The sequence below is a fragment of the Acinetobacter amyesii genome (assembly GCF_002018365.1).
GTDB lineage: Bacteria > Pseudomonadota > Gammaproteobacteria > Pseudomonadales > Moraxellaceae > Acinetobacter > Acinetobacter amyesii.
Genome location: NZ_MVKX01000003.1, coordinates 288,357 through 346,027, shown reverse-complemented (window position 1 = coordinate 346,027; position 57,671 = coordinate 288,357). Strand labels below are relative to the sequence as shown.

Below are 57,671 nucleotides of genomic sequence, written 5' to 3'. Positions count from 1 at the left end.
AGCGGGTATTATCCACGCTGCGATCGGTCAAGTAGGTTTCACTGCTGAAGCTGTTCGTTCAAACGTTGAAGCTCTTGTAGCTGACCTTAAGAAAGCAAAACCTGCTACTTCTAAAGGTGTTTACATCCAAAAGATCACTTTAAGCTCAACTATGGGTCCTGGTCTTGTTGTTGATGTGGCAAACGTTTCTAAATAAGTTTCGACTTATTACAGAATTTTAAAGCCCTGAGTAATATTTAAAGCGCTGCTTTAAATATTACGCAAGAAACGCTCCGTCGTATATTGCGTGATTCAGGCAAACTTTGAATTGATAAATTTAGATTTATCAGCGTCAAAGACCTCAGGCGAGGGGAGTTTTATGCTTTCTTCTTAATAGCCCAGCCTGAGTAGACGCGGTGGTGTGATTTGTTCCTCCTCCGCGTGTTGGTTCAGTGATGAGCTAACGAATTGGGAGTGCATCTGTATAGGTGCATAAATCACCGTTAGGAGGTTTTACAATGGCTCTTCTTATCGAAGGCAAAAAACAGATCGTAGCTGAAGTAACTGAAGTTGCTTCTACTGCGTATGCTGCTGTTGTTGCTGACTATCAAGGTTTAACTGTTGAGCAATTAACTGCTCTACGTGTTGAAGCTCGTAAACTAGGTGTTGCTACTCGCGTAGTTCGTAACACTTTGGCTAAACGTGCTCTTCAAGATACTCAATTCAATATCTTGAGCGACAACCTTGTTGGCCCAACAATCTTAGCTTTCTCAACTTCTGAAGACGACATGGGCGCAGCTGCTCGTTTGTTCGAAGAATTTGCTAAAACTAATAAAGCATTTGAACTTAAAGCTGCTGCATTTGACGGTAAAGTTTATCAAGGTGCTGAAGTTAGCGTTATCGCTAACCTTCCAAACCAAGAGAAAGCGCTTACTATGCTTGCAAGCGTTCTTCAAGCTCCTATTTCGAAATTGGGTCGCCTTATTACTGCGCTCAAAGAGAAAAACGAGTCAGAAGCTGCTTAAGCTTAAATCAATTTACACACCATTCAATACCCATTTGGAGTTACTCTCATGGCTTTAACAAACGAAGAAATCTTAAACGCAGTTGCTGAAAAAACTGTTCTTGAACTTGTTGAACTTATTTCTGCTTTCGAAGAAAAATTCAACGTATCTGCTGCTGCTGTAGCAGTTGCTGCTGCTCCTGGCGCTGCTGGTGCTGCTGCTGAAGAACAATCAGAATTCAACGTTGAGTTGACTTCTTTCGGTGCTAACAAAGTTGCTGTAATTAAAGCAGTTCGTGAAGCTACTGGCCTTGGTCTTAAAGAAGCTAAAGATCTTGTTGAAAGCGCTCCTTCAGTTCTTAAAGAAGGCGTTTCTAAAGAAGAAGGCGAAGAACTTAAGAAAAAACTTGAAGAAGCTGGTGCTACAGTTACACTTAAGTAATCTTAAGGGGAGTCGATTTTTTTATAATCGGCTCCAAAAAATGGCTGGTGGCCCTTGGGTCATCAGCCTTTTTGCGTTACAATAATCGGCTCGATTTTTGTTTGCATGATATAAAAATCATACAAATTAAAAATAATTTATAAAACCAAACGCTTACCAATATTTTTCAGTAAAAAAATATTGTTAAGCGTTTTAATACCACTAAAAATTGCAGCATTTGTGAAAGTGGTGGCCATATCGGCCTGCGTAATTCCTTCTAAGTTCGTTCTGCAGGCGGACTTAGTTTACTTTCCGAGGACTCCAGATGGCATACTCATATACCGAAAAGAAACGGATCCGTAAGAATTTTGGTAAATTGCCCAAGGTAATGGATGTTCCGTACTTGCTCGCGATTCAAGTCGACTCGTACCGAACTTTCCTTCAAGACGGCAAAACTCCAAAAAACCGCGAAGATATCGGTCTCCAAGCCGCATTTCGTTCAGTTTTTCCTATTGAAAGTTATTCTGGCAATGCTGCTTTAGAATTTGTTGAGTATAGTCTTGGTAAGCCTGAATTTGATGTGCGCGAATGTATTCTTCGTGGCTCAACTTATGCGGCGCCAATGCGTGTAAAAATTCGTCTGATCATTAAAGATCGCGAAACTAAAACAATCAAAGATGTGCGTGAGCAAGAAGTCTACATGGGTGAAATGCCACTTATGACAGACAACGGTACCTTTGTGATCAATGGTACTGAGCGTGTAATCGTATCTCAATTACACCGTTCACCAGGTGTATTCTTTGACCACGATAAAGGCAAAACTCACTCTAGCGGTAAAGTTCTTTATTCTGCTCGTATCATTCCTTACCGTGGTTCATGGTTAGACTTTGAATTCGATGCAAAAGATCTTGTATATGTTCGTATTGACCGTCGTCGTAAATTACTTGCGACTGTTGTGCTTCGTGCCTTGGGTTATAACAACGAACAAATCCTAGACATGTTCTACGAAAAAGTACCTGTATATCTTGATATGGGTAGCTATCAAATTGACTTGGTTCCAGAACGTCTACGTGGCGAAATGGCACAGTTTGATATCGTGGGTACAGACGGTAAAACAATTGTTGAACAAGGTAAACGTATTAACGCGCGCCATGTTCGTCAAATGGAAGCAGCAGGTCTTGAAAAACTTTCTGTTCCTGATGAATACCTATATGAACGTATCGTTGCTGAAGATGTAACGTTACGTGATGGCGAAGTTGTTGCGGCAAATACCGTACTTAGCCATGAAATTATGGTGAAATTGGCTGAAGGCGGCGTTAAACAATTCAACGTACTTTATACCAATGACATCGACCGTGGTCCATTCATTGCGGACTCTTTACGTGCAGATACTACAACTGGTCGTGAAGAAGCACTTGTAGAAATCTACAAAGTGATGCGTCCGGGTGAGCCACCAACAAAAGAAGCTGCTGAAAACTTATTCAACAACTTATTCTTCTCTTCTGAACGTTATGACTTATCACCAGTAGGTCGTATGAAGTTCAACCGTCGTTTGGGTCGTCCTTACGAAGTGGGTACGGATCAGAAGTCTCGTGAAGTTGAAGGTATTCTTTCGAACGAAGACATCACTGATGTATTGAAAACATTAGTTGAAATCCGTAACGGTAAAGGTGAAGTCGACGATATCGATCACTTGGGTAACCGTCGTGTTCGCTCTGTTGGTGAAATGACAGAAAACCAATTCCGTGTTGGTCTAGTTCGTGTTGAACGTGCTGTTAAAGAACGTTTATCTCAAGCTGAAACTGATAACTTGTCTCCGCAAGATTTAATCAATGCGAAACCAGTTGCTGCTGCAATCAAAGAATTCTTTGGTTCAAGCCAGTTGTCTCAGTTCATGGACCAAAACAACCCGTTGTCTGAAATTACACACAAACGTCGTGTATCAGCATTGGGCCCAGGTGGTTTGACTCGTGAGCGTGCGGGCTTCGAAGTACGTGACGTACATCAAACTCACTACGGTCGTGTATGTCCAATTGAGACTCCTGAAGGTCCAAACATTGGTTTGATCAACTCACTTTCTGTTTATGCGAAATGTAATAACTTCGGTTTCTTGGAAACTCCATACCGTAAAGTTGTTGATGGTCGTGTAACGGATGACGTTGAATACCTTTCTGCGATTGAAGAAGTAGGTACTGTGATTGCACAGGCCGATTCTGGTATCGATAAAGACGGTAACTTAACTGAAGAATTCGTATCTGTACGTCACCAAGGTGAATTCGTACGTATTCCACCAGAAAAAGTAACGCATATGGATGTATCTGCTCAGCAGGTTGTATCTGTAGCAGCATCACTTATTCCGTTCCTTGAACACGATGATGCCAACCGTGCATTGATGGGTTCAAACATGCAGCGTCAGGCTGTTCCTACTTTACGTGCTGACAAACCGCTTGTTGGTACAGGTATGGAAGCAAACGTAGCGCATGACTCGGGTGTGTGTGTACTTGCGAAACGTGGTGGTCGTATTGAGTTTGTTGATGCTTCTCGTGTCGTTATTCGTGTAAACGAAGAAGAGATGGTGGCAGGCGAAGCAGGTGTAGATATCTACAACCTGATCAAATACACTCGTTCGAACCAAAATACATGTATCAACCAAAACGTTGTTGTACGTTTAGGTGACAAAGTTGCACGTGGTGACGTTCTTGCTGATGGTCCATCAACAGATGGCGGTGAATTGGCATTGGGTCAAAACATGCGTGTAGCGTTCATGACTTGGAACGGTTACAACTACGAAGACTCGATCTTACTTTCAGAGCGTGTACTTCAAGAAGATCGTTTAACGTCTATCCACATCCAAGAGCTTTCATGTGTTGCACGTGATACCAAATTGGGTGCTGAAGAAATCACAGCGGATATCCCGAACGTGGGTGAAGCTGCACTTTCTAAATTGGATGAATCAGGTATCGTTTATATCGGTGCTGAAGTAACTGCTGGTGACATTCTTGTAGGTAAAGTAACGCCTAAAGGTGAAACGCAGTTAACTCCGGAAGAAAAATTGCTTCGTGCAATCTTCGGTGAAAAAGCGGCAGACGTAAAAGACTCTTCATTACGCGTATCTTCATCTGTGAAAGGTACTGTAATTGACGTTCAAGTATTTACACGTGACGGTCTTGAAAAAGACGAACGTGCTCAAGCAATTGAGAAAGCACAACTTGATGCTTACCGTAAAGACTTGAAAGAAGAATACAAAATCTTTGAAGAAGCTGCTCGTGAACGTATTGTTCGTCTATTGAAAGGTCAAGAATCTAACGGTGGCGGTACAACTAAACGCGGTGACAAATTAACTGAAGAGTTATTGTCTGGTCTTGAGTTGGTTGATCTTATTGAAATCCAACCAGTCGACGAAGCGATTGCTGAACGTTTAACTCAAATTCAAGTGTTCTTGAAAGAGAAGAGCCTTGAAATTGATGAGAAATTTGCAGAGAAAAAACGCAAATTGTCTACGGGTGATGAACTAACAACTGGTGTATTGAAAGTTGTTAAAGTTTACTTGGCTGTAAAACGTCGCATCCAACCGGGTGATAAAATGGCGGGTCGTCACGGTAACAAAGGTGTTGTATCAAACATCTTGCCTGTAGAAGACATGCCACACGATGCAAACGGTGTTCCAGTTGATGTTGTACTTAACCCACTGGGTGTACCATCACGTATGAACGTGGGTCAGATTCTTGAAACTCACTTAGGTATGGCAGCTAAAGGTCTTGGCGATCAAATCGACAAGATGATGAAAGAGCAACGTACTGTACTTGAGCTTCGTGATTTCTTAGACAAGATTTACAACAAAGTTGGTGGCGAACAAGAAGATCTTGATAGCTTGACTGATGAAGAAATCTTGGTGCTTTCAGGTAACTTGCGTAAAGGTGTTCCTTTAGCAACACCAGTATTTGATGGTGCTGAAGAATCACAAATTAAAGAATTGTTAGAACTTGGTGGCATTTCACGTACTGGTCAAACAGTATTGTATGATGGTCGTACAGGTGAATGTTTTGACCGTCCAGTAACTGTAGGTTACATGTACATGTTGAAACTGAACCACTTGGTTGACGACAAGATGCATGCGCGTTCTACTGGTTCTTACTCTCTAGTAACTCAACAGCCGCTTGGTGGTAAAGCACAATTCGGTGGTCAGCGTTTCGGTGAGATGGAAGTATGGGCACTCGAAGCTTACGGTGCAGCATACACACTTCAAGAAATGCTTACTGTGAAGTCGGATGACGTTGAAGGTCGTACCCGTATCTATAAGAACATTGTAGATGGTAACCATTACATGGACCCAGGTATGCCTGAATCGTTCAACGTATTGACCAAAGAGATCCGTTCTTTAGGTATCAACATTGAACTGAAAAATGGTGACTAATTAGTTCCATTGAATCTCCCTTGCGAAGCAGTGCTTCTCACCTCTTTAATCAAGAGGGGCAAGGGGGATTTCTCAGTTAAAAAACAATATTTGTGACCCAGTTGTGAAGTGAAAATCTCCACAACACACGGAGAAAAAAATTGAAAGACTTGCTCGATATCATGCGCAAAAAGACGGATTCAGACGGTCATGCTCCTGTAGAGTTTGATCGCATCCGTATTGGTCTTGCGTCACCAGAAATGATTAAGTCGTGGTCTCATGGTGAAGTTAAAAAGCCTGAAACCATTAACTACCGTACGTTCAAACCTGAACGTGATGGTTTATTCTGTGCCAAAATCTTTGGTCCGGTAAAAGATTACGAATGCTTGTGTGGTAAATACAAGCGTATGAAATACAAAGGCGTCATTTGTGAAAAATGTGGCGTTGAAGTAACAACTGCAAAAGTACGTCGTGAGCGTATGGGTCATATTGACCTTGCTTCTCCAGTTGCACATATTTGGTTCTTGAAATCACTTCCTAGCCGTATTGGTCTGCTTTTAGACATGACTTTACGTGATATCGAACGTGTATTGTATTTCGAATCATACGTTGTAACTGACCCAGGTATGACTCCACTTGAGAAATACCAACTTCTAAACGATGAAGAATACTTCACTGCTTTAGAAGAACACGGTGATGAATTCACTGCGAAAATGGGTGCAGAAGCAGTTCAAGATTTGTTGAAAGACATCGATCTTGAAGCTGAAATTTCACGTCTTCGTGAAGAAATTCCAAATACAACTTCAGAAACGAAGCTTAAAAAAGCCTCTAAACGTCTGAAATTGATGGAAGCGTTCAAAGAGTCGAACAACAAACCAGAATGGATGGTGATGAATGTACTTCCAGTACTTCCACCTGATCTTCGTCCGTTGGTTCCTCTAGAAGGTGGTCGTTTTGCGACTTCTGACTTGAACGATCTTTACCGTCGTGTAATCAACCGTAACAACCGTTTAAAACGTCTTCTAGACCTTGCTGCACCAGACATTATCGTACGTAACGAAAAACGTATGTTACAAGAGTCTGTAGATGCATTGCTTGATAACGGTCGTCGTGGTCGCGCAATTACCGGTTCGAACAAACGTCCTCTTAAATCTTTGGCAGACATGATCAAAGGTAAACAAGGTCGTTTCCGTCAAAACTTATTGGGTAAACGTGTCGATTACTCTGGTCGTTCGGTAATTACTGTAGGTCCGACTTTACGTCTGCACCAATGTGGTCTTCCGAAAAAAATGGCGCTTGAATTATTCAAACCATTCATTTTCGCGAAACTACAAGCATCTGGCCAAGCGACAACCATTAAAGCTGCGAAGAAAATGGTTGAGCGTGAAACTCCAGAAGTTTGGGACGTACTTGCTCACGTAATTCGTCAACATCCAGTGATGTTGAACCGTGCACCTACACTTCACCGTTTGGGTCTTCAAGCATTTGAACCGACCCTGATTGAAGGTAAAGCAATCCGTCTTCACCCGTTAGTTTGTGCGGCATTTAACGCCGACTTCGACGGTGACCAAATGGCGGTACACGTACCATTAACACTTGAAGCTCAGTTAGAAGCTCGTGCGTTAATGATGTCAACAAACAACATTCTTTCTCCTGCGAACGGTGAGCCAATCATCGTACCGTCTCAGGACGTTGTCTTAGGCTTGTACTACATCACTCGTGATGCGATCAATGCCAAAGGTGAAGGCATGGTGTTTGCGGATACTGACGAAGTAAACCGTGCACTTGCAACAGGTCAAGTTGATTTACACGCTCGCGTAAAAGCACGTGTACACCAAACAGTCATTGACGAAAATGGTAACCGTGAACAACAAACCATTGTTGTAGACACAACTCCAGGTCGTTGTTTACTTTGGGAAGTTGTACCTGAAGGTATGGATTTCCAACAAATCAACGTTGAGATGACGAAAAAGAACATCTCTAAATTGATCAACTCTTGCTACCGTAAATTAGGTCTTAAAGATACTGTTATCTTCGCTGACCAATTGATGTACTTGGGCTTCCGTCAAGCGACTCACTCAGGTGTGTCTGTTGGTATGGAAGACATGTTGATTCCGCCACAAAAACAAGCAATTATCGAAAAAGCTGAAGTTGAAGTTCGCGAAATTGAACAACAATTCGAGCAAGGTTTCGTAACTGCCGGCGAACGTTATAACAAAGTTGTCGATATTTGGGCACGTACAAACGACCAAGTAGCGAAAGCGATGATGGACAACTTGTCTTTCACAACTGTAAAAAACAAACAGGGTGAAGACGAGAAACAAAAATCATTCAACTCGATCTACATGATGTCTGACTCAGGTGCCCGTGGTTCGGCAGCTCAGATTCGTCAGTTAGCGGGTATGCGTGGTTTGATGGCGAAACCAGATGGTTCGATCATTGAAACGCCAATTAAAGCGAACTTCCGTGAAGGTTTGACCGTACTTCAGTACTTCATTTCAACACACGGTGCACGTAAAGGTTTGGCCGATACTGCATTGAAAACTGCGAACTCAGGTTACTTGACTCGTCGTTTGGTTGACGTTGCACAAGACTTGGTAATTACTGAGCCAGATTGTGGTACTTTCGACGGTCTTGTAATGACTCCGTTCATTCAAGGTGGCGATGTCATCGAGAACTTAGGTACTCGAGTATTGGGTCGTGTACTTGCTGAAGATGCGAAGAAACCAGGTTCGGATGATGTGATTCTTCCACGTAATACATTAATCGACGAAAAACTTGCAAACTACTTAGAAGAGCAAGGTGTCGATGAAGTGAAAGTACGTTCAGTTGTAAACTGTGAATCTACTTTCGGTGTATGTGCGAAATGTTACGGTCGTGACCTTGCTCGCGGTCACTTGGTGAATCCAGGTGAATCTGTGGGTGTAATGGCTGCTCAATCAATTGGTGAGCCAGGTACACAGTTAACAATGCGTACGTTCCACGTGGGTGGTGCTGCGAGCCGAACTTCTGCTGCTAACAGCGTACAAGTTCGTAACAAAGGTACAGTACGTTTCCACAATGTGAAAACAGTACAACACGCTAAAGGTCACTTGGTATCAACTTCACGTTCAGGTGAAATCGGTATTGCGGATGATATCGGTCGTGAGCGCGAACGTTATAAGATTCCTTACGGTGCGTCTATCTTGTTGAAAGATGGCGAAGCTGTAGAAGCTGGCGGTATCGTAGCGACTTGGGATCCACATACACATCCATTGGTTACCGAAGTTGCAGGTAAAGTACGTTTCAGCCAAATCGCTGATGGCGTAACTGTGACATCGAAAACTGATGATGCAACAGGTATGACTACAATCGAAATCTTACCAGTGACTTCACGTCCTGCGTCAGGTAAAGATATGCGTCCAGCGGTTGTATTAGATACAACTGATGGTGGCGAACAGTTCTACTTCTTGCCACAAAATACGATTCTGACTGTTCGTGATGGCGAAACAATTGGTGTCGGTGACGTTATCGGTCGTGTACCACAAGAATCTTCACGTACTCGTGATATTACCGGTGGTCTTCCACGCGTAGCTGACTTGTTCGAAGCACGTAAACCGAAAGAACACGCGATCCTTGCTGAAATTTCAGGTATCGTAAGCTTCGGTAAAGAGACCAAAGGTAAGAACCGTCTTGTGATTACTCCGGATGATGGCTCTGAGATTTACGAAGAGCTAATTCCGAAATGGCGTACCATTAACGTGTTCGAAGGCGAACATGTAAACCGTGGTGAAACCATTTCTGATGGTCCGCAAAATCCACACGACATCTTACGTTTGAAAGGCGAAGTTGCGCTTACAAACTACATCGTGAACGAAGTTCAAGACGTATACCGTCTACAAGGTGTAAAAATCAACGACAAGCATATTGAAGTTATCGTACGTCAAATGCTTCGTAAAGTTGAAATCACTGACGGTGGTGATACAAGCTTCATCAAAGGCGAACAAGTGGAATACATCCGCGTTGTTCAAGAAAACCAAGCTGTGGCAGCTCAGAACAAGTTCCCAGCGAAGTATGAACGTCAATTGATGGGTATCACGAAGGCATCGCTTTCTACTGATTCGTTCATCTCTGCTGCATCGTTCCAGGAAACAACACGTGTGTTAACTGAAGCTGCTGTAACAGGTAAAGAAGATGAATTACGTGGTCTGAAAGAAAACGTAGTTGTAGGTCGTCTGATCCCAGCGGGTACAGGTTTGGCATACCACTTAGAACGTCGTCGTCAAGAGTCTGAAGCTGCAGAGCTTGAGCTTCACAATGACTTCTCTGATGTAGATCAAGCGTTAAGCCAAGCATTTAGCGATGAATTTAATGGTCTTTAATTAGCCCTTAAATCATTCCAAAAAAGCCACCTTCGGGTGGCTTTTTTTATGCGGACGAATTGAAAATTAAAGCTTTCCTAATATTGAATTATTTCCTATAGTAAAAATAGAACATAACAAATCTCTTGATTTTTAAACTTAAACATAACGGGGTCTTTTGATGAAATTCACACAGCAAGTATTCGCAGTTTCTGCATTATTCAGCTCATTGACAGCGATTGCTGCACCCATGCCCAATTCGATTGTGGTAGAAGATAAAGCTGTGGTTCCAGTACTAAAAACAGAAGTGATTCGCCGTGTTGCAGGTCAAGAACCTGTACGCCAAGTGACTGCAACAGTGTTAGAAATGACCAATAAAGGTCAGGATATCGTGGCACGTGAAATTGAACTTTCAGACCACCAAAGTGATTTTTCTGAAAAGAAACTATCTATTCCAGTACTACAACGTGGTGGTGTCATCGTCCCAACTTCTAAAATTGAAACCAAGACTACGGTGAAACAGGACGGTCAGATTATTCGTCAAAACACCAATATTGATGCAGAAGGTGTAGAGTTTAAGAAAGGGCAAGACCCGATTAAACGCACGCTAAAACTAGATCAAGCAACTGATCCAGAAAGCAAAGCCAAACTCTCTCATGCTGTGCTGACTGAAAATGGTGAAACCACAAAAGATTTGATGATTTTGGATGAAAATCCTGAGTGATTCGTGAGCGATTAGACCTGGTTTTTTACAAAATGCAGCATTTATGCTCCAAGCCGTAACAAGCTATGTTTAATTGTTTCATACAATGGTTTTAGAATCATAGGTATTGAAGAAGACAAGGAACATCACAATGAAAAAAGTAATGAGCGTATGCGCAGTCGCAATGATGTCGACCCTAATGCTTGCTGGTTGTGAAAGCATGTCACCAAAAGAACAACGTATTGGTGCAGCCGCTTTAGGTGGTGCCATTGGTGGTGGTGTGGGTAATAACGTCGGTGGTGGTGTAGGTGCCGCTGTTGGTGGTGGTGCTGGTGCAGCTGTCGGTAGTAAAACTCAAAACGGTTCAAACCGAAATGCCACATATAGTGGTGTAGGTGGTGCGATTGGTTCTGCAGTCGGTAAAAGTATCTTTGGTGGTAACACCGGTGCTGCGATTGGTGGTGCAATCGGTGGTGGCGCAGGTGCTGCAATTGAGCAAAATCGCTAATCCAATCCGATAAAATTGAATGAAAAGGCGCTTAAAGATAAGCGCCTTTTTTATTTGCGTGGACGGGGTTGCTTGCGACGAATGTATAGGGTTTTTTGAACTTCAGCGATACGTAAGCCTGCTTCATCAAAAATATTTAAGCTATAGTTCCGTAGTACAGGTGCATGGTTATCTGCTAAGTTTTTAATATGGTTGATTTCATTTGGGTCGAGCTGGATGTCAGCATATACCGTTCCACGGCCAGGGGATAAAAATTGGATATTTGCGGCTTTGTCCCACACGATATAACGTGAGCCCAGGTGATGCATCAAAATCAACATATAAAATGGGTCAACCATTGAATAAAGACTACCGCCAAAATGTACACCGACGATATTTTGATTTTTACGAGTTAATGGCATTTTGACGCGAATGTGATAATTGGCGAGATCAATTTTATCAATCGAAATGCCAGCACCTTTATAAGGGGCATAATGATTGAGTAAGAATTTAGAGACAATAGGCATTGTCATTATTTTCTGGATTATGCTCATACTGGGTCAATTTTTTTTTATGCTGAACTTAGCATACTAAATGAGTTTCAAAACTGTGGCATTGATCACATTGCCCATGTTCACAAATAAAACGTCAATTCGATGGAATCGATAAAAGGACAAGAAGAATGCAACCACTAAATACGCAATGGGTGAATACCACAGATCAACAACGGCTCTATGTGAAGACATGGGGTGATGAAACCAAGCCGGCATTGGTTTTGGTTCATGGTTATCCTGATAATCAGGAAGTATGGGAACCGGTTATTGAACATCTTATTAATGAATTTTATATCGTCACCTATGATGTGCGAGGTGCAGGGCAGTCCTCTGTGCCCCGGAAAGTACGAGATTACCGTTTAGAACAACTTTCACTTGATTTGGATAGTGTGACGCAAGCGGTATTAGGCGAGCGTAGTTTTCACCTAGCTGCGCATGACTGGGGTTCAATTCAATCTTGGGAGTCGGTCACAGAAGCAAAGTTTAGATCGCGTATTTTGTCTTATTCAACCATATCTGGGCCATGCTTAGACCATGCTGCATTTTGGATGCGTGAGCAATTCGAACAACAAAAATCTAAGTTCTTTAAACAAATGACCAAGTCATGGTATATCGCCGTCTTCCAATTGCCTTTGTTGGCACCCACTGTTTGGAACTTTTTTAATCCAGAACGTTGGGGCAAAGTTTTAACCCGTTTAGAACGTACGCCAAACTTACCATCCAATCCAAATATTCAGCATGACGGTAAATATGGCATCGGCTTATATCGTGCGAATTTTATTCCACGTTTAACTCGCCCACGTCAGCGACTTGCAATTTGTCCGGTACAGGCCATTGTTTTGAAATACGACAATTTTGTCAGCCCTGAATTAATTGATGAATTACCAAAATGGGTTGAGGATTTATCAGTGGTGACATTAGATGCAAACCATTGGGCAATCTTGAGTCAGCCGCAGCAGATCGCGACACTTTTAAGCAAGTATATTCAGCAATTGAAATAGGCCATGACTGACGTAAACAGTTAGATGCTGATTTGTGAAAATGATGAATACCGCGCAATTTACAGTTTCAGTTTTTTTAATCTGCTAAAATGCGTTTTTTATTTTCTTACTATCTAATTCATGAATGCAGTCGTCATTGCGATTCTAGTGATGTTTATTTTGTCACTGGCACGCGTTTCCGTTGTCTTTACATTAGTAATTTCAGCAATCGTTGGTGGTTTGGTGGCAGGGTTAAGCCTTCCAGATACTGTTTCCGCTTTTAATGATGGTTTGGGTAAAGGTGCTGAAGTTGCATTGACCTATGCGATTCTGGGGGCTTTTGCTTTAGCACTTTCTAAGTCTGGTCTTCCAGACTTATTGGCGCATAAATTAATTGGCATCTTGGGTAAAGAAGTCAGTCATGCTCAAGCCAGCAAAGTTAAATATCTGTTATTTAGTATTTTATTGATTGCTGCAATCTGTTCGCAAAACGTAATTCCTGTTCATATTGCCTTTATTCCAGTATTGATTCCGCCACTGCTTAAAGTGATGAATCATTTAAATCTTGACCGACGTGCAGCAGCCTGTGTGCTGACCCTAGGCTTGGTGGGTACTTATATCTTTATCCCTTCAGGTTTTGGTGCGATTTTCCTTGAACAAATTTTGATGGGAAATATCAACAAAATTGGCGCTGAATATGGCCTACAAGTTGAACGTTGGATGATGCCTGCAGGCATGGCGATTTCTGTACTGGGTATGGTGATTGGTGCCTTGATTGCGGTATTTATTAGTTATCGTAAGCCACGTTATTATCAAGATCGAAGCGTTAAAGCTGTTACTACGATTGATTTAGATAAACCGATTCGTGCTAATCAGCAGAATTTAGAAGAAGATGCAGAAGATCTGAAAGTTGAAGCTTCAAAAGCACCAAGTATCTCTAAAATGACCATGATCATGGCGATTTTAGCGGTGGTTTTAACCTTCTTGGTACAACGCTTCTCAGGTTCAATGATGCTCGGTGGGTTGGTCGGTTTTGCGATTTTATCTGCTGCAGGAATTTTCAAATGGCGTGAAGCGGATGACATCTTTGTTCAAGGGATGCGCATCATGGCGTTGGTCGGCTTTATCATGATTTCTGCCGAAGGTTTTGCATCTGTGCTGACAGCGACAGGCGATATCAATAACTTAGTGAACAGTATTGTCGAGATTATTGGCGGTAATAAAGCTCTTGCTGCATTCCTGATGTTGTTTACAGGTCTATTCGTGACGATTGGTATTGGCTCATCATTTTCGAGTGTACCTGTACTTGCAGTGATTTATATTCCCTTGTGCGTACAGTTTGGTTTCTCACCATTGGCGACTGTCGCGATGATTGGTACAGCAGCTGCTTTGGGTGATGCTGGTTCTCCTGCATCTGACTCGACCTTAGGACCTACAGCTGGTTTGGGGATTGATGGTCAACACGACCATATTTGGGATACCGTTGTACCAACATTCATCCACTTCAATATTCCGCTGCTAATCTTTGGTTGGATTGCGGTTATGGTACTTTGATTTTTCAAAGATGAATAAAAAAGGCGATTATATAATCGCCTTTTTTGTTATTTAATTCTGATTGATTTGGTTGGATTAAAATAATTAATTTTATTAATTCTGATTAAAAAGGTTGGTATATTATGAATAATAAATTAATTATAATGGTGAAAATATAAAACCAACCGTTGCACTAAGATTAAAATAAATATATATAATTAATAATAACTTATATAATAATGTAAAAATTTATAAAATAATAATGTTGCATAATTTTAATACTAATGTTTAATATTAATTATTCATTCTAGAAGGTTGCTTTAAAATGTTAAAACAAGCTGCTCTTATTGCATTATTGGGTATGTCTGCTTCAGCGATGGCTGGTCAATGGCAGGTTAAAGTTGGTGCTTCTGTACTTGCTCCAACTAGTGATACAGACACTGCCTTGGGCACTGTAAAAGCAGATAATGAATATGCATTCACACCGTCTGTAGAATATTTCTTTAATGATAATATTTCAGCGGAATTATTATTGGCTACTCCAATCGGTCATGACGTGCTTTTGGATGGTGATAAAGCTGCGAAAATTAAGCATCTTCCACCAACAATTACTGCAAAATATAACTTTAAAAACTCAACACGCTTCACACCGTATATTGGTGTAGGTGGTACAGCATTTGTTGCGTGGGATGAATCTGGCGCGGCTAAAAATGTAAAAGAAGATTTTGGTTTTGCAGGTCAAGTCGGCTTTAATTACCAGCCAGCTGATGCGAAAAACTGGGGTGTATATTTCGATGCTCGCTATGCTCAATTAAGCCCTGAAGTGACTTTAATTGATGAATTAGGTGGCGGTAAATTCGATTTAGATATCGATCCAATGGTGTATACAATTGGTTATAGCTACAAATTCTAAGCTGTAGCTGATCTTAAAACCCTGCCTAATGGCAGGGTTTTTTTATACAGCATATTCCATTCATCAGTTGATCGAATTGAACAAATAGGCAATAGAAAATTTAGGTGGAACTGTTAGAGTCGAAATAAATCAGCAAGTTGGATGAAGAGAAAAGACGATGAAAAAAATTATTCAGGGTATGCTGGTCTTGGGCAGTGCTTATTTTATTTCGACAAGTTATGCCGCAAGTTTTGATTGTAAAAAGGCGAAAACCATTACCGAACATGCGGTTTGTGATAACCGTAGTATTAATGATGCCGATGTCAAAATGGCAACAACCTATACGATTATTCGTCATTTGGTTCCCATGGGGACGCGTGGCGCAATTCAAGATCAACAAATAAAATGGCTACAACTACGTGATCAGTGCCGTGACAATGTCAGTTGTTTGAGTGATGTATATAAAATGCGACAGCAAAAACTAGATCTTTACATGGACCGTGTGTATAAGCAGGGGCCATTTTAAACATTAAAAATGAGCGCGATGCTGTGAAATTTTTTCACTCAGCCTATTGAAAAATAGTGAAGTCCCTCCATTCATATAGCATTCAATCGTAATACATAATATGAACGGAGAGACGGATGAGCGAACAAAATTCTCAAAAACATAGCTTCCAAGCAGAAGTAGCTCAGTTACTACATTTGGTAACGCATTCTTTATATTCCAATCCAGAAATTTTCTTACGTGAGTTGGTGTCCAATGCTTCGGATGCATGTGACAAACTCCGTTTTGAAGGGATTAATCATCCTGAATATTATGAAAACGATCCTGAGCTACATGTCCGTATCAGCCTAGACAAAACCAATAACACCCTGACCATTTCCGATAATGGTATTGGTATGAACCAACAAGAAGCCATTGATCACCTAGGTACCATTGCCAAGTCAGGAACCAAAGACTTTATGTCAAAACTGACTGGAGATCAAAAATCAGATGCACAGTTGATTGGCCAGTTTGGTGTAGGCTTTTATTCAGGCTTTATTGTTGCTGAAAAAATTACCGTTGAATCACGTCGTGCAGGCACTGACGCATCTGAAGGTGTGCGTTGGGTGAGTGAAGGTACAGGCGAGTTTGATGTAGAGCAAATTGACAAGGCTTCACGTGGAACAGATATTATTTTGCACTTACGTGAAGATGCGTTGGACTATTTAGAATCTGCAAAAGTGAAGCAGATTATTAATAAATATTCAGACCACATCAGCTTGCCTATCGAGATGCAAAAAGAAATTTGGCAGCAAGAGGAAGCAGCTGAAGGTGAAGAAGCTAAACCGGGTCAATATGTAAAAACCGATGAATGGGAAGCGATTAATTCTGCCAGCGCTTTATGGACACGGAACAAAAATGAAATCAGTGATGAACAATATACTGAGTTTTATAAAAACCTGAGCCATGATTTTGAGGCGCCGCTTGCATGGGCACATAACCGTGTCGAGGGGAGTACGGAATATACGCAGTTACTTTATATTCCATCTCGTGCGCCAAGTAATATTTTTACACGTGAAGCCAAAGCGGGGATTAAACTTTACGTGAAACGTGTATTCATCATGGATGATGCTGATAATTTGATTCCAAATTATTTACGTTTTGTTCAAGGTGTGGTGGATAGCGCAGACTTGCCGCTGAATGTGAGCCGTGAATTATTGCAAGAAAGCCGCGACGTGAAAACGATTCGTGAAGGTAACGCCCGTCGTATTTTGACCGTACTTGATGCTTTGGCAAAATCGGAAGATGCTGCAGATCAAGAGAAATTTAAAACCTTCTATGCAGAATTCGGTTCAGTCTTGAAAGAAGGACTGGGCGAAGATATGGCAAACCGAGAGCGTATTTTAAAATTATTACGTTTTGCCTCTGCCAGCAATGATGACGTCGTGACGTCATTGGCGGACTATAAAGCCAATATGAAAGAAGGCCAAAAAGCCATTTATTATGTTACGGCAGATAGTTTGAATGCAGCGAAAAACTCTCCACAACTTGAATTGTTCAAGAAAAAAGGCATCGACGTGTTGCTCATGACCGAACGTGTAGACGAGTGGGCGATGGAATTTGTATTTGAATTCGATGGCACACCATTACAAAACGTCGCTAAAGGTGCGGTTGATTTAGGTGACCTGCAAGATGCTGAAGAGAAAAAAGCACTTGAAGCCGCAGCGGAACAATTTAAACCAGTGGTTGAAAAATTGTCAGCATCGCTCAAAGACAAAACCTCAGAGGTTCGTGTAACCACACGCTTAGTTGATTCTCCTGCATGTTTGGTGGTAGCTGAAGGTGAGTTATCACCTCAGTTGGTTCGCATGCTAAAACAAGCTGGACAAGCGGTTCCAGATTCAAAACCGGTATTGGAAATCAATCCATCCCATCCTTTGGTGCAAAAATTAGAAAGTTCGGCGCAGTTTGATGATTTGGCGAATGTTATTTTTGATCAGGCGTTGATTGCTGAAGGTGGTTTACCCGAAGATCCTGCCCAATACATCAAACGGATTAACAGCTTATTGCTGAAGTAACCGTGATATGAAATGAACCTCCTTCGGGAGGTTTTTTTTATTTGGTTTTTCGATAGAGGGCATAAATAAAAACGTCCATGTTTTAATCTTTAAAATAAATTAAAAATAAATAATTAATCTATAATAGCGATCATTAAATATTGGGAATTGTAAAATGAAAACTTTAGTGATCGCTGTAATGGGTTCGCTGCTCTCTATGGGCCTCATACAATCTGCTCAGGCAGATAGCGCTACGCAAAAAATGGTGCGTAATGACCGTGTGCAGGTTTCAAAACAGATCGCACAATATGATATCAACCCTTTTGTTGATAGCCGCCGTGTGATACGCAATGATCGTGTTCAATACAACTTTCCTAAAGTGAAAAAAGCCGCTGAAAAGCAGCCACGTATTGCACGTAATGATCGTGTGAGTGTGATTAAGAAAAATTGAACCTGAGTTATTTAAAAAGCCCATCCCGTTGAGATGGGCTTTTTTTCGCTGTGTTATAGAGAGTTTTAGAATAAGGCTTCAAGGCGCACTAAAGCGCCTAAAAAGTGGCTTTTATCGTCACGGTGGTTGTTGAGGTAATTGAGATCACCTTGGATGTAAAACCATTCACGTAGGAAGGGCTGTCGCCATGACACATAGGGTCCCCAACTGTTTAAACGCAGTTGGTCGTTATTGTAAAAACCACCTGTATACAGGCCGTAGTTGAATCGGTTGCCTTTAAAAAATTGATGTTGGCGGTAACTGAAGTTATCCCATTTCAGATCATCATCCTGTGCATCGGCATAGGTCAGGTTGAATTGGTTTGAGATAAAGGGTTGGCCTGGACGGGCATGGGTTAATTCTAAATTGGTTCTTAGATAATTTTCACTGTCGATGCCATAACGATAAATTTGTTCTGCTAAAAAGCTAAAGTCATTGTCGAGTTGCCATTTTTTTGTCGCTTTGAGGCGGAGATACAGGTCATCTCCAGAACGTAAGCCGAGATCGACATCGGTTTCAAATGGAAGCCGATCTGAAATTTCAGACCAACGTAACGCGAGCGAACTGTTATCATCCCGCGCTTGCTTATTGTCATAATGTTTATCATTTCGTCCATCAGGATTTTCATTGGTAATCGCGGCGTTATTTTCAAGCTCATTATCTAAAGAGTCATCACCAAACACGACGCTTAACTTTTTCTCCAAGGTCGGGAGTTTAATTTTTCCTCGTATACGTGGCTTAATTTCGTAACCGTCATGTTTGTCCCAACTGTTATCTAAAATGACCCGTAGGGTTGCATTGGCAGGCTTTTCGGGCTCACTTTTCCCAAACCAATGGTCCATTTTGACTGCGGTACGATCTGCCCATTGACGAACTTTTTTTTGTTGCTTATCGGTCCAGCTATTATTTTCCGTTTGTTCTGTTGTCGGAACAATGGGGTGATCTGATTGTTCAGGTAAGAAGGTCGGTGTTGCATCGATCCAACGTGGAATTTGATCTAAAAAATCATAGGTCTTTGGCGTGATATACGGTGAATTTTGGTCAGTTACAGGCACATCCTGCGAATGTTCACCCTCAGTTTCATTGACGACAGCATCAGTGTCATTGGCCCAAGCAACTTGATACATCAAGCTCATTGATGCGGAAAAAAGCAAAGTCCGAATAAAGTACTGTTGTTTTTTATGCATATGTTTTGGCTCTATTTAATTATCATCTGAGAATCCTGCATCTGTAGTTTTGTTATTTTTGTCTGATAAATGCAAGCCAAACTACAAAATAAATGCAATTAATCTTCGGTCATTTGCTTAAGTGCTTGATAAAGCGAAATCACATCAATGGGTTGAGGTAATTGTTGGATCACATTTTGGATGCTTTGCCAATTTAAACCTTGCTGTCGATGGAGGATCAAATAGGGAAGAAGGGCTTGTTCGGTACGCAAGAGTGCCATGCGCTTTTGACCGTGGATTAACCGTATTTTTTGACGTTCTTGTAATAATAACAACGGGGTATGTAGCGTCGGTTCAGGTTCATCAAAATGAATGAATTTTTGCGTATGAATTAATTGTGCCGGGATAAATGGGTAATAGTCGTTTTGCGACCAAATCATTTCAGCCTGCTGAGACTGTTGATAGAGCTGATCAGGTGCAGCACAGAGTTGCTCTAGATTGTCCCAGGTCATGACTTTAATCGCGGCAAGTTCATGTTGATGTTGTTGGCAAAACAGCTGAGAGAGTCGAATGGCTTCCATCTGCGTTTGCGCACCAAACAACAAGAGATATTTGATGAAGCGACCTTCGGTATTGATTTGCTCTGCTAAATACAGCGGTTGGTTTTTCCAATCTGTACCATCTGTCGTATGTAATAGAACATCAAGCTGCGTTGTGAGTTCAGGCTGATCCATAAACTGCAATTCATACAAAGCCAATTGCGCATCGATGTTTTGCAACGTTTGAACACGAGCGGTGTATTGAGCGATTTGAATCTGTTCAGGAAGTTCAACGACTGCCGCTGTCGAGTTGAGATGTTCCTCTGATGGCGCATGTGTTGGCTGCTCAATTAGAACAAGAGGAGCGGTATCAGGTGCAGAAGGCTTCGGCTTATCCGTATTTGAGTTATCAAGCAACGGATCCGCTTCATCAATTTGCTTATCGCTATGATCTAGATCGACAGATACGTCATTACTTATCGTTTCAATTGGCAGTAGGGCATCCACACTTGCTGCAACAGTGCTTGGCGCAGTGCTGACTTCTTCTTTTAGGCGTACCGCATGTAGACGTAGATCGGTATCACTAATTAAACATTTATATAGCTGTTGTTGCTCAATTAACCAATCATAGCATTCGCTAAAATTGCCCCATTCACTGAGTAAAGCCGTGCGCTGTTTGGCTGGAATCATCCAAACTTGCCAACCTAACTCATGGTCATGCAGCAAGGCCCAACCCATCTCTGGATATTGATATAAAGCACTTTCGAGTGCAGCGTCACGGGTAAAATAGCCACGAAATAACCATGAATATGGCGTTTGTTTGGCAAATTCTGTGGCAGCCATCTGTGGTTCAGTTAATGCGCGATAACTTAATATTTGCTTCTGAAATATCGGTTCGTCGCATAAGGCAAAAATTTCATGAATCCGACGTTTAGAAAGCGCAGTTTCATAAAAACTCAAAGCACGGTGTTCAAGTTGATGGGTCAGTACATGGATTTCTTGTATTAATTGTACTTTCTCTTGTAGATTCATTTGTCCGCTTCCTAAAGGACTTTTTGTGCTTTTTCTAAATATTTAGCCAATACAATATTGGTTGCAAGTTCTACTAATTTATATTCAGCCGAGTTTGGGTTTCGATATGTATTGGCCAATTCAATCAGGCGTTCAATATCGATGACCTGCGGTGAAATTTTTCCTTGTATCAGTGCCTGAAGTTCTTGCATAGGACAATGTAAATTTAAAAATAAAGAAGTCGATTAGTTCATTTGATTATAGAGATTTCATTAAAAAAAACATGGAAATAAATGTCAGCTTCTACAAATTAAGTGTTGAATATGACAATTAATGCGCATTTTGTTTAAAAATAATACCAAATCATTAGCTTAAAGATATGCTTTGCAAATGATACCGCGGCAACGTTGCATCATTTTTTTTGAAGTCATCATCAGCGATTAAGCGCTGCTAGATGTTGATTTTTAATGTTGAGTAAAGAATAAAGCCCAAAGAAAAGATACAGAAAATAAAAAACCGATGGTGGGAGCCATCGGTTTTTTATGGAAAAATCAGCTAAAAATTAAGCTTTTTTTTCTGTGTTTGTTACAACTTCAGTTGTATCTGCAGCAGGTGCTTTGTTATCTGCATTGGCAGTTTCAGCAGTCACAGCTTTTTTTACTGGAAAATCTGGTACATAAACGATTTGTGCAGAAACAGTTGCAGAAAGCGCCATCACAGCAACAGCCATAGCATATTTGATTGCGTTCATTTGTGTATTCCTATCAATCATTAGTGACTCAAAAATTGAGTCAGGGAGAAAATTAATCACTTGAATTTATGTGAAAATAATATCAAAAAATAATCAATTAAAAATGATCGATTCGGCAACGCAAGATAAACGGTATGAATTAATATTTATATAAAACAGTATATTAGAGTTATTGCTCTAGAGCTTTTAGGGGCTGAGTGACAGCGTTGTATCACTCAGGTATAGATGAAAAATCTATGAATGTTTGGCACATTTCTTTTCATAGACTTTGCCTGCGATACCACCAATAATGGCACCGCTGATCGTACCAAAAACGGGCAAAATACTGCCTGCAACAGCACCGATCGCAGCACCTTTGACGGTCGGAGAAAAGCGAGAGAGAAAGCTATTCTTCCCTGTTTGCGACTCGTTGGCGGTTGCTTGAGGGGTTGTATTGGTAGATAGATCGGTTTCAGCAGAAGTTGCTTGAGGTTCAATAGTCATGACATTACTCCCGAGCATGATCATTAGAAGAATGAAGCTTTTAGCCTAATTGGAAGCGACCGCTGCTTAAACAGAAAGCATGTAATAAATGATGGTCAGTTTGTAATCCCTCGAAGTGGAATTCACTCCTGTGTAAGACATGTAATATTTTGCTGTTTTGATGTTTAAAAAATAACCAAAATAAGCGACTTAATCATATGATGAAGTTTCAAAATCATAACAATGAGGATAAATACAATGTCTGTTGCTAAAGTCGTTGAAGTAAATGCAAGTAGCACAAAAAGTTTTGAAGATGCAATTCAAACGGGAATTAATAAAGTCACTGAAACCGTGAAAAACGTTCAGGGTGCATGGATTAATGAACAAAAAGTCGTGGTGAAAGACAATAAAATTGCGGAATATCGAGTGAACTTAAAAATCAGCTTCTTGGTTGAATAAGTTTAATTTTATTGAAGTTAAAAACTGATCATAAAAAATCCCCGAAGTTCGGGGATTTTTGTTTGAACACGCTGAATTATTTTTCAGGCGTTTCACAGCTTTCATCATTACATACAGGTGTAGGAGCAAGCTCAGGAAGTTCCGCAGCTTTGTCCATGACTTGTTTAAACACGTCTTTCGGTTGAGCGCCAGCTAATGCAATACGTTGCTCAAAGACAAAGAACGGTACACCGGTCACTTTGAGTTGGTCACGTGCCACTTCTTCATCGTATTTGACGAAGTCGGCAAATTCATCTGAGTCTAATAAGTCATCGACTTCAACAGGGTTTAGACCAATACGAGATGCAACGTCTTCTATGGTTTCACGTTCACCAATGGCCAAGCCTTGTGTCATATAGCTATAGAAGAACGCTTCTTTGGCTTCACTGCCTAAACCTTTGCTTTGTGCAAGATGAATCAAGCGGTGCGCGTTGAAAGTATTGCCTGAATTGGCTTTTTGCCAGTTAAATTCAATACCTTCTGCTTTCGCCATTTCGGCGATATTGCGCTGCATTTCTTCAACTTCTTCAATACTGCGGCCATATTTTTGAGCCAGACGCTCAGTATTGGAAATTTCTAGGCGAGCGGGCGCATCTGCATCAAGTTGATAGCTATGCCAAAACACTTCAAGTTCTACACCCGATTCTTCGGCAGCAGCTTCAAGGCGTTTTTTCGCAATATAACAAAATGGGCAAACCACGTCTGACCAGATATCTACACGCATGGGAAATCTCTTTTCTATGTTCTGGGAAAATGATGGGGGCAAATCCTAAAATTTAAAGCCAAGCAATGCAATCCATTTTTGTTTTGATAGCGCAATATCGAATTTTTTTGATGTTGCTTCAAGGCTTGACCGACGATTTGTCGGACGATTAATCCGTGATTAAACGTTTACCCAAACAAATCACTTCAACCTCTTCATAGCCCAATTGTTCATAAAAATTTTGTACGTCAATGTTGTCTTGGCGAATCAGTAATTGAAGTTTTGGGCAGCCTAAAGCGATCAATCGTTTTTCTAATTGCTGAATAAGGGCAGTAGCGACGCCATTACGCTGAAAATGTGGATGTACGGCGAGATAATTGACCCAGCCTCGGTGTCCATCATAGCCACCCATCACAGTTGCGATCAATTGATCATCTTTGACAGCCAATAAAAATAATTGGTCGCGTTGCGCTAGTTTTCGAAATATATCAATTTCAGGGTTATTCCATGGACGGGTCAGATCACACAGTTCCCAAAGTGCAATCACATCATCTAAATCAGATTCGAGATAGGGGCGGATAATAAACATAATTTTTGTTTTAGCATGTATTTTGACCAATTTAGATTAGTCGAGTTTTGCAGACTTGATAAGTCATATTGAAAAATAAAAGCCATAAAAAAACGCTCCGAAGAGCGTTTTTTTAGTTCACTGTCAATTAAGCAGTTTTCACTTCAGGTTGAGCAGCTAACATGTGGCCGTTCTCTTCGAAGTTGATGTGCCAAGACAATGCTTCACGTAGAAGGTGAGGTGTTTGACCACCTTTTGCACATGCACGGTCGAAGTAATCGTTCAATGCTGCACGGTAGCTTGGGTGAGCACAGTTGTCGATTACAGCACGAGCACGTTCACGTGGGGCAAGACCACGTAAGTCAGCAAGACCTTGTTCAGTAACCAAGATGTCAACGTCGTGTTCAGCATGGTCAACGTGAGAAGCAAATGGAACAACAGAAGAAATGTCGCCGCCTTTTGCAATTGATTTGGTCACGAAGATCGCCAAGTGTGCATTACGTGCGAAATCACCTGAACCACCAATACCGTTCATCATTTTTGTACCGCAAACGTGAGTTGAGTTCACGTTACCGTAGATATCAAACTCAAGTGCTGTGTTGATACCGATAATACCTAAACGACGTACAAGTTCTGGGTGGTTCGAAATTTCTTGTGGACGTAATACAAGTTTGTCTTTGTATTGTTCAAGGTTATTAAATACTTTTTCGCCATATTTAGCAGAAAGCGTAATTGAAGAACCTGAAGCAAATTTCATTTTGCCAGCGTCGATCAATTCAAATGTACAGTCTTGAAGTACTTCAGAGTACATGATCAAGTCTTCAAAGTTAGAATCTTTAAGACCAGTCAATACTGCGTTTGCAATTGAACCGATACCTGCTTGTAATGGACCTAGGTTTTTCGGTAAACGACCTTCTTCTACTTCTTTTTCAAAGAATGCGATCAGGTGGTTTGCGATACCTTGAGTTTCATCATCAGGTGCAGTCACTGTAGATGGAGAGTCATGCAATTCGTTGTTAAATACGATACCTACGATTTTTGAAGGATCGATGTTGATTGCATGTGTACCAATACGTTCGTCAACATGAGTCAATGGAATTGCTTGACGTGTTGGACGATATGTTGGGATATAAATATCGTGTAAGCCTTCGAATGCAGGGCTTAAGTTGGTGTTGATTTCAACAATCACTTTTTCAGCAAAAATCGCGAAGCTTGCAGAGTTACCTACAGAGGTTGTAGGGATGATGCCACCATCTTCAGTGATCGCAACAGCTTCAATAATTGCCACATCAGGCTTTTTAAGCTGAAGGTTACGCATTTGTTCAACTGTTTCAGACAAATGCTGATCGATGAACATCACTTCGCCTTTGTTGATGGCTTTACGTAATGTATTGTCTACTTGGAACGGTAAACGACGAGCAAGAACGCCTGCTTCAGTCAATTTTTTGTCCAAATCGTTACCCAAGCTCGCGCCAGTAATTAGGGTAATTTTAAGAGGATTAGCATGAGCCTGTTGAACCAACGCTAAAGGTACAGCTTTCGCTTCACCTGCGCGTGTGAAACCACTCATACCTACCGTCATACCATCCTGAATGAATTCAGCAGCTTTTTCTGCGCTGATAACTTTGTCGTGTAGGGCAGCTAAACGGATGCGATCTAAAGACATCATATACTCTCGTGAAATTCTCAAAACTGATACGGATTGTACCGATCAAAAAAGCCATTTTGCATACCTGTTAGGCTAAGGTCTAATTTTTTGAAAAAATGTGGGTATAAGATTTTATTATGATTTTTAAACCACTGAATAATAAAGTTAAAAATATCAATGGTTAAAGCTTAAACAAAACTGTTCGTTGCTTTTTTGAACGCTTGTTAAAAGCGTTCAGTTAAACTTTGCTTAATTTTTTCCAATGGACTGTTGTTTAATATTTCATCATTTTCGAGTTTTTGCAGTGGTAAAGAAATGATCGCTTCGAGTCCACCTTCTACTCGATTGTGAATTGAAAGTTGACCTTCGTGAATATCCACAATACGTTTTACAATGGCTAAACCGAGTCCACTACCTTGAATGGTACGTGCATCATTACCACGTACAAAAGGTTGCATCAGGTCTTCAATTTGGTCTTCAGGAATCCCTTCGCCATTATCGGCAACGCGAATTTGAATATGGTCGCCTTCATATTCGGTAGACAGTTCAATCGGCTCGGCACCATAGCGTTTTGAATTATTGATTAAATTACCAATCAGCCGTTTTAAAGACAGGCTGCGTGCTTGAATAATCGGTAAGTCTTGAGGTTCAAAGCGAATATCTAAAGGTTTAAATTGAATCACTAATTCCTGCAATAGCGCATTTAAATCAGTGTCTTGTGGTACTTCATCTGAACCGTCACGCATATACGAAATGAACTGATTCAGAATCGCATCCATGTCTTCAACATCGTAAATCAGACCTTCTTTTAAAAAGTCATCATCAGGCATCATTTCTGCGCTGAGTCGAATACGGGTCAGTGGAGTACGCAAATCGTGGGAAATACCGGCCAACATGATGCGACGATCACGTTCAGTTTGTTCCAGCGTGTAGACCATGTGGTTAAAGGCTTGGTTTACTTCACGAATTTCTTGCGGCCCATGGTTGGTTTCTAAATAAGGGGCCGTGCCGTGTTTACTGTAGTTGTTGGCCGCATCTTGTAAACGTTTTAGTGGACGGTTGAGCTGACGCACCAAGGTTAAAATAATGATGCCGGCAATCAGAGGAATACCTAATAACCAACCCAGAATCAGCTCTGCACTATAGTTGGCATAGGTTTTTAAAGGTTCACGAACCCAGTTGCCATTCATTTCTGGGGTTTGAATCCAGATGCGCGGGTCAGGTTTAAATTGGAAATACACGGTCGCATTATCAATGCGCATTTCTTTGGCCAGTTTCTTCTCAATTTGATTAGTAAAGAATTCTGCAATCACTTTGTCTTTAACATTGGGAAATTCTTTCGGATCGGTCACATATTCGATTCCGACGCGATTGCGCATCCAGTCGTCGACATCTACTTCGGCATTGTTATGAAAAATTCGTAAATCTGGATTGTTAATGATTTCAAGCTCTACCGCGAGGTAACGAGCATGTTGTTGAATTTCAGGTAAATAGAGTGTGCGCCAAAAGAACCATAAGGACATAAACAGGCTGAAAAATACCACAAATAAGACCAATACGGTGGTACGCATGGCTGCAGAGCGGGGTTTGATTTTATCGAGGAAGCGTTCCCAAGGTGTCCGTTTTTTTTCGGAGTAGGTAACGTAGTCGGTAAATTCCTGTGGGTCGATGGGTTCGAGTTTCACGCTATATCCCTAGAGTAAATTTTAGAGTGTGAGATCAATTAACCCTGTTGGATACGCGTTCAGGTCATACGCAACTGTTCGAGGCAGGAAGCATGGAATAGATTATGTTTCTGCGATAATTCTGATATGAAGCAGAAATGAGACGAGTTTTGCGTATGACAATGGTTTTGCTTACTTTTGCCGAAACAAAAGTAAGGCGAACCGCAGGTTATTGGATAAATTCAATGTTCAATGAAAAGACTCCGCCTAACTGAACGGCGGAATTTTTTATTACTATTTATATGGCTTATTCAGCACCATCTGGAACAAAGACATAACCTACGCCCCAAACAGTTTGGATATAGCGTGCACGTGCTGGGTTTTCTTCAACCAAACGACGTAGGCGAGAAACCTGAACGTCGATTGAACGTTCCATCGCGCCCCATTCACGACCACGAGCAAGATTCATTAACTTGTCGCGTGTGAGTGGTTCACGTGGGTGTTGAACTAATGCTTTGAGTACAGCAAATTCACCCGTCGTCAATGTGACGACTTGACCTTCACGGGTTAATGTACGTGTAGATAGGTCGAGTGACCAAGGACCAAAAGACACCACTTCCATTTGTTGGCTTGGTGCGCCCGGCACTTCACGCACTTGGCGACGTAGTACCGCACGAATACGAGCTAATAGCTCATTCGGGTTAAATGGTTTTGGTAAATAGTCATCTGCACCAGCTTCAAGTCCAGCAATACGGTCTGAATCGCTACCACGAGCGGTCAGCATAATGATTGGGGTGTCGATGCTAGATTGGCGCAGACGGCGGCAAATACTCAAGCCATCTTCAACAGGCAACATAAAGTCGAGCACAATCAGGGAAAAGAGTTCCCGCTGCAACAGACGATCCATCTGAGTCGCATCATGTGCGGTTTTGACCACAAAACCTTTATCTTCTAGGAAGCGTTGTAAGAGGGTGCGTAGACGCACATCATCATCGACAACCAGAATGCGTTCGACTCGGTCGGTTTCGGCTTGTACGGCATCTGTTTTTTCAGCAGGTACAACTAAACTCATGACGTGCTCCTTATTCTTTATTGTCATCGTAAACAAAAAGTCGATTTCACTTGAGTATACGATTCATTTATATAAATTTACTATGCTCTAAAGCAACAAATATTGCAGTTAAAATCAAGACATAGATACCAAATGTATACATGTTGTTCGAATCAGTTTGCTTGTCTAAGTCTCTCTAATTTGCTGTTTCATAGTCAGTTTCGTAAAAAAATGTGTATTTGAGATGAATTGGCATTAAAAACCACGAATAAATTTATAAAAACAATTGTGGATTTTATGGTCTTGGTCTTTATAATCATGGCTTTTAGAACTTATCCTTGCAGGGATCTAATACGATGACTGACTTAGTTCAGCAGTTGGCAAAAGAAATTGCCGTACGTCCAAATCAAATTGAAGCTGCCATCAAGCTCATTGATGAAGGTGCCAGTGTTCCATTTATCGCACGTTACCGTAAAGAAGTGACGCAAGGTCTGGACGATACTCAATTACGTCAGCTCGATACACGTCTGACTTACCTGCGTGATTTATTTGAGCGCCGTGAAAAGGTAATCGAATCTCTAAAAGAACAAAACAAGTTATCTGATGACTTACTTGCTCGCGTGAATGCAGCAGAAACGAAAAATGCTTTAGAAGAGATTTACGCGCCGTACCGTCCAAAACGTACCAGTAAATCATTTAAAGCCAAAGAAGCCGGTTTAGGCCCAATCGCTGAAAAAATCTTTAATGAAGCGGTTGATCCAACCGAAGCTTTAGCTGGTTTTAGTCATGAAGATTATGCTGATGTTGAAAGCCAATTGGATGCGATTCAACACATTTTAATTGATGACTGGGCACAAAATATTGCATTAACCACTGAGCTAAAAGCGACATTTGCGAAAACTGCAGTGTTGAAAAGTTTAGTTGCAAGCGATGAGAAAAAAGAAGTCGGTAAAAAATTCCGTGATTACTTTGATTTCTCTGAAAGCTTAAACAAAGTCCCTTCACACCGTTTACTGGCGATGCTCCGTGGCCGTCAAGAAAATGTCTTGGGCTTAAAAGTTGATGGTGAAGATGAAGCGCCATTGGCTCGTATTGATACTGAATACAATTTAGAAACAGCACAACCACAAGCGCGTGCAGATTTCTTAAAACAAACTGCAAAATTATTCTGGCTCGGTAAAGTTCGCCCTGCGATTGAACATTCATTATTGACTGAGAAACGTTTGGCTGCTGAAGCTGAAGCGATGGATGTCTTTGCTGAAAACCTACGTCATTTATTACTTTCTGCTCCTGCAGGCGCACGTTGCACATTGGGTGTAGACCCTGGCATCCGTACGGGTGTGAAATTGGCTGTTGTGAATGCATCCGGTGATGTCCTTGCACATAGCACGATTTACCCATTTGCTCCGAAAGAAGACAAAGCTGGATCAGTGGCTGAGCTTGCCCGTCTATGCCGTGAGTTTAAAGTTGAACTGATTGCCATTGGTAACGGTACTGCAAGCCGTGAAACTGAAGCTGTTGTGGCTGAAATGATGGCAGCAAATACAGACTTGAACTTGATTCGTGTGTCAGTATCTGAAGCAGGTGCATCGGTTTACTCAGCATCTGAATTGGCGTCAAACGAATTGCCAGATTTAGATGTATCAATCCGCGGTGCAGTATCGATTGCACGTCGTTTACAAGATCCATTGGCTGAACTTGTGAAGATTGATCCGAAATCGATTGGTGTGGGTCAATATCAACATGATGTGAACCAAACCGGTTTGGCAAAAACACTAGAAGCGGTTGTGGAAGACTGTGTGAACTCAGTAGGTGTTGATGTCAACACTGCATCATCTGCTATTTTGGGTTATATCGCGGGTCTAAACAAATCGATTGCACAGCAAATCGTTGAATTCCGCAAAGAAAATGGTCGTTTTGATAACCGTCAAAGTTTGAAGAAAGTACCTCGTTTAGGCGAACGTACCTTTGAACAAGCAGCAGGTTTCTTACGTATTCAAGATGGTTCTGAACCATTGGATGCATCTGCAGTTCACCCAGAGTCATATGACTTGGTGGCAAAAATTGTGGAAGCAAAAGCAACGACTGTAAAAGATATTATTGGTAATACTGAAATTATCCATCAGGTCGATGCAGCAGCATTTGTAAATGACCAATTTGGTTTACCAACGATTCAGGACGTTTTATCTGAACTTGAAAAACCAGGTCGTGACCCGCGTCCAGAGTTCCGTACGGCGAAATTCCGTGAAGACATCACTGAAGTGGCGCAGTTGACTGAAGGTTTACAGCTTGAAGGTGTGGTTACGAATGTGACGAACTTCGGTGCATTCGTGGATGTAGGCGTACACCAAGACGGTTTAGTGCATATTTCTGAACTTGCAAATGAATTTGTTGCAGATCCGCACAAAGTCGTGAAACCAGGTCAAATTGTTCAGGTTCGTGTACTAAATGTCGATGTTGAACGTAACCGTGTCAACTTGTCTATGCGTGCTGAAGGTGCTGCTGCAGCGAAACCACAACGTCAACCACGTCGTGACAATGCGCAGCAAGAACAACGTGGTGAGCGTAAGCCACATGCGAAACGTCCACAGCATGCTCGTCCGCAAGGCGACCGCCCGCAAGGTCATAAAAAGCCTCAAACAGCGAAACCACAAGAAAATAAAATTGGTGGTTTAGGTGCGTTGTTATTACAAGCAGGGATTAAAGGTTCGAAGTAATCTTTAACTGTTAAAAAAACCTCCCATTTGGGAGGTTTTTTTATTTCTTTTAAGGCCTATCAAAGATAAATGAGCTGAATCTTAAACTTCGCAATAAAGTGTAAAAATCACACAAATCACGTATCAAAACACACTATAGAATCATTCGATTGTCAGACAATATATGTCACGCCATAAAGTGGTCACAAACTTTAGGCTTTACATACTTACATCTAATTATTTGATATTTATTATAAACGGTAAAATGATGACATCTAAAATTGAACGACATCGATTTCATATTCACGACTTTTTATCTGGAACTGTGGTATTTCTTGTTGCTTTACCGCTATGTCTAGGTATTGCATTGGCTTCTGGCGCACCGATTCTCTCTGGCATTATTGCCGGCATTGTCGGTGGTATTTTAGTTGGGACACTGAGTGGCTCACATATCAGTGTTGCAGGGCCAGCAGCAGGTTTAACAGCAGTCATTTTGGTACAGCTTGAACTACTCGGCGGCAACTATGCCGCCTTTTTATTGTGTATTGTTTTTGCCGGTATCTTACAGATTGGATTTGGCATATTTCGGCTCGGTTTCTTTGCCAACTTTATTCCGAACAATGTCATATTTGGTTTATTGGCAGCCATCGGGCTGATCTTGATTGGGAGTCAAATACCTTATCTGTTTGGCTTGAACCAATTTTCATGGTCAGTGCTGTGGCAGGCACAGCCGCTCGATTTGCAATGGGATATCGGTGCCGTTCTGATCGGTATCGGTAGCCTTGTGCTGATGTTGCTTTGGGAGAGGAGCCCATGCAAAAAGTGGGTTCTGCCTTCAGCCTTGGTTGCTGTCGTTCTTGCTGCACTGTGCAATGCCGTGTTGGTACTTAGTGGGTCGCCTTTGGCAGTTCATTCATCGAACCTCATCCAACTTCCAAATCTTTGGGATCAGCCACAAAATGTGATGATTTTTCCAGATTGGACCGCTTTAAATAATCCTCTGATTTACACGGGTGCTATCACTTTGGCGGTCGTGGCGTCATTAGAAACTTTATTAAATTTAGAAGCAGCAGATAAATTAGATCCGCATAAGCGTTCTTCACCACCTAACCGAGAGTTATGGGCGCAAGGCATCGGTAATGTCGTTTCCGGCGCTATAGGTGGGATGCCGCTAACTTCAGTAATTGTCCGTAGTTCGGTCAATGCCAGTGCTGGAGCTAAAAGTAAATGTTCTGCCATCTTTCATGGCGTTTTGCTCTTGTTTGCCGTGCTGTGTTTAGTGCCTTTGATGAACATGATTCCGCTTTCAGCATTAGCTGCAATTTTAATCCTCACAGGTTTTAAACTGACTCATCCCAAATTGTTTAAACAGCTGTATTTAAAAGGTTGGAAACAATTTATTCCTTTTATCATTACCTTACTGGCGATTTTATTCACAGACTTATTGCTTGGAATTTTGATTGGTTTAGCCAGTAGTGCGGCCTTTATTTTATACGCCAATTTTAATAAAGGGCTGAAGGTGTATAAAGAGCATCATTTACATGGGGTGATTACACGGATTGAATTGCCTTCACAAGTTAGTTTTCTCAACCGGTCGGCATTAATCTCGGCATTGGAACATATTCGCCGCGGCGAACAAGTGGTGATTGATGCCACACATGTGAGTGATATGGATGCTGATATTTTTCAACTCATTCAAGAGTACCAACAGGAAAAGGCAGCGCAGCGTAAAGTGCAAGTGCAGTTGATTGGTTTCAAGGCACACTATGCCGATGCGCAGGAGGCGGCATTAGATATTGACATCAGTACCGCAGCTTTACAGCAACGTTTGACGCCAGAGGCCGTGCTCACTTTGCTTAAAGCCGGCAATGAGCGGTTTGTACAAAATGAGCGCTTGCAACGAGATATCTATCGTCAACTGCGGGTGACCGCTGAAGAAGGGCAGCATCCGATTGCGGCAGTGTTAGGTTGTATGGACTCTCGTGCACCGACTGAAATGATTTTTGATGTCGGAATCGGTGATTTATTTAGTTTACGCATAGCGGGGAATGTCGCAGGGCAAAAAGTATTGGGTTCATTAGAATTTGCCTGCGAAGCCAAAGGTGCCAAAGTGATCGTGGTGCTTGGTCATACGGACTGTGGTGCTGTTAGCAGTGCTTGTCAGTTGCATTTAGCCGGTCAATCAATTCAGAGCTTGACGCGTATGCCGCATATTCAATATGTGCTGGGGCCACTCAATGAGTCTGTATCGCGTGTTGCCGAATTGATGCAACCACAAACGCTGAGTCCAGCATTTTTAGAGCAAGTGACGCAAATGAATGTGCATTACAACATCCGCTATATTTTGCAAAATAGTGAAGTGTTACAGCAGTTGGTGCATGAAGGCAAAGTGGCGATCGTTGGTGCGGTGTATGATGTAAAAACTGGACGGGTTAATTTCTTCGGATAAATAAAATCGGATGACATAAAAAAAGGATCATCATGAATACATGATGATCCTTTTTATTGAACTAAAATACACTAGCGAATCATCGGTACGATCCAACTGGTAATGATCAGCAAAATACCGAAATGTCCCAATTTACGGGTGACATATACCAATTTTGACGGCTTTTGTTCCAATTGTTTCGCATAGTCTTCGATGCTAATGCCTTGTTTTGCATTACTGGTAAATAAAAACACCGCCAAATCGATACAAATTAAAATCGTACCAACATCTGCCACCACTTCCATTAAATCGTATTGGCCGCTGATCAAGGCGGTTGACACTTGATAAACAAGGAAAAGTGCAAAAGCGATGCAGGCATACTGCAAAACAGTTAAAAATATCCGCATAAATCTATACTAAATAAGCTCAAAATTCTGAAAAAGGATTATAGCGTCCCTCGCAAGAGATTACTGTAACGCTTAGAGTGCTTGCATGACTGCTGGGAAATGTTGCTTTTCAACCAACTCCAAAAATTCATCGCCCATACGCTGACTTTCAGCCACACATTGATTCCACATTTTAATGCGTTGTTGGTTGTCTAAGCCTTTGAGGGTAAAGTCTTTACGGTCAGGCAGTCGGCCAAGCGGCAAGCTTGCAAGGTATTCTTGTGAAGGCGACAGTAACAGGGTACGGGCCTGATTTTCAGGATTGGCTTGGCGTTTAAATAATTTATCAAACCAACCTGGGGTGATGCTATCCGTGAAATGTGGATACAGCACGATGCCCTGACTTTGGAAGGGCAGGTCAATATGATAGTCAATCAGGCCGCCATCGCGGTAACTGCCTTGTGGTGCATCAGGGATATCACGTATCGCGGCCATGACACCGGGAATAGATGCAGAAGCCATAAGCCACGGCATGACACTGTCTTGAGTCAATGCATGGTAATGCGTGGTAAAGCCATCATCCGCCACGGTAAATTGATGACCTGACACAGGCTGACTAATTACACGCTGCATGAAATAACGACTGTGTTTACGTGCGAGCGCTGTCGTGCCCACGATCCCTGCGACAGAGGCTAACAGCGGCAGGGCTTTATCACTTTGGAAAATATGCTGAGCTTTGACTGAAAGCACAGTGAGGTGATAATCCGGGTGATTAACCAGTGCCGCTTCTTGACCTTGAATCAAATCGATCAGCATGCCACGACACACATCGCTGACTTCTTGACGGCTCATCTTTTTATGAAAGCTCAGATTGGTATATAGCTCAGAGAGGCGTTTCGTCCCTTCGATAGCCCCCCAAGCAGCAATACTGGCAAAGCGCCAACTGCCAATCGATGAACCAATTAAAGTACGCTTTTGTTGCGCGCGGGGCAAAAAGTCAGCAAAAATCGCCTGATCTAAACCTTGAATACCAATGCCTTTCGGGCCACCAGCAGCACCGGGCAGGATATCCACTTGAGCAGCGTTTAAACCCTCTTGTTCAATCAGTTGGCGGGCTAAATGGCCAGCACGGATATCGAGCGCAGGCGGTCTTTTTTGCAAAATTTGAGTCATGGCAGTCGCTTAAAATACAGTCGTAGAATTATTCTAGTGCGTTTTTGCACAGACCCAATGGCTGAAACTTACGACAAATGACTTCTCAGTCATATCAGGGCGTCGCTCAGGAATGCTGTAATAATTGTTCGTTATGTCGATGCAATTGAAACAAACTGAGGCAGACGATGGCCCATGTCGCCATTGGAAAGACCGCCCAAGCAAATAGGTTAATGATAAAAATCACGGCCCCAGCTAATAACCAATAATTTAACCCTGCCATCAGCTTTTGCTGTGGCAAACAAAGTAGGAATAGACAGGGAAGTGCATTGAAGAAAATAATCCACCAAAATGCAGCGCTATGCTGCATCCGATACATGGTGGTGTTGGCTGTCGGTTGCCAGTTTAGAAAAGGCATGTGCATATTCAATTGAACCAACACATCGAGCAGGGGCGAAAAACTATACAGCAAGGCCGTTGCACATGCTCGGAGTGGATTTCGACTATACAGTACCCCTAAATAACTGTATGACATGGCGTTCAGCCTTATTCAAATTTTTGAATTTTTTGTTTTTATAGCTTTAAGCCCTTTATTGTTAAAAGGCTTAAAGGAGTTATGGATATATCAAGATTATTTAAACACAAAGATTATTTAAACACACGCCAAATGGCAAGTAAGCTTGAAAGTACAATTAATACGATGGAAACATACCATGGCGCAATTATCGCGATGGAGAGGAAGATGGCCATAATACTGCCAAAAACCCAACTACGTTTTTGCTGATGTTCCATTTGCAGGCGCATGCTTTGCAGTTCATTCAGTTGTTTGGCATGCCAAGCCGATTGATTTTTTAAACCATTCAGACTGTCGATCATCAGCGTTGGTAAATCTTGCGCACCTAAAAGTAAGTCTGGAATTTTTTGTCCGAGTTCTTTTAAGTTTTTCTGCGGATTCATTTGCGCTTTAATCCAATCGGTGAGGATTGGTTTTGCCAAACTCCAAATATCCAATTCAGGATAGAGATCAGTTCCTAAACCTTCGACATGGACCAAGGTTTTGAGCAGCAACATCAGTTGTGGCGGAATCTCTAAATGGAAACGACGCGCAATATCCATCACTTGAATCAGGATGCCGGCGAAGTCCAATTCATGCATTGGTTTAGAGACCATCGGGCCAACGGTACGACGCATTTCACGTGCTAAGGCATCTTGATCTGTACCTGGTGGAATCCAACCCGCTTGATGCACGATTTGAATCAGCTGCATAAAATCGCTGTTCATAACCGCAAGCAGCATGCGTGCGACGGTCATTTGGTCGTGCTTTGAAAGCTCACCCATAATCGCGCAGTCCAGTGCAATAAAGCGTGGATTGCTAGGATTGATGGTTTCGACGAAGACATTCCCCGGATGCATGTCTGCATGGAAGAAGTTGTCGCGGAACACTTGGGTAAAGAAAATGGTGAGCCCTTTTTCAGCTAAATCTTTACGATCCATGCCCAAACGATCAAAGGTCGCAATATCTGAAATCGGCACACCGGTGATACGTTCTTCGACCATGACATCGCGGCTGTCCATATAGACTTCAGGCACGTACATCATGCTTGAACCGGTGAAGTAATGACGCATACGACGGGTGTTATCCGCTTCTAAAGTCAAATCCAATTCATTGAGAATAATTTGACGGTAGTCCTGAATAATTTCGGACAGATGCAGGGCACGAGCAGCTTCTAGGCGTTTTTCAAGGAACTGACCGAGCCAGTCTAAAATTTCAAAATCATGCAGAATTTGATTACGAATATTCGGGCGAGTCACTTTCACCACGACTTCGCGACCATCATGCAGAGCAGCAGTATGCACTTGTGCAATAGATGCTGCGGCTAAAGGCTGCTCGTCAAAGCGTGCAAATAAGGTATTAACATCCGCTTTGAGTGATTCCTGAATGCGCATTTTGGCAACGTCATTCGAAAAAGGTTTTACACGGTCTTGTAGAAGCACCAATTGCTGTAAAACTTCAGGTGGAATCAAGTCACGACGGGTAGACAGTAATTGCCCCATTTTAATGGCAAGCGGGCCCATCTCTTCCATGGCTTCTTTGAGCTTGAGCGGATTTTTTCGCTCGCGGCTTGACCATGCCGCAGGGTGCATGCGGATGAAAGAAAGAATATGACGGGCTTTTTCCGGTAATTCTTCCGCAGGAAACAACGTGTCGAGTCTATAGTGCGCAGCAATGCGCCAAAGGTCGAGTAAACGTGAAACGTGCGGAATCATATATGCAATTACCTAGTCTTAAGTGTTGTCTTGTAATGAGTCAATTTGGCTGTGCAGCTGCTGAATTTTTGCTTCTGCACGGTCCAGATTTTGACTCAAAATTCGGGTGTCTTGATTCAGGTCATCCATTTGCCAGCGTGGGGCAAGCAAGCCTGAATCTTCTTTTAACGCATCTTCAGCAAAGAACAAATGGCTTTGTAAAGTACGTTTGAGATGTTTGGGTGCAAGTTGTAACTTACCAATTTCATGCGCAAGGCTTGGACCAATCCAAGGGCTTAGATGCGAAGCTAAATCAGGCTCAGCTTGTTGCATAATGCGCTGGATATCCTGCAACAAGTGATAATCACCTTGCAATGGGATATTGCCGACATCTTCAGCCAACAGCAGTTTGAGGAGCTCGACGACCGTTTTGACATGTAAGGTCGCGGTTGCTTCAGTTATGTTTGACTGCTGCTCGAAAGGGCGTTGCTCAAAGATGGATGCGGTTTCAGTATGTCCTGTTGGCGTCGGTTCTAAGCGAACTTTATGATCGTCAAAAAACACATCCACCGACAATTGTGGTGAGTCAATCACCACACGAAGCATTTTGCCTTGCAATTCATTCAGTTGGATGCGAGTAATCGCATCCAAATCAATGACATGATGAATTAAGCGTTCAACTGCACCAAGTGCGAGAATCGACCACATAGTTCAGCCTGCAGTATTAAAGTTTGAAACCACGGTGTACAGCTACGATACCACCCGTTAAGTTGTGGTAATCACAGTTTTGGAAGCCTGCATTTTCCATCATACCTTTAAGAGTACGTTGGTCTGGGTGCATACGAATTGATTCTGCAAGGTATTTATAGCTTTCAGAGTCATTCGCTACGATTTTACCCATGATCGGTAATGCAGTGAATGAGTACAAGTCATACAGTTTTGAGAATGGTTCAAATACCGGTTTAGAGAATTCTAAAATCAGTAAACGACCACCTGGCTTAAGTACGCGGTACATTGCAGCTAGCGCAGCATCTTTGTCAGTCACGTTGCGTAGACCAAATGAAATGGTCAATAGGTCAAAACTGTTGTCTGCAAAAGGTTCTAAAGTTTCAGCATTGGCCAAAACGAAATCGACATTGGTACAACCAGCATCAATGAGGCGGTCACGACCGACATTGAGCATCGATTCATTAATGTCTGAAAGCACCACATGACCTGTCGGGCCAACTTCACGGCTGAACACTTTGGCAAGGTCGCCTGTACCGCCTGCAATATCCAGAACGTGTTGACCACGACGTACACCTGACATGTTAATGGCAAAACGTTTCCATAGACGGTGAATACCAAATGACATTAAGTCATTCATGATGTCGTATTTTGCAGCCACGGAGTGGAACACTTCAGCAACTTTTTGCGCTTTATCTTCGCTGCTCACGGTTTGATAACCAAAGTGCGTGGTTGCTCCGACGTTACCAGTGTTTGCACCACGTGGCAGATTATATTTGGGTACTGAACCTGTCACAGGTGTGTCGGTCAGACGTTGTTCTAAAGATTGTTGCTGACCTTGCGCTGTCCCTTGTGGTAAAGGCTCAGTTAAGAATGGACTCACTTTGTCTGTATTTTGTGCCGACTCAGGTGTAGGGGCAGGCGTTTGATTCTCGTTAGACATTAGAGTCACTCCTAACTTATAAATAGGGTTAATGTTGCTTTGCAAGCATGATGACAGATTCTCTGTTGTTATACAGCAGTCATTTGCATTTGTTGTGAATAATATACAGAAAAAATAAGGGTCTGCTGTAATTGCTTTGCAAATCCTCTATAAAAAATCTGAATTCAGTCTTGCAAGCCCAGTTTGTTTTATATCAAACATGGGCTTTATGGGATGTGAGTTTTGTTAAGCCGCAGGCTGAAACGGGTTCGGGTCACCGGCATGTACACGGTCAACGATTTGGCGTTCTACAGCGGTAAATTCGCGGACAAATTTTTCTGCTGACTTGAGCGGTTTCATCGCCAAGAAGCCATCTTGCATAAAGTCGTACATCACTTCGAAATTGTATTTGTTTGCTGCGCCCTTACACATTTTAAAGGCGGTATAGACCATAAATGAGCGCATGTATTTATCTAAATTACGACCTAAATCGTCCAGCAGTTGCAGCTGCAACATGCGGTCTTTGCCCTGATCGAGCTTGAGATAGGTCTGGCGCATCATTTCATCGGTCAGGGTTGGGTTGGTTGGATAATCTTGCAGCAATTGCATGGCCACTTGCTCATCGAGCTGTACGGCCAATATTGCAAGTTGTACGCCCGAAGTGCCGGTCTTAATGGCATTGTCTGGAATCAGTTTTTCTGCTTTATGTGCATAGCGGGTGAGACGCGCAATTTGTGCAGCTAATGCATCGAAATCAGGGCCGCCATATAAACGGTTAATAAAATACTCAGACATCAGTACATTGTGTTTTTCAGCAAATTGCACAGCATGCGTACGTTGCATGCGCTGTTTTTGCCACTGCTGGACATCTTGTAAACGCTGTAAAATTTCTGGCTTTTTGTGGTAATTCAACTGGTAATACAGTTCAAGTAAATCATCTAATACCGCAAGTTTGGACATTGAGTGTCTCAATTATTTTTTAGATGTTTGAATCTTAGTGGGTGTTGGAGCTTAGGGCTATGACAAAGTGACGAAATTACAGGTCAATCTGAGTCAGTTTGTTGCAGAAACGGTCATATTTTGCATTTCAGCATATACATGAAAGCATTGTTGTGGGATGAACGGCATGGTTATACTCAAAACAGAATAAAACCAAGGGTCCGCCATGAGCTTAAAAGAAACAGAATTTCAATTGATGGATGAAGAACAACTCTCGGTTGAGTTGATTGAAGCGCAGTATCAACTAAAAAATACCAGCCGTCAGCCCAATGCCAAAAGCGTGTTGATTTTAGTCAGTGGAATAGAGCTTGCGGGTAAGGGTGAGGCTGTCAAACAGCTCCGTGAATGGGTTGATCCACGCTATTTAAGGGTGAAAGCGGATGCCCCGATCATGTTTAATCAAAAGCAAACCTTTTGGCAGTCTTATGCACGGTTTATTCCTGCCGAAGGGCAAATCATGGTGATGTTTGGAAACTGGTACAGTGATTTGCTCAGTACCGCCATGCATGTGTCAAAGCCTTTGGATGAAACCTTATTTGATGAATATGTTGAGAACATGCGGGCCTATGAACAAGACCTAAAAAATAATCATGTCGATGTGATTAAGGTCTGGTTCGATTTATCTTGGAAATCCTTACAAAAGCGCTTGGATGAAATGGACCCGAGTGAAGCGCGTTGGCATAAATTGCATGGTTTAGATTGGCGCAATAAAAAACAATATGACAACCTACAACGTTTACGTCAGCGTTTTAGTCATGACTGGGTCATCATCGACTGTGAAGATGAGCAAGTCCGTGATCAACAATTTGCACAGCATATTTTACGGACCTTAAAACATTGTCCAGCACATGAAACCACGGCGGTCGGGCGTTGGAAACAAGCCAAAACCACACAGGCGTTATTGGAACCCAGCACTGCCGTCGCTGATGAAGCTGATTATAAAAAAGAATTAAAAAAGTTAAGCCGTAAGGTGGCTGAAGCTTTACGTTTTGATTCACGCAATGTGGTGATCGTCTTTGAAGGGATGGATGCCGCAGGAAAAGGCGGGGCAATTAAACGCATCGTCAAAAAGTTGGACCCGCGCGAATATGAAATTCATACCATTGCAGCCCCCGAAAAATATGAGTTACGCCGTCCATACTTATGGCGCTTTTGGAATAAAATTCTTCCTGAAGAAAAAATCACAATTTTTGACCGCAGCTGGTATGGTCGCGTTTTGGTTGAGCGAATTGAAGGCTTTGCCAATACGGTTGAATGGCAGAGGGCGTATGATGAAATCAACCGTTTTGAAAAGGACTTATATGACAGTCAAACGGTGGTCATCAAGTTCTGGTTAGCCATAGGAAAGGATGAGCAAGCTGCACGCTTTAAAGCTCGAGAAGAAACCGCGCATAAGCGTTTTAAAATTACTCCAGATGACTGGCGAAATCGTGACCGTTGGGATGACTATCTCAAAGCTGCTGCAGATATGTTGCAACGCACGGATACAGAATATGCGCCGTGGCATGTGATCGCCACTAATGATAAACACAGTGCGCGATTACAGGTATTAGAGACGATCTTAGCGCAATTGAAAGCAGATTAAATGCATGAAAAAAGCCACGATATTCGTGGCTTTTTTCATTTTCAAAACTAGCTCATTTTCAGATCTACTTCATCTTTAGATCTATGGTTTAGATCACTTTGATTTGTAAACTATGTTGATGCGCTAGATATCGCCGTTAAACATTGTTCGGCGTTGGGACAGGTTGGTTCGGAAATTTCTGTTGAATACGCTTCGCCAATTGGTAGCTTTCTTCTACATGGGTTTCAGCGACTTTTTTCATCACGATATAACCCAAACTGGCTGCCACCAATTGTCCACCTAGTGGAATAAATTTGGTCACTTGTTTGGTAATATATTTTGCTGCAATGTTATTCAGCGATTTTTTCATCGCGGTTCGTGCAACCACTAAGCCAGAAAATTCGACCCCACGTTTACGCAGTTCTGTCCAATGAATCTGTTTGGTTTTCGGGTCATACACACTAATTTGATCTGGCGCTAAACCAAAACGCGCATTAATTTCTGGAATGAGCTGTGACAAAATTCCGACGTCAATCACCACATCCAAAAATGGAACAGGAATAATGGCTGCACCTGCTGAAAAATAAGCACGTTTTTTCACGAGCTCTAAGCATTCAGCGCGAATAATTTCCAGATTTAAGTTAGGGTCGATGGAATCAGGAATGTTATCAATTTTCATAAGCAGATACCCTTGATACTGGATTGGTTTTTTTCTCATAAAGTATCATTAAGATACTTGTTTAAAAGCATTTTTTGCAATCTATTCTCTTGTCAAAGTCGCATAGACAGCCCAAGATGTATAGTAAATAATCATTGTTGTTTTGTAGTAGTTGGTCACGCAGGCTGTATAGGTAATCCATGGCAATACATGTAATTCAAAGTCAACGAATCGAAGTTTTGGTGGATTGTCTGATCGAAAAATTAAAATCGAATCAATCGACCAATGCTTTGTCCGTCTTGCAAGAACGACATATCGTGGTGCCAGATCAAGCCATTGCTGCATGGTTAGAAAAGCAAATTGCTGAAAAAATCAGTATTAGTGCCAATATTAAGCATCATCGTAAAATTTTAGGGTTGCAGTGGAAAGCCTACGATTGGGCCTTGCCGAATAAACAAGACCGTGAGCGGATTAAAGGTATCAACATGCCGCCGTTGATTATGCAATGGCGTATTTATAATGCTTTAGCGGTTTTTATTGCGGCTGATCAGTTTGATGCAGCACAGATTCCGACAGATGTGCAGCCCTTAGTCCAGCGTATTTTTGACAGTACAGCACAGCTTTCAGATCGAAAAAAACGTGAGCAAAAGCGCCAAGAAATGTTGTACTGGATCGCTGCTCAAGTCACTCGGCTTTTTACCAACTACATGGCCTTTCGTGGCAGTTGTATTCATACCCCAGATGAAGGTGTTGAGCACTGGGTTTGTCCACATTGCGATACCGACTGGCTAAAAGCGTGGAGTCACAACCAGCCGTTAAATATCATGCAACTCACAGGTTTGAAACCAGAACAAGCCGATGAATATCTACCGACTCAGGCTCGACAACTGGAGCATTGGCAGCGTTGGCTGTGGCATCAAGTATTCCAAAAAGACTTTAATGACCGTCAGGAAATAGACAATAAATTTTGGTTTGCCTTGGCGCATGCTGAGCAAAATCGGCAGCAGCAGTTTGATTTGGATGCTGAGGATGATGAACGCGATGATGATGAGCGTCACCAAACCTATAACGGTTTGCCTGAACAGATTTTTGTCTTTACGACCTTAGAATTACCCCCTGCACAACTGAAATTTTTATATCGTTTGGCGGCGTATACCGAAGTACATCTGTTGTATTTCAACCCATCGCGTGAGTATTGGGCAGACATGGTCGATCCCGTTTGGAAAGATCGTTATAACCTGAAATTACAACAGCGTTATATTGAGCGAAATCCCAATGTTAGCACGGTGCAAATTCAGGCCTATTTGAGTACGACCAATGCGGAATTTCGTGAATCACAGCATTCATTATTGACGCGTTTAGGTAAACGCGCGCGGGATAATTTTGCATTATTGGTGAATATGTCTGGTGGCGAAGGCTGGGAAGATATTTTTCCAGACACCGAGCCGACAACGCTGCTTGCTCAAATTCAATATGACATCATGACCTTAGAAGAACCCGAGCAGCATCAATATGCACTCGCGGGCTCAGATGAATCGATTCAATTTCATGTCTGTCATTCTAGCCAGCGTCAGTTAGAGGTTTTACGGGAGCAGTTGGTACATTGGTTGGCCGAAGGCACAGAACAGGAGCCACGCCATCCGAGTGATATCTTGGTCTTGGTGCCGAATTTAAAAGAACTGGAACCGCATATTCGGACGGTCTTTTCGACGACTCGTGGCATGGGACGCAGTGCTGTGGATTTACCTTATATCCCAGTCAAAATTGCAGGGGTGGTCAGCCAAGATATTCAAAATGCATGGCAAGCCTTTGTTGGACGCATTGAAATTAGCCAAGGCCGTTTTACCGCAGAAGATTTTCATGATTGGCTGAATTTGAATGCGGTGCAAGAACTGTATCAGCTCGACCATGTGCAAATGGAACGTATGATGGAACTGCTGATTCAAGCCGGTTTCCGTCGCGGTTTAGACGAACAGCACATGTTGGCTTATTTGTCTGAGCAAGACCGAGATTATCGTTATACCTTTAAATTTGCATTAGACCGTTTAGCGTTAGGGATTGCGATACCACAGCATGCCGTATTTGAGGACACCTTAAGTTTTGCAGGGGTGTTGAGTAGTGATTTTGAGTTGGTGCAAACTTTAATTCAGATCTACCGAGATATCAGTGCACGTCGGGATTGGCTCAATCCGAATCTCAGCACACAGACGGTCAAAGTGTGGTTGCAACAATTAGATGCAGATTTAAAGCCTTTTGTAGAAGCCAGTGGTCGAGCATTTGAAACCATTCGCAGTGTGATGCGTGCGATGACGCAACGTCTGCACAATGCTCAAAGTGATAAAGTTGAGTCGCTCCCAAACAGTTTTAATTTACCATTATCTTTGCTGCTCAAAGAAATACAACAAGGCATCGATAGCTCTGCCGATCAGATCGAACCGACAGGGTCAGTGACCTTTGCGGATATGGGGAAAATCCGCCAAGTCCCATTTTCATTGGTGGTGTTGATGAACATGGATAGCGGCAAATTTCCGCGTCGTGATCAGCAAGTGCCTTTTGATTTGATGGATGTGTTTAAACCGGTATTGGGTGATCGCTCACGTTTGGAAGATGATAAAGGTGCATTTTTAGATGCCTTATTATTTGCCCGACAGTCCTTGTGGATTTTCTATAATGGCTTTGATGTCAATGATGGTGAAAGTCGAGAGCCATCCTCCGTGATTTATGAATTTAGCCAATTCCTCGCACGAATGATTCAGCCGCAGCAATTGAACCAACCCCATGATGCCATGTTGGATTTGGATGGCTTACGCATTCCACAACAACTCGAACCGCTATACCATATTTATCCTTTGCAGCCTTTTGATCCGATGGGTTTTCAGCAGTCGAAAAACCTACGATATAAAGATCAATGGTTTGCTGTGGCGGAACATATTCTAGATCAGCCGGGGCAACGCCAATCGTGGATTAACCGTGATTATCCTGTGCATGATGAACAAGAAGTACGGGTATTAGATGGTCAGGAATGGATTAAAGATGTGGTGTTTCCTGCCCGTGCATATTTGAAAACGCTTGGCGTGGCCAGTGTCTATACTGGTGACCAATTGCCGCAGCAAGAGCCTTTATTGCTTGACCGGTTCCAGCAATATCATGTCCGTGACTTATTGCAAAAGCATTATGTACAGCCTGCATCTCGTGTCGATCAAGCTGAGGATCAGAACTCTACGACTCTAACTGAACCGGACATGGCCTTGTTCCAAGATGTTCTGCCTGTGGGACATAGCCAAATAGCGACTTGGAAGCTCAGTTTGCAAGAGCAGGCACAGTTATTAGCGCGTTTAGATGGACGCCGTGTAACCGCGACCACCTTACAAAACCTACAGCTTGAACCGCATTTGATACTGAGTATCACTGTGCCTGAAGACCCTCAGAGTATGCATTGGTTAAGTTGTATGGCATCTGGGGCAAAGCCTAAACGTCAGACGCAAACGTGGCTCGAATACCTACTGTGGTTGAGCTATCTAGACTTAGGCGATGAGGGCGCGACGTATCGTCGTGAAGTAATTTGTAATGATAAAAGCATTGTTTGTTGTGGATTAAGCTCTGCACAAGCCAAGCTACAGCTCAGTGAGTGGGTGGCGATGTGGAAACATGCACAAAAACGTCCTGTGGTGCTGCCTGCTGCCTTAATTCGCCAAGAAAAATGCACTTGGGTGGAAAATGAAACAGGCCAACTCATGCCAGATAATTTTGCAAAGCTTCAAGAGGAATGGCTGAAAAATCATAGTTTTGGTGGAGTGGAGTTGGAGTCGAATGAAGCCAATAGCCACCATCGTGATTGGAGCTTTATTTTACAGCAACAAGCGGCAGATGAGCTTCTGGCATTGTCCTGTCGTTATTATGCAGAACGTTTATATCATGTGATGGATACCGAGGCGGATGACGGCCTAAAAAAACTCAATGTCATCAAGCCTGAGGTGAAAAAATGAATATGCCACAGCAAACGATGAAAATGTCCACCAACCCGATTGCAGACATGAGCTTTACTGGGCTGCATTGGATTGAAGCTTCTGCGGGTACTGGTAAAACCTATACGCTTTCCAGTTTGATGGTACGGATTTTTCTCGATCGCTATATGCCGAATCAGGTCATTGCCACCACCTTTACACGTAAGGCTACAGCGGAACTCAAAGCGCGAGTACGACTGCGGATTGAAGAAACCCGTGACTTTATTTATGGCCTGCTCGCGGCTTCTCAAGATGAATTGGCCGAACTTCAGCAAAGTTTGAGTGACCCGTTGTATCAGCAGGTGTTGAAAGATCATGGGCATCATTTAGATTATGCCTACAATCGTCTGAACGTGGTCTTACAACAATATGAAGAATTGTTTGTTGGGACCTTGGACAGCTTTAGTCAAAAGTTATTACGTGAATTTGCCTTTGAAAGTGGTCGCATCGAACAGGTGCAAATCAGTGATGATGAAGATCTGCATATTGAACGGATCATTCATGATTTATTAAGAGATTGGATTCAGCAGCAGCCTGCACATTTGATTGAATATTTGATGTTGAATCATCAGTTGAAAGGCCCTGAATACTATCTGGGCGTGGTAAAGGAAAGTCTAAACTTCCCATCGGTGGATTTGCGCGTCCCTGAATTACCTGAAAATGCCTTAGCGCTTTTTGAAGCGATGTGTCATCAGCTTGCGCAAATGCTGCCTGCTGCTCGTGTAGAACTTGCAGCGTGTTTTGATGCCGCAAGTCATTATAAAAACCTAGTGGACGCTCGACGTTTTAATAAAGGGGCATTTTTTGTCACCTTTAACACACGCATTCCCGAGTTTTTACAGCACTTTGAAGCTGCGGGTAGCCAAGGGGTTTTGACTCAGTCCGACGTGTTACAACCGACGATGAAAGCCATTCGTTCATTGTTTTATGATCCGAATAAAACTGAATTTAAGCCACGTGTCTTTAAAGACAAAATAGTTGAGGAACAGCCGGATGTCTCAAAAGAATTTTATCAACATGCTTTTATTCAACAACTCCGAGCGGTACTCAGCGCTTATGAACATATCAATCAAGCAGAACAATATCTAAATTTTTATTTGGCGCAGGAAGTTAAAAAGCGTTTGCCTCAAGTGTTGTCCCACGCTGGGGAAACCACCTTTTCACAACAAATTCGGACCTTATCGGAAGCCTTACAGCAAAGCTCAGCAGCAGGGAAAGACAGTTTTGCTGCCCATGTTTTAGCACGATATCCACTGATTTTAGTCGATGAATTTCAAGATACCAACCAAGATCAAGATGACATGCTTTCTAGCATTTGGCGGGTCAAGGAGCGCTTACATCAGGGCTGTATGATTATGGTCGGCGACCCCAAACAGGCGATTTATGGGTTCCGTGGCGGTGACATGCTGACCTATCGTAAAGCGCGTCATGATATTCAAGCCAAGGGTGGGCGTTGTTATACCTTGAACAAAAACCATCGTTCAGTCAAAAACTTGGTTGAAGTGGTGGATGCCTTGTTTCATCGGCAAATGGACTTTGGTGAGCAAGTTGAATACACCCCGATTCAAGCAGGTGAGCGCGAGCATCCTCCGCTGATTGATCATGAGCAAGTCAATCCAAAACCGCTGCGTTGGTTGGCTTTGGATGAAACGTTGAATGAAGCAGAGCAAGTGGCTTGGCAGATTCAGTCATTGCTCAACCAAGCTCAGCAAGGACATTTATATTTTCAAGACAACAATACCCAGCGAGCACTGACAGCAAACGATATTGCGGTCTTGGGGCAAAACCATTTCGACTTAGAGCAAGTACAACAATGTTTATTACAGCTGGGCGTTCCTTGTTATAAAGCCTCTCGGGACAGTGTCTATAAAAGTTCCGTCGCACAAGATGTTGCCGCTTTGCTGACTGCGATTTTAAATCCTTATCAAGAAGCCAAGGTGAAACGTGCGCTGCTGAGCCGTTTATTGGGTTTTGATCTGAAACAACTGGTCGCACTCGAACAGCAAGCGGATGGACTGAGCGAAATCATCGAAAAACTCGAACAGATCCGACAAATTTGGAATGAGCAAGGATTCCGCAGCGCGTGGAATAGCTGCATGACGGTTTTTCAGGTGTGGACACGTTTGGTGGCTGGGCAAAGTCGAGATAATGAACGCACAGTGGTGAATTTACGCCATATCGCAGAATTATTAAGTCAGCAAAGTGAACACTACACGGGTGCGCATAAGCTCTATCAATGGTTTATTCGCCAAATCAATTTAGGCATCAATAATGAAAGTACCCAAGAGCGTAAATTGACTGGGCAATTGGGGGTGCAACTGATGACGATTCATGCATCCAAAGGCTTAGAATTTGGTTGTGTGTTTTTATTGGGAGCAAATGCGGGCTTAAGTGAAAAAGGTAATTTGAATTTTTCCCTTAAAGACAATCAGCAAAAAAGCCTAGGGTTAGAACGTGTGATTGCCGTGAAGTCTTCGGACTTACCCGAAGATGATATTCAACAAAATGATGCGCGTAATGAAGCAGAGCATCATCGCTTGTGGTATGTGGCGTTGACCCGTGCCAGTTATCGTGTTTATGCCGTGCTACGTCATCATGAAGTCGAAAAGAAACAATTGGCAGAAGCACGCTCAGGACTGACATTTTGGCGTGGAAGTGCACCAGATCTGTTCCAACATGCAGATAGTGCGGATGCTGATGTCTTGCGTGCAGCACCACCGATTTTGACTCAGACTCAGGTTGAAGCTGTTGTATTAGAGGCGGAAGAGATTCCTAACAGCCATTTTTATCCACGGGAAACCACCAGTTTTACCGCGCTCACGCGCACGGCGCATAAGGCGCACATACAACGTGACCAACTGGCAGCGGTAATGACCGAACAAGAAGACAGTGCTGCCGATGAGGTTGAACAGCTTGAAATTATTGAAGCAGACACTGCAGAGAAAATTAGCTGGATTAAACGGCATTTTCCAAAGGGAACCAAGCCCGGAAGTTTCTTGCATAAATTGATGGAAAAAGTTCGATTTAGTACCCCAGAAGAGAAGTTGGCCAAAGCCATCGCTTCGCGCTTTCATAGTGATGTTGAGTTTGATTCGCCGCAAATGTTGCAAAACTTGATAAAACAGTTCGGGCAAACGGCAAACCCTGAGCAAGATGAAGCTGAACTGATTGAAGAAATGCAGGAATGGTACAGTCAAATTATTCATACACCATTGCATGATGGTTTTAGCTTGCATCAGTTAAATGATGGCGAATATCGTTCAGAAATGGACTTTCATTTAAGTATGGCAGATCGTGCATTGGCGATACGTAAAATACGCTTGCTATTTGAACGCCTGAATGAGCCAGATTTACAGATACAAGATTTGAATGATGTGTTTACAGCACGCTATCTGACGGGGTCGATTGACTTGGTGTATTTTGATGGTCAGCGCTATCACATTGCCGATTATAAAAGTAATTTCTTAGGCGATCAGACCGCACATTATGATCATACCTATATTCGAGAAAGTATGAGTCATTCTAGTTACTGGTTGCAGGCGGCTTTATATTTGGTGGCCCTGCATCGTTATTTGAAAGCCGTAATGAAAGACTATGATATGACGCAGCATTTGGGTGGGGCGAGTTATTTGTATCTTCGTGGTATGGATGGACAGTCCGATCGTGGGGTATATCACTGGAAGCCGGCGGATACATTCATTCAAAACCTCGATGCAATATTGAGCGAAAAGGTTGTGGCTAAAACGTGAATATGCACGAAAAAGATAAAAATATTCACGCTGAAACAATGAGTTGCTTTGTGGATAAGTTTGAGGATAACTGTGTGGAAAATGATCAAAAAGCCTTGTCAGCACAGCCTTTGCACGCGGGACAAGAAAACACTGTAGAAACGCAGGTTTTAGTTACTCAAAATACCCAAGAAACTGCTGATTTAGATGCGGTTTTACCGGATTGGATTGACTATTTAATCCAACATTATTTACCCAATCAAGCCAGTCATCCTGCTGCAAATCAGTTAATTCAACAATTGATGCAAGCCGTGGAAAAAGGCGACAGTTGTATCTTGGCCGAAGATGCACAGATTCAATGTTTGGCTCAGATGGTTCAGCATGAGCAAACTGAAAAAACACCTGTTGCACCTTTTATTTTTGATTCACAGCGACTTTATCTCTATCGCTATTGGGCATTAGAAAATGCTTTGGCTAAGCAAGTCGCACGTTTAAAGCAGCAAACTGGACAAGATCTTAATCAAACGCAGACGCTTAATATTGAAAAGGATTTACTGACCGATCCACATCAGATTCAAGCACTGCACATGGTGTGTCAGCACAATTTTAATATCATTACCGGTGGGCCTGGGACAGGTAAAACCTATACCTTGGCACGGATTATTGCCGTGTTGAATGAGCAAAATCCAAATTTAAGAATTGCGATGGCAGCGCCGACAGGAAAAGCGGCGCAGCGAATGGAAGAAGCCTTACAAGCAGCGTTTAAAGATCCTGCATTGCAGCATTATTCGATTATTCACAAACATTTGAAACCCGTAACTTTGCATCGTCTATTGGGTTTAGGGACGCGCGCTATTCCTCGGTTTAATGAGCGCCAACGCTTACCCTATGACGTTATTGTGGTCGATGAAGCCTCCATGTTGGATTTAAGTTTGGCGCAGATGCTATTCGCGGCAATCCCTCAACACAGCAAGCTGATTCTATTGGGGGATGCAGAACAACTGGCTTCGGTCGATGTTGGCGCAGTTTTGGCCAACCTTCAGGATGTCGATGCCTTACAAGCCAACCGCACCCATTTACAGACTAGCCGCCGTTTTGTGCAAGGTGCAGCCATTGGTGAGTTTGCTAGTTTTATTCAACAACAAGAACAGCAGCAAACAACCACAGAAGTTCTGGCGAAATTCGAACATCAGGTAGTGTCTGCATCCGAGCTTCAGCCGATCCAACTGACACCGAATATGAGCGATGTGATTCAGTTGCAATATCTCCCCGACGCCACGAACAGTGCGGCACATTGGGCAAAATATTATGATCAACTGATGTATGGTTTTCAGCCCTATGTGGCATGGTTAAAACAATGGCCAGAGCAACCCGCTGAATATGCAGATTGGTTAGCCCAATTGATTCGCTATTTTGATGATTATCGGATTCTATCGGCCATTCGACATGGAAAATTAGGTTTACATGAACTCAATCAGCAGATTGAACTTCGGGTCTTAAATACCTTGGGTGTGTTGAAACAAGGGGATTGGTATGTGGGTCGTCCAGTCATGATGACCTATAACGATTATCAACTTGGACTATCAAATGGTGATATCGGGATTTGCTTAAAACGACCGATGACGGAAAAGTCGCAGTTTGAGGTTTATTTTCCAAGTTTGGATAAATGGGTTGTGGCAACACGGTTACCTAAAAGTATAGAAACCGCCTATGCCTTGACCATACATAAGTCTCAAGGTTCTGAATTTACCCATACGGCGGTAGTTTTGGAAAATCATGCAACTGAAATGATGAGTAAAGAGCTGATTTATACCGCCATCACTCGTGCAAAAAAAGTGGTGAGTTTGCTTGTTGCAAAAGATGCATTGGCAAAAGCGCTTATAAAAAGAACAGCGCGTGTCAGTGGTCTGTTAGAAAAAATTAACAATCACCTACCTTTGTAAAGCCTAGGCAAAATGTACCGTATTTTGTAAGAAATGGCTTACATCGATTCAGGAGATTTGCGCATAGAGCTTTTTAGAGCTTTTTGAGAAGATGACTTCACAGAAAAAGAACTCAACACGGATGGTTGAGTAAAATCGCAAAAGTATAAGAATAACGTCAAAAGACAGCGAACTTACAGTGAAGTAAGGAAATAGGAAACTTACAGCCGCTAAGCCTTGTAGTTTTGGGAGAGACTACAGGGCTTTTTTATGTCTGGAAAATAAGAAATGCCTATACGCTGTAACAGAAAAGAAATAGAGCTTAACCGATGTACGAAAAAGCTTACATATAGATACGAAAAATACGACTTTTATCTAATAGCCGTTGTGGCAAAATCTACCACATAAGGAAGTGCAAGTTAAAACATGGAATGTTTGACATAAGGACGCGGAAAAGCGCCACATAAAACAATAAATAATAAAACAATAACTAAAAAAGAAGAAACTACAGCGCAAAAAAGCCCGAGCTTAGCTCGGGCTTTTTTTTAATCATTCCACTTTGAGTTTTGCATGTTAAACATCGAGTGGCAAAATATATCAAAAAATCAGTTTAAAATTCATTCAATGACATCGTATTCAACATGTTAGAAATATGCGGTTTTGTGTCGCATAAAGTATCGAAACATATAAAAAATTTATAATGGAATCGATGTGAAAAATAAGGCGCTATTGTCGTCATGAAAACCTGACGAAGTCGGCCATCTCTTTTTGCAATTGGGACGATTTTCCCTTAATATAATGCACTTGCTGTAGTGATGCACGGCAGTCAGCTGATTTATCAGTTGATTCGTATCAAAAGTTAACTTTATAAGCATCTCGGAGAAATCGAATGGCTTTAACAAACGCAGATCGCGCAGAGATCGTTGCAAAATTCGCTCGCGCTGAAAACGACACTGGTTCACCAGAAGTTCAAGTAGCTCTTTTAACTGCTCAAATCAATGATTTACAAGGTCACTTCAAAGAGCACAAACACGACCACCATAGCCGTCGCGGTCTTATCCGTATGGTTAACCAACGTCGTAAGCTTCTTGACTACCTTAAAGGTAAAGACGCTACTCGTTACAGCGCATTGATTGCTGCTTTAGGTTTACGTCGTTAATTCGATTTAAACTTTTATTTTCGGACTATTGCATGCTTAGTGCTGTATTACTGAAAACTAAAGTCTATCCAACCTTGGTTGGATAATGGGGAAGGGGCGATGATTCGCTCCTTCTTTGTGTCTCAAATTAGTATTTTTAATTAATGTTTTTAATATCTAGTGAGGTCGGCTTCTAAGCTTTGTCATTTATGTTGCAGCGTTTGGGGCGTTGAGTGAATGCCAAACCTTAGGGGTCTCCACTAGAATAAAATCAGGAAAAAATAAAACATGTCGATGTTTAATATTATTCGTAAAGAATTCCAATATGGTCAGCATCAAGTTGTCCTAGAAACAGGCCGTGTTGCGCGTCAAGCGAACACTGTAATCATCACTATGGGTGGTGTACAAGTTCTTGTTGCCGTTGTTGCTCAGCCAACAGCTAAAGCAGGTCAAGACTTCTTCCCATTGACTGTTAACTACCAAGAAAAACAATATGCTGCAGGTCGTATCCCGGGCGGCTATGGTAAACGTGAAGGCCGTGCGTCTGAAGCTGAAACTCTTATTTCACGCTTAATCGACCGTCCAATTCGTCCGTTGTTCCCAGAAGGTTACTACAACGAAATCCAAGTGACTGCGACTGTGATTTCTTCTGACAAAACGATGGATGCTGACATTGCTGCAATGTTAGGTACATCTGCTGCACTTGCAATTGCAGGTACACCTTTCCGTGGTCCAATCGGTGGTGCGCGCGTTGGTTTAATCAACGGTGAATACATCCTTAACCCGAACCACGAACAGCTTAAAGAATCTGACCTTGACCTTGTGGTTGCTGGTACAGAATCTGCAGTATTGATGGTTGAATCAGAAGCGAAAGAACTTTCTGAAGACCAAATGCTTGGTGCTGTATTGTTCGGTCATGACGAAATGCAAATCGCGATCCAAGCGATTAAAGAATTTGCTGCAGCTGCTGGTGCAACAGAGTCTACTTGGACTGCACCTGCGAAAAACGAAGACCTTCGTGCAAAATTAAAAGAAGCGTTTGAAGCGAAAATCTCTGAAGCATACACAATCGCTGTTAAACACGATCGTTATGCAGCACTTGATGCGCTTCAAGCTGAAGCTGTTGCTCAATTCGTTCCAGAAGAAGACGTTGACGGTATCGCTGACGACTTAGCTGAATTATTCGAAGACCTTAAATACCGTACAGTACGTGACAACATCTTGTCAGGTAAACCACGTATTGATGGCCGTGATACTAAAACAGTTCGTGCGCTTGACGTACAAGTTGGCGTGTTAGACCGTGCCCACGGTTCTGCATTATTCACACGCGGTGAAACTCAGGCGTTGGTAACAACAACTTTGGGTAATACACGTGATGCGTTAATGGTCGATACATTAGCGGGTACAAAAACTGACAACTTCATGTTGCACTACAACTTCCCTGCATACTCTGTAGGTGAAACTGGTCGTGAATCTGGTCCTAAACGTCGTGAAATCGGTCACGGTCGTCTAGCGCGTCGTGGTGTTCAAGCTGTACTTCCTGCAGCTGACCGCTTCCCGTACGTGATCCGTATCGTATCGGACATCACTGAATCTAACGGTTCATCTTCAATGGCTTCTGTATGTGGTGCTTCTCTATCACTTATGGACGCAGGTGTTCCACTTAAAGCACCAGTTGCGGGTATCGCAATGGGTCTAGTAAAAGAAGGCGAGCGTTTCGCAGTTCTTTCTGACATCTTGGGTGACGAAGACCACCTTGGCGACATGGACTTTAAAGTAGCAGGTTCTGCAAACGGTATTACTGCACTTCAAATGGACATCAAGATCGAAGGTATTACTGAAGAGATCATGGAAGTTGCATTGAACCAAGCGTATGCAGGTCGTATGCACATCTTAAATGCAATGAACCAAGTGATTTCACGCGCTCGCCCTGAAATCTCTATGCACGCGCCTACATTCCAAGTGATCAACATCAACCCTGATAAGATCCGTGATGTGATTGGTAAAGGCGGCGCAACGATTCGTGCGATCACTGAAGAAACTAAAGCAGCAATCGATATCGAAGATAACGGTACAGTTCGCGTATTTGGTGAAACTAAAGCGGCTGCTTCTGCTGCTGTTGCAAAAATCCAAGCGCTTACTGCTGAAATCGAACCAGGTACAATCTACACTGGTAAAGTGATTCGTATCGTTGAATTTGGTGCGTTTGTAAACATCCTTCCAGGTACTGATGGCTTACTTCACATCTCTCAAATTTCAAACGAACGCATTGCGAACGTTTCAGACGTATTGTCTGAAGGTCAAGAGATCAAAGTACAAGTTGCTGATGTCGACAACCGTGGTCGTATCAAATTAACCATGAAAGACATCGAACAAGCTTAATGGTTTGCTGATTCACAGGGTTACGGCGCTGTGAATGGAGTCTAAAAAGCCTTGAGTGTAGTCAGAGTATGAACTTTGACTTGCTCAAGGCTTTTTTTATGGCATCATGCAAAAAGTAAACACAATAATAAATGAGATATGCAAACCTATTATTTTTTTCAGCATCCAACAGCCGCGCATATCTATGTGCAAGACCAAGCGCAATGTGAGCATCATCCTGAACTTGAGCCTGAGTTTATTTGGATTGATTGTACCCGTGAAGATGTCGTCAACCGTCCAGAGCAGTGGCAGAGTGATATTTTTCAGGCATCAGACTTGCGGGTCAATGAATACCATCTGCGGGATATTTTAAATTTAGAGCATCCGTGTGCTTTTGACACACTTGATGATTACGATTTATTAATTTTTAGAAAAATGGTTACACCCGATGACCAAATTGCTGCCGGCGCCGATGCGCTTGAAAAGCATGAGCGGGTCTTTGGTTTGGCGACCACCCCGATCAGTTTTTTGCTCACGCCACAAGTGCTGATTACAGTACGCGAAAAAGGCAACAAAGCGATTGAAAGTTATATCCAACGGATTGAAACCTTAATTTCTCGGCCGATTGATGAACAAAATAAACCGCGAAAATTAGCCCTTACACCCTTAGATTTGGCATTGCGCTTACTAAATAATATGGTGGATGGATACCTCGATTTACGTGTTCCGTTGACCCGCCGTGTCGAGTTTTGGCAGCAAGAGTTGCTGCAAGGGCATCGGCGATTTACCAAGTGGCATCAGCTGCTGCAGGAAAATATGGCCTTTCAGCAAGTGGAAAATTTGTGTGAAGAGCAAATTGAAGCTTTGCAAGAACTGCGTGATGAAGTTGTAGATAATTACCCGCATTTGAAAGGTAAAAAGCGCAGTGAAAAGCAGGATATCATGCTGGTTCGCGTAGATGATTTAACCAGCCATATCGAACGCATTCAAAAACATACCACACGATTACGCAGTGCCGTGCAGGCCGCCATTGATCTGCATTTTTCAGCCGTTGCCAACCAAACCAATGAAAATATGCGTATTTTAGCGATTATTACGGCAATTTTCGCACCATTAACCTTATTAACCGGCATATACGGCATGAACTTTGAGTTCATTCCTGGACTTAAATCACCAACCGGTTTTTGGATCATGCTCGGCATCATGCTGATGACCACGATTTTACTGCTGTATTATTTTTATCGACGGCATTTGGTCGGGCGCGGTGAAAAAAGCGTGATTGATATGTTGGCACAGCAGCACGGCGATCAACATATGAATCTGTTTTGGTTTATGGATTATGAACCAATCAAACAGACGGTGAAGGGCACAGTCAAAGGTACGGTTAAAACCATGAAAGAAATTGAGAAGCTGACGAAACTCAAATAATTCGTGTCAGCTTCTCTGATGGATGGGTTTAGTTGTTAATCATTACGAATCCATGTGGTGCTACGTCCGAGTGCAGACACGCCAATATAGCCGCGCATGGTTAAGCGTTTGCCATTTGCACTCAGCTTGGCTTTGCCTTTATAGACATTACCTGAAAGGGGATCGAGCACGGTTCCATTGCTATATTCATTTGGATGTTGTGGGTCTGATTTAAATCCTTTGATAATTTCGAGGCCCACCAAGGGAGCATTTTTGAGTTTGCCTTTACATTTTAAGCACACTTCGACCAAGGGTTTGTATGGCAGTGGGCGTATTGCAGTGAGTGTTCCACTATACGTCCCGTCGGCATTTTTAACGACAGTAACATCACCGCGTGAATATCCTGTTTGGTCATCAATTGTTTTCCAAACACCGGTCATATCACTGGCATGCAACAGACCGCTGAAACTGAGTAATGCTCCAAATAGCACATGATGTATTTGCATGATGAATCCTTTGTCATGATTTTATTGTTTTTAAAATTTTATTTTTTAAAAATCTGCAGTACAACCCGATTTGACCGATCCTTATGGTCTTAGCCATTCAATTGCTTAGCCTCGAGGGTTGTACTGCGAACGACATGCATCATGAAAATTCCCCTATACATGAGTCGATATCTCAAGAGAAATCATCATTTTCATTACTTTTCAGCAAGCGGTAAATTTCATCTTTTAGCTTTAATTTCTTACGCTTAATGGTCTCAATATCTGTGTTGTGGTGATTGACAGGATCTAATTCCAATTGAATGATTTCGCGATCCAACTCATCATGTTCTTCAAAGATCCGCGCAAAATGCGGATTTTCATCACGTAACTGAGTGACCAAATCACGGTACTCAGGAAACATGTTTTTGACTTTTTTATTGCAATCTCGTGTTTTCATGGTTGTCGATCATT

44 protein-coding genes (1 of these 44 only partly in view) are annotated in these 57,671 nt (G+C 42.4%); 23 read left to right on the top strand and 21 right to left on the bottom strand.

The features are described from left to right. The 7 genes from rplA to B1202_RS06910 all read left to right on the top strand — a co-directional run. Nucleotides 1–196 carry the 3' portion of a 50S ribosomal protein L1 gene (gene rplA / locus B1202_RS06940; protein WP_078189830.1) on the top strand. It extends 500 nt beyond the left edge of the window, so the window shows 196 of its 696 coding nt (coding positions 501–696); the start codon falls outside the window, past its left edge; its stop codon occupies nt 194–196. Between the two features lie 301 nt (nt 197–497). Then, nucleotides 498–1,004 (top strand): 50S ribosomal protein L10, encoded by a 507-nt coding sequence (rplJ, locus tag B1202_RS06935; RefSeq protein WP_078189829.1) that lies wholly within the window; start codon nt 498–500, stop codon nt 1,002–1,004. A 48-nt stretch (nt 1,005–1,052) separates the two neighbouring features. Then, entirely contained in the window at nt 1,053–1,424 is a 372-nt protein-coding gene (rplL, locus tag B1202_RS06930; RefSeq protein WP_078189828.1) for a 50S ribosomal protein L7/L12, read from the top strand. 304 nt (nt 1,425–1,728) lie between these two features. Then, nucleotides 1,729–5,817, top strand: a complete 4,089-nt coding sequence (rpoB, locus tag B1202_RS06925; RefSeq protein WP_078189827.1) for a DNA-directed RNA polymerase subunit beta — start codon at nt 1,729–1,731, stop codon at nt 5,815–5,817. A 140-nt stretch (nt 5,818–5,957) separates the two neighbouring features. Beyond that, the gene (rpoC, locus tag B1202_RS06920; protein ID WP_078189826.1) at nt 5,958–10,157 is read left to right on the top strand and encodes a DNA-directed RNA polymerase subunit beta'; all 4,200 of its coding nucleotides are present in this window, start codon (nt 5,958–5,960) and stop codon (nt 10,155–10,157) included. A 160-nt stretch (nt 10,158–10,317) separates the two neighbouring features. Continuing rightward, nucleotides 10,318–10,860, top strand: a complete 543-nt coding sequence (locus tag B1202_RS06915; protein ID WP_078189825.1) for a hypothetical protein — start codon at nt 10,318–10,320, stop codon at nt 10,858–10,860. A 130-nt stretch (nt 10,861–10,990) separates the two neighbouring features. Continuing rightward, nucleotides 10,991–11,347: a DNA transfer protein p32 gene (locus B1202_RS06910; protein WP_078189824.1), complete on the top strand. Its 357-nt coding sequence runs from the start codon at nt 10,991–10,993 to the stop codon at nt 11,345–11,347. Between the two features lie 50 nt (nt 11,348–11,397). Here B1202_RS06910 and B1202_RS06905 read toward each other — a convergent pair whose 3' ends face one another. Further along, nucleotides 11,398–11,880, bottom strand: coding sequence for a DUF4442 domain-containing protein (locus B1202_RS06905; protein ID WP_078189823.1), 483 nt, complete (start codon nt 11,878–11,880; stop codon nt 11,398–11,400). A 128-nt stretch (nt 11,881–12,008) separates the two neighbouring features. Here B1202_RS06905 and B1202_RS06900 point away from each other — a divergent pair, with 128 nt between their 5' ends. The 6 genes from B1202_RS06900 to B1202_RS06875 all read left to right on the top strand — a co-directional run bounded on the left by B1202_RS06900 (nt 12,009) and on the right by B1202_RS06875 (nt 18,277). Next, the gene (locus B1202_RS06900) at nt 12,009–12,881 is read left to right on the top strand and encodes an alpha/beta fold hydrolase (protein WP_078189822.1); all 873 of its coding nucleotides are present in this window, start codon (nt 12,009–12,011) and stop codon (nt 12,879–12,881) included. 120 nt (nt 12,882–13,001) lie between these two features. Continuing rightward, complete coding sequence (locus B1202_RS06895; protein WP_078189821.1) at nt 13,002–14,414, top strand: Na+/H+ antiporter family protein; 1,413 nt, start codon at nt 13,002–13,004, stop codon at nt 14,412–14,414. Between the two features lie 304 nt (nt 14,415–14,718). Beyond that, nucleotides 14,719–15,306, top strand: a complete 588-nt coding sequence (locus B1202_RS06890; RefSeq protein ID WP_078189820.1) for an OmpW/AlkL family protein — start codon at nt 14,719–14,721, stop codon at nt 15,304–15,306. Between the two features lie 157 nt (nt 15,307–15,463). Then, entirely contained in the window at nt 15,464–15,811 is a 348-nt protein-coding gene (locus tag B1202_RS06885) for a lysozyme inhibitor LprI family protein (RefSeq protein ID WP_078189819.1), read from the top strand. 116 nt (nt 15,812–15,927) lie between these two features. After that, nucleotides 15,928–17,847, top strand: a complete 1,920-nt coding sequence (gene htpG, locus B1202_RS06880; protein ID WP_078189818.1) for a molecular chaperone HtpG — start codon at nt 15,928–15,930, stop codon at nt 17,845–17,847. Nucleotides 17,848–18,001: 154 nt separating this feature from the next. Further along, nucleotides 18,002–18,277 (top strand): hypothetical protein, encoded by a 276-nt coding sequence (locus B1202_RS06875; protein WP_078189817.1) that lies wholly within the window; start codon nt 18,002–18,004, stop codon nt 18,275–18,277. A 65-nt stretch (nt 18,278–18,342) separates the two neighbouring features. Here the strand turns inward: B1202_RS06875 and B1202_RS06870 are convergent, their stop codons facing one another. The 5 genes from B1202_RS06870 to B1202_RS06850 form a co-directional block, all read right to left on the bottom strand. Further along, nucleotides 18,343–19,503: a hypothetical protein gene (locus B1202_RS06870; RefSeq protein ID WP_078189816.1), complete on the bottom strand. Its 1,161-nt coding sequence runs from the start codon at nt 19,501–19,503 to the stop codon at nt 18,343–18,345. A 98-nt stretch (nt 19,504–19,601) separates the two neighbouring features. Then, nucleotides 19,602–21,053, bottom strand: a complete 1,452-nt coding sequence (locus tag B1202_RS16440) for a hypothetical protein (RefSeq protein ID WP_078189815.1) — start codon at nt 21,051–21,053, stop codon at nt 19,602–19,604. Between the two features lie 11 nt (nt 21,054–21,064). After that, nucleotides 21,065–21,244, bottom strand: coding sequence for a hypothetical protein (locus tag B1202_RS06860; protein ID WP_078189814.1), 180 nt, complete (start codon nt 21,242–21,244; stop codon nt 21,065–21,067). Between the two features lie 350 nt (nt 21,245–21,594). Next, nucleotides 21,595–21,783, bottom strand: a complete 189-nt coding sequence (locus B1202_RS06855) for a hypothetical protein (RefSeq protein ID WP_078189813.1) — start codon at nt 21,781–21,783, stop codon at nt 21,595–21,597. A 234-nt stretch (nt 21,784–22,017) separates the two neighbouring features. Further along, nucleotides 22,018–22,266, bottom strand: a complete 249-nt coding sequence (locus B1202_RS06850; protein ID WP_228145138.1) for a glycine zipper domain-containing protein — start codon at nt 22,264–22,266, stop codon at nt 22,018–22,020. Nucleotides 22,267–22,503: 237 nt separating this feature from the next. Here B1202_RS06850 and B1202_RS06845 point away from each other — a divergent pair, with 237 nt between their 5' ends. Further along, nucleotides 22,504–22,704, top strand: coding sequence for a dodecin family protein (locus B1202_RS06845; protein ID WP_067761311.1), 201 nt, complete (start codon nt 22,504–22,506; stop codon nt 22,702–22,704). Nucleotides 22,705–22,780: 76 nt separating this feature from the next. On the opposite strand, the gene B1202_RS06840 is transcribed toward B1202_RS06845, so the two are convergent. From B1202_RS06840 to ompR, 5 genes are all read right to left on the bottom strand, one after another. Then, nucleotides 22,781–23,467: a DsbA family oxidoreductase gene (locus tag B1202_RS06840; RefSeq protein WP_078189812.1), complete on the bottom strand. Its 687-nt coding sequence runs from the start codon at nt 23,465–23,467 to the stop codon at nt 22,781–22,783. Between the two features lie 148 nt (nt 23,468–23,615). Beyond that, nucleotides 23,616–24,035 carry a GNAT family acetyltransferase gene (locus B1202_RS06835; RefSeq protein WP_078189811.1) on the bottom strand — a complete coding sequence of 140 codons (420 nt, stop codon included), beginning with the start codon at nt 24,033–24,035 and terminating at the stop codon, nt 23,616–23,618. A gap of 127 nt (nt 24,036–24,162) precedes the next feature. Beyond that, the gene (locus B1202_RS06830; RefSeq protein ID WP_078189851.1) at nt 24,163–25,680 is read right to left on the bottom strand and encodes an acetyl-CoA hydrolase/transferase family protein; all 1,518 of its coding nucleotides are present in this window, start codon (nt 25,678–25,680) and stop codon (nt 24,163–24,165) included. A gap of 206 nt (nt 25,681–25,886) precedes the next feature. Next, the gene (locus B1202_RS06825) at nt 25,887–27,347 is read right to left on the bottom strand and encodes an ATP-binding protein (RefSeq protein WP_078189810.1); all 1,461 of its coding nucleotides are present in this window, start codon (nt 27,345–27,347) and stop codon (nt 25,887–25,889) included. A gap of 286 nt (nt 27,348–27,633) precedes the next feature. Further along, the gene (ompR, locus tag B1202_RS06820; protein WP_078189809.1) at nt 27,634–28,398 is read right to left on the bottom strand and encodes a two-component system response regulator OmpR; all 765 of its coding nucleotides are present in this window, start codon (nt 28,396–28,398) and stop codon (nt 27,634–27,636) included. Nucleotides 28,399–28,733: 335 nt separating this feature from the next. Between ompR and B1202_RS06815 the strand changes: the two genes are divergently transcribed. Further along, complete coding sequence (locus B1202_RS06815) at nt 28,734–31,094, top strand: Tex family protein (RefSeq protein WP_078189808.1); 2,361 nt, start codon at nt 28,734–28,736, stop codon at nt 31,092–31,094. Between the two features lie 247 nt (nt 31,095–31,341). Further along, on the top strand, nt 31,342–33,522 hold the full coding sequence (locus B1202_RS06810; protein ID WP_078189850.1) for a SulP family inorganic anion transporter: 2,181 nt from the start codon (nt 31,342–31,344) through the stop codon (nt 33,520–33,522). A 71-nt stretch (nt 33,523–33,593) separates the two neighbouring features. Here the strand turns inward: B1202_RS06810 and B1202_RS06805 are convergent, their stop codons facing one another. The 7 genes from B1202_RS06805 to B1202_RS06775 form a co-directional block, all read right to left on the bottom strand. Next, entirely contained in the window at nt 33,594–33,908 is a 315-nt protein-coding gene (locus tag B1202_RS06805) for a hypothetical protein (protein WP_078189807.1), read from the bottom strand. Nucleotides 33,909–33,980: 72 nt separating this feature from the next. Next, entirely contained in the window at nt 33,981–35,060 is a 1,080-nt protein-coding gene (locus B1202_RS06800; RefSeq protein ID WP_078189806.1) for a patatin-like phospholipase family protein, read from the bottom strand. Nucleotides 35,061–35,166: 106 nt separating this feature from the next. Next, nucleotides 35,167–35,574, bottom strand: coding sequence for a hypothetical protein (locus B1202_RS06795; RefSeq protein ID WP_143221584.1), 408 nt, complete (start codon nt 35,572–35,574; stop codon nt 35,167–35,169). 113 nt (nt 35,575–35,687) lie between these two features. After that, the gene (locus B1202_RS06790) at nt 35,688–37,307 is read right to left on the bottom strand and encodes an ABC1 kinase family protein (protein ID WP_078189804.1); all 1,620 of its coding nucleotides are present in this window, start codon (nt 37,305–37,307) and stop codon (nt 35,688–35,690) included. An 18-nt stretch (nt 37,308–37,325) separates the two neighbouring features. Next, nucleotides 37,326–37,994, bottom strand: coding sequence for a ubiquinone biosynthesis accessory factor UbiJ (locus B1202_RS06785; protein WP_078189803.1), 669 nt, complete (start codon nt 37,992–37,994; stop codon nt 37,326–37,328). Nucleotides 37,995–38,010: 16 nt separating this feature from the next. Then, nucleotides 38,011–38,955: a bifunctional demethylmenaquinone methyltransferase/2-methoxy-6-polyprenyl-1,4-benzoquinol methylase UbiE gene (gene ubiE / locus B1202_RS06780; RefSeq protein ID WP_078189802.1), complete on the bottom strand. Its 945-nt coding sequence runs from the start codon at nt 38,953–38,955 to the stop codon at nt 38,011–38,013. Between the two features lie 225 nt (nt 38,956–39,180). Further along, on the bottom strand, nt 39,181–39,894 hold the full coding sequence (locus B1202_RS06775) for an FFLEELY motif protein (protein ID WP_078189801.1): 714 nt from the start codon (nt 39,892–39,894) through the stop codon (nt 39,181–39,183). Nucleotides 39,895–40,099: 205 nt separating this feature from the next. On the opposite strand from B1202_RS06775, the gene B1202_RS06770 reads away from it, so the two are divergent. After that, the gene (locus B1202_RS06770) at nt 40,100–41,518 is read left to right on the top strand and encodes a phosphate--AMP phosphotransferase (RefSeq protein ID WP_078189800.1); all 1,419 of its coding nucleotides are present in this window, start codon (nt 40,100–40,102) and stop codon (nt 41,516–41,518) included. 136 nt (nt 41,519–41,654) lie between these two features. On the opposite strand, the gene B1202_RS06765 is transcribed toward B1202_RS06770, so the two are convergent. Continuing rightward, nucleotides 41,655–42,176 carry a hypothetical protein gene (locus B1202_RS06765; RefSeq protein WP_078189799.1) on the bottom strand — a complete coding sequence of 174 codons (522 nt, stop codon included), beginning with the start codon at nt 42,174–42,176 and terminating at the stop codon, nt 41,655–41,657. Nucleotides 42,177–42,355: 179 nt separating this feature from the next. Here B1202_RS06765 and B1202_RS06760 point away from each other — a divergent pair, with 179 nt between their 5' ends. From B1202_RS06760 to B1202_RS06735, 6 genes are all read left to right on the top strand, one after another. Beyond that, on the top strand, nt 42,356–46,141 hold the full coding sequence (locus B1202_RS06760) for an exodeoxyribonuclease V subunit gamma (protein WP_078189798.1): 3,786 nt from the start codon (nt 42,356–42,358) through the stop codon (nt 46,139–46,141). After that, nucleotides 46,138–49,908, top strand: coding sequence for a UvrD-helicase domain-containing protein (locus B1202_RS06755; protein WP_078189797.1), 3,771 nt, complete (start codon nt 46,138–46,140; stop codon nt 49,906–49,908). Before B1202_RS06760 ends, B1202_RS06755 begins: the two co-directional genes overlap by 4 nt. A gap of 206 nt (nt 49,909–50,114) precedes the next feature. Beyond that, the gene (gene recD, locus B1202_RS06750) at nt 50,115–51,830 is read left to right on the top strand and encodes an exodeoxyribonuclease V subunit alpha (protein ID WP_228145139.1); all 1,716 of its coding nucleotides are present in this window, start codon (nt 50,115–50,117) and stop codon (nt 51,828–51,830) included. An 868-nt stretch (nt 51,831–52,698) separates the two neighbouring features. Then, complete coding sequence (gene rpsO, locus B1202_RS06745) at nt 52,699–52,968, top strand: 30S ribosomal protein S15 (protein WP_005007057.1); 270 nt, start codon at nt 52,699–52,701, stop codon at nt 52,966–52,968. 273 nt (nt 52,969–53,241) lie between these two features. Further along, nucleotides 53,242–55,329, top strand: a complete 2,088-nt coding sequence (pnp, locus tag B1202_RS06740) for a polyribonucleotide nucleotidyltransferase (protein WP_171262611.1) — start codon at nt 53,242–53,244, stop codon at nt 55,327–55,329. Between the two features lie 138 nt (nt 55,330–55,467). Beyond that, nucleotides 55,468–56,736: a magnesium transporter CorA family protein gene (locus B1202_RS06735; protein WP_078189795.1), complete on the top strand. Its 1,269-nt coding sequence runs from the start codon at nt 55,468–55,470 to the stop codon at nt 56,734–56,736. Between the two features lie 35 nt (nt 56,737–56,771). On the opposite strand, the gene B1202_RS06730 is transcribed toward B1202_RS06735, so the two are convergent. Further along, on the bottom strand, nt 56,772–57,221 hold the full coding sequence (locus tag B1202_RS06730) for a DUF2147 domain-containing protein (protein ID WP_078189794.1): 450 nt from the start codon (nt 57,219–57,221) through the stop codon (nt 56,772–56,774). A gap of 172 nt (nt 57,222–57,393) precedes the next feature. Then, entirely contained in the window at nt 57,394–57,657 is a 264-nt protein-coding gene (locus B1202_RS06725) for a YdcH family protein (protein ID WP_078189793.1), read from the bottom strand. Between the last annotated feature and the right edge of the window lie 14 nt (nt 57,658–57,671).

Coding starts and splice junctions, on each gene's coding strand:
- B1202_RS06735 (WP_078189795.1), top strand. CDS start 55,468: ATGCAAACCTATTATTTTTTTCAGCATCCAACAGCCGCGCATATCTAT.
- B1202_RS06870 (WP_078189816.1), bottom strand. CDS start 19,503: ATGCATAAAAAACAACAGTACTTTATTCGGACTTTGCTTTTTTCCGCA.
- B1202_RS06850 (WP_228145138.1), bottom strand. CDS start 22,266: ATGACTATTGAACCTCAAGCAACTTCTGCTGAAACCGATCTATCTACC.
- B1202_RS06915 (WP_078189825.1), top strand. CDS start 10,318: ATGAAATTCACACAGCAAGTATTCGCAGTTTCTGCATTATTCAGCTCA.
- B1202_RS06875 (WP_078189817.1), top strand. CDS start 18,002: ATGAAAACTTTAGTGATCGCTGTAATGGGTTCGCTGCTCTCTATGGGC.
- B1202_RS06895 (WP_078189821.1), top strand. CDS start 13,002: ATGAATGCAGTCGTCATTGCGATTCTAGTGATGTTTATTTTGTCACTG.
- B1202_RS06725 (WP_078189793.1), bottom strand. CDS start 57,657: ATGAAAACACGAGATTGCAATAAAAAAGTCAAAAACATGTTTCCTGAG.
- B1202_RS06815 (WP_078189808.1), top strand. CDS start 28,734: ATGACTGACTTAGTTCAGCAGTTGGCAAAAGAAATTGCCGTACGTCCA.
- B1202_RS06890 (WP_078189820.1), top strand. CDS start 14,719: ATGTTAAAACAAGCTGCTCTTATTGCATTATTGGGTATGTCTGCTTCA.
- B1202_RS06910 (WP_078189824.1), top strand. CDS start 10,991: ATGAAAAAAGTAATGAGCGTATGCGCAGTCGCAATGATGTCGACCCTA.
- B1202_RS06805 (WP_078189807.1), bottom strand. CDS start 33,908: ATGCGGATATTTTTAACTGTTTTGCAGTATGCCTGCATCGCTTTTGCA.
- B1202_RS06840 (WP_078189812.1), bottom strand. CDS start 23,467: ATGCGTGTAGATATCTGGTCAGACGTGGTTTGCCCATTTTGTTATATT.
- htpG (WP_078189818.1), top strand. CDS start 15,928: ATGAGCGAACAAAATTCTCAAAAACATAGCTTCCAAGCAGAAGTAGCT.
- rpsO (WP_005007057.1), top strand. CDS start 52,699: ATGGCTTTAACAAACGCAGATCGCGCAGAGATCGTTGCAAAATTCGCT.
- B1202_RS06800 (WP_078189806.1), bottom strand. CDS start 35,060: ATGACTCAAATTTTGCAAAAAAGACCGCCTGCGCTCGATATCCGTGCT.
- B1202_RS06860 (WP_078189814.1), bottom strand. CDS start 21,244: ATGCAAGAACTTCAGGCACTGATACAAGGAAAAATTTCACCGCAGGTC.
- rpoB (WP_078189827.1), top strand. CDS start 1,729: ATGGCATACTCATATACCGAAAAGAAACGGATCCGTAAGAATTTTGGT.
- pnp (WP_171262611.1), top strand. CDS start 53,242: ATGTTTAATATTATTCGTAAAGAATTCCAATATGGTCAGCATCAAGTT.
- ompR (WP_078189809.1), bottom strand. CDS start 28,398: ATGAGTTTAGTTGTACCTGCTGAAAAAACAGATGCCGTACAAGCCGAA.
- B1202_RS06810 (WP_078189850.1), top strand. CDS start 31,342: ATGACATCTAAAATTGAACGACATCGATTTCATATTCACGACTTTTTA.
- B1202_RS06835 (WP_078189811.1), bottom strand. CDS start 24,035: ATGTTTATTATCCGCCCCTATCTCGAATCTGATTTAGATGATGTGATT.
- B1202_RS06845 (WP_067761311.1), top strand. CDS start 22,504: ATGTCTGTTGCTAAAGTCGTTGAAGTAAATGCAAGTAGCACAAAAAGT.
- B1202_RS16440 (WP_078189815.1), bottom strand. CDS start 21,053: ATGAATCTACAAGAGAAAGTACAATTAATACAAGAAATCCATGTACTG.
- B1202_RS06730 (WP_078189794.1), bottom strand. CDS start 57,221: ATGCAAATACATCATGTGCTATTTGGAGCATTACTCAGTTTCAGCGGT.
- rplJ (WP_078189829.1), top strand. CDS start 498: ATGGCTCTTCTTATCGAAGGCAAAAAACAGATCGTAGCTGAAGTAACT.
- B1202_RS06905 (WP_078189823.1), bottom strand. CDS start 11,880: ATGAGCATAATCCAGAAAATAATGACAATGCCTATTGTCTCTAAATTC.
- B1202_RS06855 (WP_078189813.1), bottom strand. CDS start 21,783: ATGAACGCAATCAAATATGCTATGGCTGTTGCTGTGATGGCGCTTTCT.
- B1202_RS06755 (WP_078189797.1), top strand. CDS start 46,138: ATGAATATGCCACAGCAAACGATGAAAATGTCCACCAACCCGATTGCA.
- B1202_RS06770 (WP_078189800.1), top strand. CDS start 40,100: ATGAGCTTAAAAGAAACAGAATTTCAATTGATGGATGAAGAACAACTC.
- rplL (WP_078189828.1), top strand. CDS start 1,053: ATGGCTTTAACAAACGAAGAAATCTTAAACGCAGTTGCTGAAAAAACT.
- B1202_RS06830 (WP_078189851.1), bottom strand. CDS start 25,680: ATGTCTTTAGATCGCATCCGTTTAGCTGCCCTACACGACAAAGTTATC.
- B1202_RS06760 (WP_078189798.1), top strand. CDS start 42,356: ATGGCAATACATGTAATTCAAAGTCAACGAATCGAAGTTTTGGTGGAT.
- B1202_RS06765 (WP_078189799.1), bottom strand. CDS start 42,176: ATGAAAATTGATAACATTCCTGATTCCATCGACCCTAACTTAAATCTG.
- B1202_RS06885 (WP_078189819.1), top strand. CDS start 15,464: ATGAAAAAAATTATTCAGGGTATGCTGGTCTTGGGCAGTGCTTATTTT.
- B1202_RS06900 (WP_078189822.1), top strand. CDS start 12,009: ATGCAACCACTAAATACGCAATGGGTGAATACCACAGATCAACAACGG.
- B1202_RS06785 (WP_078189803.1), bottom strand. CDS start 37,994: ATGTGGTCGATTCTCGCACTTGGTGCAGTTGAACGCTTAATTCATCAT.
- B1202_RS06790 (WP_078189804.1), bottom strand. CDS start 37,307: ATGATTCCGCACGTTTCACGTTTACTCGACCTTTGGCGCATTGCTGCG.
- B1202_RS06795 (WP_143221584.1), bottom strand. CDS start 35,574: ATGTCATACAGTTATTTAGGGGTACTGTATAGTCGAAATCCACTCCGA.
- B1202_RS06775 (WP_078189801.1), bottom strand. CDS start 39,894: ATGTCCAAACTTGCGGTATTAGATGATTTACTTGAACTGTATTACCAG.
- ubiE (WP_078189802.1), bottom strand. CDS start 38,955: ATGTCTAACGAGAATCAAACGCCTGCCCCTACACCTGAGTCGGCACAA.